The sequence below is a fragment of the Methylobacterium durans genome (assembly GCF_003173715.1).
Taxonomy (GTDB): Bacteria; Pseudomonadota; Alphaproteobacteria; order Rhizobiales; family Beijerinckiaceae; genus Methylobacterium; species Methylobacterium durans.
This window is the reverse complement of record NZ_CP029550.1, coordinates 5,175,260-5,231,335: the sequence shown is the minus strand read 5'-3', so window position 1 is coordinate 5,231,335 and position 56,076 is coordinate 5,175,260. Positions and strand designations below refer to the sequence as shown.

Below are 56,076 nucleotides of genomic sequence, written 5' to 3'. Positions count from 1 at the left end.
AATACACGAACCTCGCCCACATCATCGAGGACGGCTACGAGGACCCGGAGAGCCGTGACGGGCTGTTCTCGGGCTTCGATCCGGACACGGGCGCCTACAGCCAGGACACCTGGCAGTACAAGGGCAAGACGGTGCCCTCCGCCATCGCCGAGCACCGGGAGCAGACAAAGGAGCAGGACGGCGGCGATTACGAGAGCATGACGGAGAGCCCGCCCCAACAGGACCGCACGCTCCAGCACCCGAACTGCGTCTACCAGATCCTGCGCCGCCACTACGCGCGCTACACGCCCGAGATGGTCGAGCGGGTGACTGGCTGCCCGCGGGCGACCTTCCTCAAGGTGGTGGAGGCGCTGGCGAAGAATTCCGGCCGCGCGCGCACCGGCGCCTTCACCTACGCGGTCGGCTGGACGCACCACTCGACGGGCGTGCAGATCATCCGCGCCTGCACCATCGTCCAGGCGCTCCTCGGCAACGTGGGCCGCCCGGGCGGGGGCATCATGGCTTTGCGCGGCCATGTCAGCATCCAGGGCTCGACCGACATCCCGACGCTCTACAACATGCTGCCGACCTACCTGCCGCAGCCGAACGCCTTCCACGACCACGCGACGCTCGGCGCCTACCTAAAATCCGAGACGCCGACGACGGGCTGGTGGGCGAACATGCCGAAATACGTCGTGAGCCTGCTCAAGGCCTGGTACGGCGAGGCGGCGACGAAGGCGAACGATTGGGGCTACCCGTTCCTGCCGAAGCTCACCGGCGACTGCTCGCAGGAGCCGATGACGATGGCGATGGTCGACGGGGTGATGCGCGGCCAGTTCCTGCTCGGCCAGAACCCCCTCGTCGGCGCCGTCAATGCCGATTTCGTGGAGCGCGGCCTCGGCCGCCTCGAATGGCTCGTGGTGCGCGATTTCGCCATGACCGAGACGGCGAATTTCTGGAGCAAGGGCCGGCTCATCGAGCGCGGCGAGACGAGCCCCGAGGCCATCGAGACCGAGGTGTTCTTCCTGCCCGCCGCCATGCCGGGGGAGAAGGAGGGCACGGTCACCAACACGAGCCGCCTCGTCCAATGGCACGACAAGGTCTGCGAGGCGCCGGGCGACAGCCGCTCCGACCTCTGGTTCATCTACCATCTCGGGCGGCGCCTGAAGGAACTCTACGCCGACAGCCGGGAGCTGCGCGACGGTGCGATCCAGGCGCTGACCTGGGATTACCCGACGAAGGGCGCGCAGGCCGAGCCCGACGCCGAGGCGGTGCTCGCCGAGATCAACGGCTTCACCGTCTCCGACGGCGAGCCGGTCGCCACCTACAAGGACCTGAAGGACGACGGCTCCACCGCCTGCGGCGGCTGGATGTATTGCGGCATCATGCCGAAGAAGGGCCACAACGTCGCCCGCTCGCGAAAGCCCGACGGGCCGGACGGGCCGGGCTCGCATCTCGGCTGGGCCTTCTCCTGGCCCTCGAACCGGCGCACCCTCTACAACCGCGCCTCCGCCGATCCGGAGGGCAGGCCGTGGTCGGAGGCCAAGAAGCTCGTCTGGTGGGACGAGGCGAAGGAGACTTGGACCGGCCTCGACGTGCCGGATTTCGTGGAGACCAAGCGCCCCGATTACAGGCCGGACTGGTCGAAGCGCCCGCACGGCATGGATGCGCTCGGCGGCGATGCCCCGTTCATCATGGAGGCGGACGGCAAGAGCCAGATCTTCGTGCCCACGGGCCTGCGCGACGGGCCCCTGCCGACGCATTACGAGCCGATCGAGAGCCCGGTGCGGAACCCGCTCTACGGGCAGCAGATCAACCCGGCGGCGAAGCTCTGGAACCGACCGGGCAACGAGCTGCACGCGCCGGAGGACCCGCGCTTCCCCTTCGCCTTCACCACCTTCCGGCTCACCGAGATCCATTGCGGCGGCGTGCCGACCCGGGTGATGCCGCACACGGCCGAGCTTCAGCCGGAGGCGTTCGTGGAGATCTCGCCGGAGCTTGCCGGGGAGCTCGGCATCCGGCATCTCGACTGGACGGTGCTGTCCTCGTTGCGCGGAGAGATCGAGGTGCGCGCCATGGTGACGGAGCGGGTGCGGCCCTTCACGATCGACGGGCGCACCGTGCACCAGGTCGGCATGCCGTGGGTCTACGGGCGCGAGGGCTACGCGCGGGGCGCCATCGCCAACGTCCTGCTGGCGATCACCGGCGACGCCAACAGCAGCATCCACACGACGAAGGCGCTCACCGTGAATCTGCGGCCGGGACGGCTGACGCAACTCAAGCGGGAGGCGCGCCGTGGCCGGTGACGCGACGGCCGACCGCGCCGCCGAGGCGGGCCGCCCGGTCGACCGGCCCGGCCGCAAGGCGCTGGCCGCGCTCGACCGGGTCCTGGCGCATCGACCGAAGAAGGACGATCACGCCTTCAGCCAAGCCACGCACTGCCTCACGGCCTTCCGCGACGAACTGATCGAGGGGCATCGGCGGCAGGCCTGCACGCGCGAGCGCCTGACCCATCTCAACGGGGTGCTCAGCGTGGTCCTGGCCGGCCACTTCCCCCTCGGGGACGTGCCCTGGAGCGAACTCGACAAGGCGCGCGGCTGGCTCAGCGACCTCCTGGACGCGGTCGAGCCGGATTGATCCTCAGCGGATGCGGCCGGGGCGGGTCGGCTCGAAGACGATGCGGCGGTGGAATGCGCACCAGCTCTTGCCGTCGGCGACGGGCGCGCCGCAACAGATCGCGGCGTCGTTCGGCTCCCCGATGATGAACTTGCAGACGAACGCCCCCGACTTCGCGAAGGGCACCCGCAGCTCGGCGGAGGGCTCTGCGATCTGCTCGGCGTCGCCGATCTGGGACATGCGGACGAGTTGATTCATGAAACGGCGACTCGTGGAACGTGGCTGCGCGGGTTCGAAGCCCGGCGGATTGGTCTTGCGCGCGATGCACCCGGCAAACCGCCTTCCACCCGCACGCGACCCTGTGCCTGCCGAGGAATGCGACCCGCGCAGCCCCGTGAGGCGAGGCGCAACAACGTCATCGTCCTGTTGTAACTGGGGTTCTGGCCGCGAGAAACAAGTCCCGCATGCGCGCGGCGCAACCGCGCACAGACATTTCGCGGGGGCAAACCGGTGCCGAATCGAGCTTCGCCGCGACATTCCGAGTCGAGCGGCGGCCGCCGACAGACGATCCGACCGGCGGCGACAGTCGATATGCCTGCCGACATCCCCGAAAGGCAAGCGCGACGGTGCAGGGATCCGCGCCACGTCTCGCCCGTGCTGTCGTCCATCCGGGCATGGACGCGCCGCGCGAGGCGGGGCATGACGGTGCGGCGGCCCCGCGCCGCCCACGCCTCCCGGACGGGAGAGGGGCGCGTCGCGGGCCATCCTGATGTTGGGCGAGGGACGATGCGCGTTCTCGTGACCGGCTCGGCCGGGTTCATCGGCTTCCATCTCAGCCGCTCGCTCCTCGCGGAGGGCCACGCCGTCACCGGACTCGACGGCTTCTCCGACTATTACGACGTCGCCCTCAAGCGCGCCCGCCACGCGGAACTCGCCCGCCACGCCGCCTTCGCGCCGGTGGAGGGCCGGCTCGAGACGCCCGGCCTCCTGCGCGAGCTGATGGAGCGCGTCGCGCCCGACATCGTCGTTCATCTCGCCGCCCAGGCCGGCGTCCGCTACAGCCTGGAGAACCCGCGGGCCTACGCCGATGCCAACCTGATGGGCAGCTTCGAGCTGTTCGAGGCCGTGCGGGCGAACCCGGTGCGCCACCTGCTGCTCGCCTCGACGAGCTCTGCCTACGGCGGCAACACCGCGCTGCCCTTCCGCGAGGCCGACCGGGCGGTGAGCCCGCTCACCCTCTACGCGGCCTCGAAAATCGCCATGGAGGCGATGGCGCATTCCTACAGCCACCTCTTCGCGATCCCGACGACCGCCTTCCGCTTCTTCACCGTCTACGGGCCCTGGGGCCGGCCGGACATGGCGCTGTTCCTGTTCACGCGTAAGATCCTGGCCGGTGAGCCGATCGAGGTCTTCTCCGGCGGCTCGGCCGAGCGCGACTTCACCTACGTGAGCGACCTCGTCGACGCGATCCGCCGCCTTGCCGAGGTGCCGCCGCCGCTCCCCGGCACGGCCGCCCCGGTCGGGCCCTTCGACACGCTGAGCGCCAGCGCGCCCTACCGCCTCGTCAATATCGGCGGCGGCCGGCCCGTGCGGCTCGACGCGATGATCGACGCGCTGGAGGCCGCCCTCGGGCGGCGGGCCGAGCGGATCCCGAAGCCCCTGCCCCCCGGTGACGTCGCCCGGACCCATGCGAGCACCGAGCTCCTGCAGGCGCTGATCGGCCGCGTGCCCGAGACCCCGATCGAGACCGGCATCCCGGCTTTCGTCGCGTGGTACCGCGCCTATTACGGGGCGTGAGGAAGCGAAGGTGCAACCCCGCACCGGATGTGGTTGAGTGCGCGCCCGACGCCCGCAGGATATCGAGTACATGGCGACTACGTCCCTCGTCAGCCCGGAATGGCTCCATGAGCGCCTCGCCGCGCCGGACATCGTCGTCCTCGACGGCTCCTGGTACCTGCCGGCGGCGGGCCGCGACCCGGAGGCGGAGTTCCGCGCCGCCCACATCCCGGGCGCGATCCGCTTCGACATCGACGCGATGAGCGACGAGGGATCGGGCCTGCCGCACATGCTGCCGCGGCCCGAGGTCTTCGCCTCCCGGATGCGGGCGCTCGGCATCGGCGACGGCGCGCAGATCGTCGTCTACGACGGGATGGGCCTGTTCTCGGCCCCGCGGGTCTGGTGGATGCTGCGGACCTTCGGGGTGCGCGACGTCGCGGTGCTCGACGGCGGCCTCCCGGCCTGGGTCGCGGCCGGCTTCCCGACCGAGGAGGGCGAGGCGCGCCCGCGCGACCGGCGCCATTTCACGGCCCGCCTCGACAACGGCGCCGTGGCCGATGCGGGCGACATCGCCCGCGCCCTCGACACGGGCGGCGCTCAGGTGGTCGACGCCCGCTCCGGCACGCGCTTTCGCGGCGAGGAGGCCGAGCCCCGCCCCGGCGTCCGCCCCGGCCACATGCCGGGCGCGCTCAACGTCCATTACGCCGCGCTGCAGACGGACGGCCGCATGAAGGACCCGGACGCCCTGCGCGCGGTCTTCGCCGAGAACGGCGTCGATCCCGACCGCCCGGTCGTCACCACCTGCGGCTCGGGCGTGACGGCCGCGATCGTCTCCCTCGCCCTCGACACGATCGGTCGCCCGGCCCGCGCCCTCTACGACGGCTCCTGGTCCGAGTGGGGGGCGGATACGAGCCGCCCGGTCGAGACGGGGCCCGCGAAGGGACGATCCTGAGAGGGGCGTGAAAACACCCTCGTTCCCCCTTCATCCGACCCCCCTGTCATCTGCCCGTCATCGACGGCGGGCTGGCTCATTTTTGCAACGCGGCCCGTGCGGCGGCGGGGCGGCCGCTCCGCGCGATTGCCGGCCCGGCCGCTTTTGCTATGCGTCGGATCGGGGCGGAGGGGTTCGGATTGCTGCGGGACCGGGCGAGGACGGGTGATCGGCGGCGATGGCTCGCTCCGGCCGTCGCGGCCTGCTGCCTGCCGGGCATCGCCGCGGCGGCCGACTTGGCGACGCGGCCCGCGGCGCCCGCCTACATCGACTGGTCGGGTCCCTATCTCGGCCTCGAGGGCAGCGCCGGCGCCTCCTTCGGCGCGCTGAACTTCGACGCGACGACGGTCGGCGGACGGCCCATTCCGCCCTTCAAGTCGGGCGACGCCACCGGCGGCACCGATATCGGCCGCGACGCGACCACGGCGATCGGGGGCGCCTTCGCCGGCTACAACTGGCAATCCGGGCCCTGGCTCGCGGGACTCGAGGCCGACCTCGTGGGCGCGAACCTGAAGCGGCCCGTCGCCTCGACGGTGCCGGGCTTCGGCTACGAGGCGGTCGCCCCTGCCTTCGGCCTGATCCGCGGCAAGACCGACCTCTACGGAACGCTGCGCGCCCGCCTCGGCCTCAGCTTCGAGCGCGCCCTCGTCTACGCGACGTTCGGGCTCGCCGGCGCCGAGACGCGCATCCTCGCGGAGTACCCCGACCTCGCGGGCGGCGCCGGCGAGCGGGCCCGGCACGACCTGACGCGGCTCGGCTTCACCCTCGGCGCGGGCGTGCAGGTCGCCGTCACCGATCAGCTCGCCCTCGGGCTCGATTACCGCTACCTCGATCTCGGCCGCAGCGGCCGGTTCGATCTCGGCACGGTGCCGGGCCCGAACGGCGGACCGGTCTCGACGCGGGTCGCGGCGGTCTCGAACCAGATGCTGGCGCGCCTGTCCTGGCATCCGCAAGGGCTCGCCCTCCCCCCGGACGCCGACGAGGCCGGGCCCGACGCGGCGGCCCTCGCCGAACGGTTCTCGCTCCACGGCCAGACCACCTTCTTCAACCAGGCGGTGCCGGGCTTCCGCTCGCCCTATCGCGGCCCGAACAGCCTCGTGCCCCATCAGGCGCAGGCGACCACGACGGCGACCGCCTTCCTCGGCCTCAAGCTCTGGGAGGGGACCGAGCTCTACTACAACCCCGAATTCAGCCAGGGTTTCGGCCTCTCGCGCACGCTCGGGGTCGCCGGCTTCGTCAACGGCGAGGCCCAGAAGGCGGGCGCGCCCTTCCCGAAGCTGCGCTCAAACCGCTATTTCCTGCGCCAGACCTTCGGCCTCGGCGGCGAGACCGAGGACGTGCCGGACGGGCCGAACCAAGTCGCCACCCGCCGGGACGTCGAGCGCGTCACGGTGGTGGCCGGCAAGTTCGCGCTGGGCGACTTCTTCGACGGCAACGTCTACGCCCACGACCCGCGGGTCGACTTCATGAACTGGTCGCTCTGGGCCGCGACCGCCTGGGACTTTCCCGCCAACCTGCCCGGATTCACCCAAGGCTTGATGGTCGAGTACAACCGGAGGGAGTTTGCGATCCGGGCCGCCTACACGCAGGTGCCGAAGGAACCCTCCAGCGACGTGCTAGACCCCCGAATCCTCCGCCGCGGCGGCGCAACGATCGAGTTCGAGGAGCGCCACGTCCTGCCCGGCCTCGACCAGCCGGGCAAACTGCGGATCGGCCTGTTCTCGAATGTCGGCAATTCGGCGAATTACCGCGAGACCGTGGCCCTGACCCAGTCGGGCCTGTTCGCCGACGCCACCGAGGCCGCCGACGCCACGCGCCGTCCGCGCCGCAAGAGCGGGGTCTACCTCAACCTCGAACAGGCGGTGACCGCCGATCTCGGCGTGTTCGCCCGGGCGAGCGCCGCTGACGGGCGCAACGAGAACCTCTCATTCACGGATGTCGACCGCTCGCTCTCGGGGGGATCTCGCTGAAAGGCGCGGCCTGGGACCGGCCCGCCGACACGGTCGGGCTCGGCGCGACGGTGAACGGCCTCTCGCCCGCGCACCGGGCCTTCTTCGCCAATGGCGGCCTCGGCCTGCTGATCGGCGACGGGCGGCTCACTTACGGGCCCGAGCGCGCCTTCGAGGCGTTCTACGCCCTGAGCCTGACGAAGTCCGTGACGCTCACCTTCGACTACCAGTTCGTGATCAACCCCGCCTACAACCGGGATCGCGGCCCCGCGAACTTTTTCGGGACCCGCATCCACGCGGATTTCTGATCCGGCCTATCCGGCCTTCCGCTCGGCGGCGTGGAGCGCGTCGAGGTCCGGCAGCACCACCACGCTCTCCTGCTCGTTCGGGTCCGTTCGGGCGATCACCGCGATGCAGGCTTCCGTCGCGCTCAGGTTGTAGGGCTGGTGGGGCATGTTCGCCGGGATGTAGACGAAGTCGCCCGGGCCCGCGGCGAGATGGTGCTCCAGGTTCTCGCCGTACCACGTGCCGGAGCGCCCGCTCAGGACGTGGATCGCGGTCTCGTGGTTCTCGTGCTTGTGCGGCTTCGCCCAGGCGCCGGGCGGGATCGTGACGATCTGCATGTGGAGCCCGCGCGCGCCGACCGTCTCGGCCGAGATCGCGGGCGCGTAGGTGAGCCCCTGCTTGCCGGTGAAGGCGGCGCCGGCCTCGACGACGCGGCAGGTGGGCTCGGGGGTGGTGGTGGGCTTGGGATCGGTCGGCATGGCGTGGCCTCCGGCGCCGGCGGGACTTCGGGAGCCCCGGGCGTGAAGCCTCATCCTACGCCCGGGCCGTGCCGCGTCGAGGGCATCGCGCGTGCCGCATTCGGAGGCTCCGGCCGGCTCGCTCTCCCGTGTCGGGAGCGCAGGCCCGTACTCCTCGGGCCGACGTCCAGGCAGGCCCGAATCGGCCGACACGCAACCTCTCGGCGTCCCGCGAGTTCAAATCGGATCGCGGTCCGGCATTGCCGGATCGTCCCGGGCCGGACGGATCGTCCCGATCCGCCGCGGCGGCACCCGAACCCGAGATCCCGCGCGCTTTCGTCCGTGCAAGCCGACCTCGGGCAGGCTCATCCGGGCGGGCCGGAGGGAAGAGGCGATGACGCGGTCTCAGAAGATCCGATTGAAGCGCTGGATCATGCGTGAGATCGATCGCAGCCTGTCGCGAGGGCCACTCGACCGCGCGTGCGATCGAGGGATGCCGGAGACGGGCGATTCATGCGGGCACGGGCTCGCGCGATGATGCGCTCCCGCTCGCGGGCCGCGCCCTCGTCCCGGGCCAGCGGCACCCGCGCCGGCCGGCGCACCTCGAGGAGGATGTTGGCGCCCCCGACCACCGTGCCGTTCCGGTCCCGCAGGAGCGTCGGATAGGGCATGAAGGCGATTCGCGTCCCGTCCGGCCGCTCCAGGATGGCCTGCGCGCCGCGCACCTCCTGCCCCTCCTTCAGGGTGATCGCCATCGGGCAGCGCTCGTGCGGGAGCGGCGTCCCGTCGGTGTCGTAGATGCGCCAGGAGCCGCACCAGCGGTCGAGCCCGAGCACGGGCCGGCGGCCCCACAGGGCAACGGCGGCCTCGTTGTAATAGGTCAGGCGGCCGTCCAGATCCGTCGTGTAGACGGCGGCATCGACCTGCCGGAACAATTCGGCCCGCGAAGGCTCGTAGTTCCAGTCGGAATCCGGCGCGTCGAAATCGTATTCGAAACCGTCTGCGTACACGATGCTCTCCCACGACAGGCGGGCTTCGAAATGCCCGCTCTAGCATTCCGTCTGCCCCCATCTGTCGCGGGTCCCTGGGAGCCGCCCGAACCTGCCTCCGCAGGAAGAGCCGCCCTTCGGTGGACGCCGAACGGCGCCTCACTCCAGATCGTCCAGCGATACGAGATTGTGCCTCGAAGCTTCCGGGGGCGGTCGCTCACGAGACGCCATAACCGACTCACGCCGGTCTGGGCTCTCCCGTATTGCCATGTACGGACGGGTGATCAGTGTCACGGCAGGGCGCGTGATGCAAGTGCTTTATGACACAAAAGTCGCCACCGGCAGGTGCCGCGCGCAGTGCAACGTGCCTTGTGCGTTGCAATAGCCTAAGAGGAATTCAAAATACTAACATTTGACGGTCATAGTCGGCTTCCCTTCTGGCCTCTTTCTATTGTGCCAGGTGCAGGTATCCGGAATCGAATTCAGCGAAAGCCTGCAGGCGCGCGACGTCCGGGATGGTGAGCATGTGCTTGCCGGAGACGATGAGACCGCTGGCGCGCAGGGATTGCAGCACCCGGTTGACGTGGACGAACGAGATGCCGGCCGTGTCGGCGAGGTCGACCTGGGAGAGGCGCAGGTCGACGCTGCTGGCGCCGGCGAGGTCGACCGCCTGCAGGCGGACGAGAAGCTCGCAGAACAGGTGCGCGATGCGGCGGTCGGCCGGCCGGCTGTCGTTGGCGAGCCATTCCCGCGCGGCGCTGAGCTCGGTGAGCGTGATCCAGCGCAGGGCCCTGTCGATGCCTGGATGCGTCCGCGCGAGGTCCGCGAGGCGTTCCCGCGGGATGTCGGCGACCGAGCAGGGCGTCAGCGTGCCGACGCTCCAATCCGCCGCGCCCGAGGCACCCGCATGGACGTCGCAGAGGTCCCCGGGCAGCAGGTAGGAGACGATGCGCCGCGTCCCGTCGAGCAGGATCTTGTAGCGGCAGGCGATGCCGCTGAGGACGAGGTGGACGGTCTCCGTGGAGAGGGGTGCGGCGATGTCCCGCCGGGCCGCCACCGAGCGCGCGTTCAGCGTCAGCTCCCGCAAAGCCTCCTGCTCGGTCTCCGAGAGGTGCCCGGCGTGAGCGAGCCTTCGGGTCAGCGGATCAGGCACGTGCCCCCCGATGCGGCCCGCGGCAGCCCGTGCCGGCGAGCCCGCGCGATTCTCTGTCACACGGAATGCCGCCGCTCCATCGCTCGCCCGGTCGTCAGGGTCCGTAATGGTGCCCGGTCTCCGCGTAGACGTGGCGCTCGGCCTTGCCCACGATCGTCGCCGGGTCGTGACCGCGCAGGCGCGCGAGCAGCAGGAGGTCGGTGATGAGATCCACGATCTCGCATTCCGAGACGTCGTGCAGGCGCCGCGCCGTGCGCCAGCGAGGCTGGGTCACGATCTGTCGGGCGTAGGTGTCGAGGGCCTTCTGGGCGAGCTCGGCGCGTCGGTCTTCCGTCGGCATGAGCCATCTCCGCGATCGGCCGGCACCGTCCTCCGCACGGCGGGCTTCGCCACAGAGTACCAGCCTTCGGGCCGTCCGCGCGCTCGGTACGGTGGCGGACCGGGAGGCGGCCTCAGATCACCTCGTAGGCGAAGGCGATCGAGAGGGCGGAGAGGGCGATCAGGCCGAGCAGGAACAGCAGGTCCGCCGCCCGCTCCAGCCGCTGGCCCACGGGGCGCCGCAGCGGCATCCTCAAGGAGAGGTAGGAGGTGAGCGCGCTCACCAGGAACAGGAGCGCCGAGAGTCCCACGAACTCGTCGACCCGGGTCATGCCGACCTGACCCTCGGCGATCTTCACGAGCCCGATCAGGGTCGTGCAGATCCCGATCATCGTCGCCGCGCTCGGCAGGATGTGATGGGACAGGGCGCGGTCCGGCCCCTTCCGCGCGTCGGCCCGCTCGGGCTCGGATGGCGGCTCGCCCGACGACATGAATCCCTCCCGGCAATCGTTCCGGCCGGAATGGTAGCATCCGCGCGGGACCTCCCGAACCGGAGAGGCGCAGCGCGCCCGCTGCGCGGACGCGGGGAAACGGGCGCATCCCCCCGCCCGGTCGGGGCGGGGGGATGCGCGGCGCCTTCCGCACACCCTCGGGTCCTCGCGGAAGGCCTTCCGTCAGGTCAGGATGCGGCCCTCCTGGGCCCCGAACTGGAGGTAGTGCTCGAGCGGGTCGATATGGGCCTGCGCCACGTCCGGGTACTTCTCCAGATAGGCGTTGGTGTCGAACGCCGCGCTCGGGTTGCGGCCCTCGCGCCATCCGAACTCCTGGTAATGGAGCATCGGGTTGAGCCCCGAGGCCGCCACGTCCGGGTTCTGGGCGAGGTAGTAGGAGGTGTCGAAGTAGGGGTTCGGGTCGCGCCCCTCGCCGGCGCCGTGGTTCAGGTAGTGCTGCAGCGCCCAGCTGCTGGCGTCCCGGCCGGCGGGCGTCGCCGCGGCGACGTCCGGGTTCTGAGCGAGGTAGTAGCCGGCGTCGAAATCGCCGGTCACGGCCCGGCCCCCTCCCCGGCGAACACGCTGCGCCCCTCGTCCTGGCCGAAGGTGAGGTAGTGGGCGAGGGCGTTCACACCCGCCCTCTGCACGTCCGGGTTGATGAAGAAGTAGGATTCCGCGCTGAAATCCTCGCTCGGGCTGCGGCCCTCGCGCTCGCCGTAGCTGAGATAGTGCTGGAGCGGGTTGACGCCCGCCGACGCCACGTCGGGATTCTCGGCGAGGTACTCCGCGGTGTGGAAGTAGGCGTTCGGGTCGCGGCCCTCCTTCCATCCGAAGGTCGCGAAGTGGTCGTCCGCGTCCATTCCGGCCCGCCAGACGTCGAGGTACTTCGCGTAGTAGAAGATGTCGTCCACCGCGCGGTTGCCGTCGTTGTTCTGGATCGTGCCGTCCGTGAAGCGCAGCGTGTCGATGCCGCTGACATCGTGCACCACGCCGTCCGGCCCGACGAGGACGAGGCTCTCCCCGTCGAGGGCGACCTTCGCGGCCGTGAAGGCGAAGCCGAAGCTCTGCTCGGCCCTGGGCGCCTCCCCGACGACCCGGATCTCGAGCTGTGCCTCCGCGAACCCGCCGCGCCCGTCGCTCACCGTGTAGGTGAACTGCTCGATGGGGGAGGCGCCGACCGTGAGGTTGTTCGCGCCGATCGCTTGGTAGCTGTAGCTGCCATCCGCCGCGAGGGTGAGGGTGCCGTAGCTCCCCACCAGCTCGACGCTGCCGCCCGCCGCCACGGCCGCGGCGACGCCGCCCGAGAAATGCGCGGCGGTGACCCGCAGGCTGTCGCCCGCATCGGCGTCGCGGTCGTTGGCGAGCACGTTGCCGGTGATTGCCAGGGCGTGCGTCGCGGTCCGCGCGCTGTCGAGCACGGCGACCGGCGGCGTGTTGGCGGGGTCCGGCACCGCGTCGATCGTGAGCACGACCGGCGTCCCGCTGCCGCCGCGGTTGCCCGCGGCATCCGTGGCGTCGACCGTGAAGGTGTAGGTGCCGTCCGGCAGCGGCGGCACCTCGACGCTCCAGCGGCCGTCCGCGCCCGTCGTTCCCGTCACCGAGCCCGGACCCTGCGGCGTGTCGTAGCCGACCGTGACCGTGCTGCCTAGCTCGGCCGAGCCGGAGAGGACGGGCGAGGCGTCGGTCGTGGTCCCTCCGCCCGTGCCGTCCACCACGGGGGCGGCCGGCGCGACGCTGTCGATCAGGATCGACGGGCCGCCCGTATTCGCCGTGTTGCCGGCCGCGTCGGTCGAGACGAGGCTCGACGTGACGGTGCCGTTGAGGCCCGACAGGTCCGCATTGTAGCGGCCGTCGGCGCCCGCCTGCACGGTGACGCTGTTGGTGCCGTCCGTGAAGGTCACCGACGCGGTGGCATCGGGGTCGAGGCCGCTCACGGTGAAGGCGGTGTTGGCGGCCTCCGCGGCGCTCGCCGTGCCGCCCGGGGGCGGCTCGACCGAGAGGGCGACCGGCGCGCCGGCATCCGCCACGGTGTCCACCACGACCCGCAGGGGCTGCGAGGGCGCCGAGACGTTGCCCGAGGCGTCGCGGCCCGTGGCGACGACGTCGTAGCTGCCGTCGGCGAGCGTCGGCAGGTCGATGCGCCAGCTTCCGTCCGAGGCGACCGCGCCGGTCAGGTCGTGCGGGCCGGTGGCGTCCGTGTAGCGGATCACCACCGTGGTGCCCGGCGTGCCGAGACCGGTGACGCTCGGGCTCGCGTCGCTGGTGATGCCGTCACCCGGCGTGCCGGTATCGGCGTCGATGCCGCTGATCAGCGGGGTCACGAGGTCGGAGGGCTGCGCCCCGCCCTGATCGACGTCGACGGCGTTGCCGGTGCCGGTCGCCCGGTTGCCGGCCACGTCCGTGATGACGATCGAGGAGGTCACCGTGCCGCTGAAGCTCGACAGGTCCACGATGTAGGTGCCGTTGGCCTGCGCCGCGGCGTCGACGCTCCGGATGCCGTCCGTGAAGGTGACCGTCGCTGTCGAGCCCGCGTCGAGCCCGCTCACCGTGAAGGCGGTTGCGGCCGCCTCCGCCGGGGTGAGCACGCCGCTCTCCGGCTCGGCCACGACGAGGCCGACCGTCGGTGCGGCGTCGGCCGTGGTGTCGATGGTGAGGGCGAGCGGCGCCGAGGCGCGGCCCGCCTCCCCGTCGGGCCCCGTCGCGCTGGCGGTGAAGCTGTAGCTGCCGTCCGCGAGGCTCGGCAGGGCGAGGCTCCAGTTGCCCTGCGGGTCGATGGCCGCCGTCAGCGTGCGGGGGGTGCCGGCCTCGGTGAAGCTCACCGTGACGGTGCCGTCCGGGATGCCGGTGCCGGTGAGGATCGGGGTGGCGTCGTTCGTCACCCCATCGCCGATCAGGCCGGAATCCTGGCTGAAGCCGGTGATGACAGTCGCCGGCGGCGCGCCGGGCACCGGGATGTCGACGGCCCGCGAGGCCGGCGCGAGGCTCGCGAGGTTGCCCGCCGCATCCGCGACGTCGGAACCCGGCGCGAGGCCGAGGGTCAGCGTGCCGCTGCCCGTCACGTTCGAGACCGTGACGACGTAGCTTCCCCCCGATCCCGCCACGCCGCTGATCGTGCCCGCGGAATCGCCCGTGCCGGAGAGCACGAAATCCTCCGCGCCGAGGCCGGTGACCGATTCGGGGAACGTCACCGTGACGGTGAAGCTCGTGGCGGCCGGCCCGCCGGAGGCATCCGCGGCGGCGCTGCCGGCCGGCGCCAGGGTGTCGAGGGTCAGGGTGGGGCCGGCGATCGTGGCGCCGTTGCCGGCCGTGTCCGCGAGGACGAGGCTCGACGTGACGGTTCCGCCGAGGCCCGACAGGTCGGCGCTGAAGGTGCCGTCCCCGGCGACCGCGACGCTGACCGTGCGGGTGCCGTCCGTGAAGATCGCGGTGCCGCTCGTGCCCGCGTCGAGCCCGGTCACGGTGAAGCCGGTAGCCGCGGCCTCGGCGGCGTTCAGGATGCCGTCGGCGGTCGCGTCCACCGCGAGGGCGACGGGCGTCCCCGCGTCGACGGTGGTGTCGACGACGACGTTGAGCGGGCTCGAGGGTGCGCCGACATTGCCGGCGGCGTCGGTGAGCTGGACCGTCAGGGTATGCGCGCCCTCAGCCAGCGGATTGGTTGGGCTCACCGTGAAGGTGCCGCCCGGGCCGACCGTGCCGGTGCCGACGATGGTGGTGCCGTCGAACAGCGTCACGGTGGCGCCGGCCTCGCCGGTGCCGGTGACGGCGGGCGTGGTGTCCGCAATCGGTCCGCCGGGGCTCGTCAGCGTCGGCGCCAGGGGTGCCGCTGTGTCGATGACGAGGGTGACGGGCGCCGAGGGCGCGCCGGCATTACCGGCGGCGTCGGTGGCGGTGGCGGTGAGGTTGTAGCTGCCGTCCCCGAGGGCGGTCCCAGGCGTGAAGCTGAAGTTGCCGGCGCCGTCCGCATTCGCCGTCCCGATCACGACGTTGCCGTTGCTGATCGTGACGAGGGTGCCGGGCTCGGCGGTGCCGGTGATGGTGGGCGTGCTGTCGTTCGTCGGGCCGGTCGCCGCGAGGGTGGGCGTGCCCGGCGCGACGGTGTCGACCGTGAGGGTGACGGCAGCGGAGGCCGGCCCGCTGTTGCCGGCGGCGTCCGTGGCGGTCGCGGTGATCGCGGCCGGCCCGTCCGCGAGCGCGCTGCCGGGCGTGAAGGACCAGCGCCCCGACCCGTCGGTCATGGTGGTCCCGAGGATGGCGCCACCGTTCGAGACGGTGATCATGGAGCCGGGTTCGGCGGTGCCGGCGATGGTGGGCGTGCTGTCGCCGGTGGTGCCCGGCGCCGTGGTGATCACGGGTACGCCCGGCGCCAGCGTGTCGACGACGAGGCTGAGGGGGGCGGAGACCGCGCCGGCATTGCCGGCGGCGTCGGTGAGCTGGACCGTCAGGGTATGCGCGCCCTCAGCCAGCGGCGCGGCTGGGCTCACCGTGAAGGTGCCGCCCGGACCGACCGTGCCGGTGCCGACGATCGTGGTTCCGTCGAACAGCGTCACGGTGGCGCCGGCCTCGCCGGTGCCGGTGACGGCGGGCGTGGTGTCCGCAATCGGTCCGCCGGGGCTCGTCAGCGTCGGCGCCAGGGGTGCCGCTGTGTCGATGACGAGGGTGACGGGCGCGGAATCCGGGCTCGTCTGCCCCGCCGCGTCGGTGGCGGCGGCGGTGAGGCTGTAGCTGCCATCGCCGAGGGCGGTCCCGGGCGTGAAGCTGAAGTTGCCGCCCGCATCGGCGGTGGCGGTGCCGATCACGACGCCGCCGTTGCTGATCGTGACGAGGGTGCCGGGCTCGGCGGTGCCGGTGATGGTGGGCGTGCTGTCGCTCGTCGGGCCCGTCGCCGCGAGGCTCGGTGCGAGCGGAGCGCCGGTGTCGATCACCAGGGTGACGGCGGCGGAGGCCGGCCCGGTGTTGCCGACCGCGTCCCGTGCCGTGGCGGTGAAGCTGTAGCTGCCGTCCCCGAGTGCGGCGCCGGGGATGAAGCTGAAATTGCCCGTGCCGTCGGCGGTGGTGGTGCCCAGCACCGTGCCGTTGTTGCTGATCGTGACGAGGGCGCCGGCTTCCGCCGTGCCGCTGATGGTCGGCGTGCTGTCGGTCGTCGGACCGGCCGCCGTGGTGATGACGGGCGCTCCCGGCGCCGTCGTGTCGATGGAGAGGGTGACCGTGGCGGAGGGGAGCGAGACGTTGCCGGCCGCGTCCCAGGCCGTGGCGATGAGCTCGGCCGGCCCTTCCGGCAGCGGTTGCGTCGGCGTGAAGGTGAAGGTCCCGTCATTCGCGGCCGTGACGGTGCCGAGGACGGTGTCGCCGTCGCTGATGGTGACGATCGCGCCCGCCTCCGCCGTGCCGGTGATAGTCGGCGTGCTGTCCGCGACCGCGCCGGGCGCGGTGGTGATGATGGGACTCGTCGGCGCGACGGTGTCGACGGTGACCGTCACCGGCCCGGAGGCGAGCGAGACGTTGCCGGCCGCGTCCCGCGCGGTCGCGGTGATTGCGGTGTCGCCGTTCGGAAGCGGCGTGCTCGGCGTGACCGTGTAGGTGCCGTCCGCATTCGCCACCGCGGTCCCGAGCACGGTGGTGCCGGCCGAGACCGTGACGGTCGTGCCCGGATCCGCCGTGCCGCTGATGGTCGGCGTGGTGTCGTTCGTCGGCGCGAGCGGGGCGATCGACGGCGCGGCGGGCGCCAGGGTGTCGACCTCCACGGTGATCGCGTCCGAGACGAGGGAGACGTTGCCCGCGACGTCGCGGGCGGTCGCCGTCAGGCTGGTCGCCCCGTCGGGCAGGGGCGTGCCCGCCGTGAGGGTGAAGGTCCCGCTCGCGTCGGCGACGGCGGTGCCGAGGACGAGCGTCCCGGCGCTGACCGTGACCGTGGCGCCGGCCTCGGCCGTGCCGCGGATCACGGGCGTGGCGTCGTTCGTCGGTCCGGCGAAGGCGGCGAGATCCGGAGCGGCCGGGGGGTGAGGTCGACGAGCACGGCGAGCGTCGCCGCCGGCGAGGGCGTCCCGGTCGGGCTCGTCGCGACGATGCTGAGGGTGCGCGAACCCTCCGGGATCGGCGTCACCTCGATGGCGAAGGCGCCGCCCGCCCCGGCCACGGTGCGGCCGATCTCCACGCCGTCGAGGCTGATCACGACCGTGTCGCCCGCCGCGGCATTGCCGCTGATGATCGGCGTCGGGTCGTTCGTCGGCGGCAGGTAATTGACGGTCGGTGCACCAGGGACGCGGGTGTCGATGGCCACGCTGACGGGATCGGAGGCCGGCGAGAGGTTGCCGGCCGCGTCCCGCGCCGTCGCCACGAGGTTGGAAGTGCCGTTCGGCAGCGGCACGCTCGGCGTGAACGTGAAGGTGCCGGTGGCGTCGGCCGTGACGGTGCCGAGCACGAGGGCGCCGCTCGTCACGGTGACGGAGGCGCCGGCCTCCGCCGTGCCGGTGATGGTCGGCGTGGCGTCGTTGCCCGGGGGATCGCGGCGATGGTCGGCGCGGTCGGCGCGGTGGTGTCGATGGTCAGCGGCACCGGGGCGGAGGTCCCCGAGAGGTTGCCGGCGGCATCCCGCGCGGTCGCAGTGAGTTGGGTCGTCGCCTCCGGCAGCGGCACGCTCGGGGTGAACGTGAAGGTGCCGGTCCCGTCGGCGATGACGGTGCCGAGGATCGTGCCGTCGCTGCTGATCGTGATGGCGGCTCCGGCCTCGGCCGTGCCGGTGATGGTGGGCGTGGTGTCGTTCGTGGGTGCGAGCGGGACGATCACCGGCGCGTTGGGGGCGCCCGTATCGATCGTGAGCGTCACGGCCGGCGAGGTGGCCGAGAGATTCCCGGCCGCGTCCGTGGCGGTCGCGGTGAGGCTCGTCGTGCCGCTGGCGAGCGGCGTCGCCGGCGTGAAGGAGAAGGTGCCGTCCGGCGCGGCGGTCACGGTTCCGAGCACCGTCGTGCCGCTCAGGATGGCGATCGTGGCGCCGGCTTCCGCCGTTCCGGTGATGGTGGGCGTGGTGTCGTTCGTCGGCCCGAGCGCGTCGATCGCCGGCGCGGTCGGCGCGATCGTGTCGATCGTTACGCTCACCGCGGCGGAGGCCGGCGAGAGGTTGCCGGCGGGGTCGCGCGCCGTCGCCGTGAGGCTCGCCGTGCCGGCGGCGAGCGGCGTCGCCGGCGTGAAGGAGAAGGCTCCGGTGGCGTCCGCCACGGCGGTGCCGAGGACAGCGGTGCCGTTGAGGAGGGTCACCGTGGCGCCGGCCTCGGCCGTTCCGGTGATGGTGGGCGTCGTGTCGTTCGTCGGCCCGAGCGCGTCGATCACCGGCGCGGTCGGCGCGCCCGTGTCGACCGTGACGGTCGCGGCGATCGAGGCGCCCGAGAGGTTGCCGGCGGCATCCCGTGCGGTGGCGGTGAGGCTCGTCGTGCCGTCCGGCAGCGGCGTCGTCGGGGTGAAGGAGAAGGCGCCGGTGCCGTCCGCCACGGCGGTGCCGAGGACAAGGGTGCCGTTGAGAATGGTCACCGTCGCGCCGGGCTCGGCGGTTCCGGTCAGAGTCGGCGTGTTGTCGTTGGTGAGCGGGATCGAGGCGAGGGCCGGCGCGGCCGGCGCGGCGGTGTCGATCGTCAGCGTCACCGCCGGCGAGGTGCCCGAGAGGTTTCCGGCGGCATCCCGCGCCGTGGCGGTGAGGGGCCGGGCGCCGTCGGTGAGCGGCGTCGTCGGCGTGAACGAGAAGGTCCCGCCGGCATCGGCGGTCACGGTTCCGAGCACGGTCGTGCCGCTCAGGATGGTGACGGTGGCGTTGGCCTCGGCCGTGCCGGTGATGGTGGGTGTCGTGTCGTTCGTCGGCGCGATCGGATCGATCGCCGGCGTGGTCGGCGCGATCGTGTCGATCGTGACGCTCACCGCGGCGGAGGGGCCGGACAGGTTGCCGGCCGCGTCGCGCGCCGTCGCGGTGAGGCTCGCCGTGCCGTCCGGCAGCGCGGTGGCGGGCGTGAACGAGAAGGCGCCGTTCAGGCCGGCCGTCGTCGAGCCGAGGATCGTGCCGCCGCTCGAGATCGTGACCACGGCGCCGGCATCCGCCGTTCCGGTGATGGTGGGCGTGCTGTCGTTCGTCGGCGGCAGGGGCGTGATCACCGGCGCGCCGGGCGCCGTGAGGTCGAGCTGCAGGGGCAGCGGCGCCGAGGCCGGCGAGGCGTTGCCGAGGGCGTCGCGGGCCACCGCCGTGAGGCTGTAGGCGCCCTCGGGCAGGGGTGTTGCGGGGGTGAAGGTGAAGACGCCGTTCGTGCCGGCGACCGCGGTTCCGAGCACGGTGGCGCCCCTCAGGATGGTGACGGTGGCGCCGGCTTCCGCCGTGCCGGTCAGCGTCGGGGTCGAATCGTTGGTCAGGCCGCCGCCGGAGAGGAAGGCCGGCGCGCCGGGGGCGGTGGCGTCGATCTGCAGGGTGATTGCCGCGGAGGCCGGGCCGAGATTGCCGGCCGCATCCCGCGCTGTCGCCGTGAGGTCGTAGCTGCCATCCGCGAGCGGATTCGTCGGCGTGAACGAGAAGGCGCCGTTGGCGCCCGCGACCGCGGTGCCGAGCACCGCGCCGTTGCTGAGGATGGTGACGGTGGCGCCGGCCTCGGCGGTGCCGGTCAGCGTCGGGGTGTTGTCGGCGGTGGCGGCGGTGCCGGCGCTCAGCGTCGGGGCGGTGGGAGCCGTGAGGTCGACGGTCACGGTAGCCGCCGTCGAGCGGCCGCTCACGTTGCCCGCCGGGTCGGTCGCGGTCGCCGTCAGGCTGACGTTGCCGGCCGGCAACGCCGTCGTCGGCGTGATCGCGTAGGTGCCGTTCGCCCCCGCCACCCCGGAGCCGATCGCCGTGACGCCGTTGTAGAGGGTGACGGTGGCGCCGGCCTCGGCCGTGCCGGTCACGACCGGCGTCGCGCTGTTGGTCAGGGCCGGCGCGGTGACGGTCGGGGCGCCGGGGGCGGCCGTGTCGATGGTGATCGGCAGCGGGTTCGAGGCGGCGCTGGTGTTGCCGAGGCTGTCGCGGGCCGTCGCCCGGAGGCTGTAGCTCCCGTCGCCGAGGGTGCCGCTCGTCAGGCTCCAGATGCCCGAGGCGTTGGCGACGGTGGTGCCGACCACGGCGGTGCCGTTGAGTACGGTGACGGTGGCGCCGGCCTCGGCCGTGCCCGTGACGGTCGGCGTGTTGTCGTTCGTCAGCCCGCCGCCGGCGGTGAAGACGGGCGCCGCCGGTGCGGTCGCGTCGATCCGCAGGCTGATCGCGGCCGAGGCCGCGCTGGGATTGCCGCTCGCGTCCGTCGCCGTCGCGGTCAGGCTGTAGGTGCCGTCGGGCAGCGCGGTCGTGGGCGTGAAGGAGAAGGTGCCGTTCGCCCCCGCCGTCGCCGTGCCGAGCACGGTGGTGCCGCTGCGGATCGTCACCGTCGAGCCGATCTCGGCCGTTCCGGTCAGCGTCGGGGTGTTGTCGGCCGTCGCCGCGAGGCCCGCGCTCAGGGTCGGGGCCGCCGGCGGCGTCGTGTCCGTCGTCAACACGTCGTCGATCCCGAAGCCGACGCCGATGTTCACGTTGGCGAGGTTGCGGGAATACACGCGCACCTCGGTGACGTTGGCGAAGTCGGAACCGAGGATGATGCGCTGGTCGCCGATGCCGACGATGTTGATGAAGCTCGCCGAGGCGACCTCGACGCCGTTGCGGTAGCCCACGAACACGGTCGTGCCGAGGAGGGAGATGTCCCGGTCCAGCGTCAGGGCGTTCAGCGCGAAGGCTGTTCCGGAAGCCTGCGAGATCGAGAGGTAGCCGGTCGACTGGGTGGAGAGGTCCAGGATCGCGTCGCCGGCCTCGCTCTCGACCGCGAGCGTCCCCACGGTGGCGCCGCCATTCGTCCTCAGGGCGTAGATGTAGCCGCCGATCGTGACCGGGTTGCCCGTGGTGCCGACGAACCCGTCGAAGGTCTGATTGGTAGCCATGAGTGGACCGACGCTCCGTACCGACGCTGATGACTGAGGCGGGAGCTCGGGTGAACTCGCGCTGCGGGCGCATCTGCGGGCGGGCCGGCATCTCGGTGCGGCATCCATGTCAGGCAGAACAAGCCGCCCGCGTGCTGACCGAAATCTGGCTCACAATGAAATGATGGAAAGGAATGATTGCGAAAAGCAGTTTTCCACGACAGCAAAATTCCGATTTGACTCAGTCTTAGTATTTCGTATTTTCTTGATGATGCGGCAGACGGCCCTGGGTTGCGACAAATTGACTGTCCTGACACTCGTCTGTGCGGCGATTAATCCGGTTCAGCCCTGGAAAAATCTATCTGCGGCCCGTGCGCGTCCGACCGGCGCCGAGGGCTGCGGGCGCAGATGGGTGCCTGGGCGCGCCGGTTCGTCCCGGCCATGCCGCGAGACCACGACGAAGACTTGATCTCGTTGGACGTTCGACGAGGCGGGGGCGTTGCTTGCGGACCGAAGTCGCCGTCCGTCACGGACCCGGCGCCGGTGATTTCAGGAAAGTGTTTTTCCGAAAACTCGTCTGTCTCGCCTGTGTCCGCGGGTTATGTCCGAAAGGGCACGCAGTCACAGGGAGGTTGCTCATGTTCGCGATCATGATGGCAGCGCTCGTCGGCGGCCCCCTCACCACGGCCCTGCTCTGGGAGAACGGGGCGGTGGTCGCCCTCGCCGCCGCCCCCTTCGGCGGCAGCGTCTCCGGACTCCTGGCGGCCTGGCTGGTCGCCACGCTCCAGGCGCCGCCGAAGGCCGCCGGGCGCTGCGCCGAGCCGATGCCCGAGAGGCTTCGCAACAGCTGGTAGCGGTCGGAGCGCCCCGTCGCGGGACGTCGAAGCGGCGCGGTGGGCCGGCTTCCGGTGAGAGGGCGGCCCGCGCTCGCGCATCGGCGTAATGCCGTGGTCTACCAAGCTATAGAAATAGCATATCAAATTTTACGTAAAATCTAACGCAGATGATTTGATGGTCAGATTAAGGATATTCCCCTGAAAAACACCTTTCCACGGCGAGCTCTGTTGCAAAATATCTTGACCTGAACGGCAGGTCGTCTATCTAGGGTTGTGTCGATGGTGCGGTGTGAAACCTCACCACGGTATTCCCGGGGCGGAGGAGAGCCAGAGGACATGCCGCAGCCTCAAGTCCTGCGCGATATGGCCCTGTTCGTTGAGGTGGCGAAACGCAAGAGTTTCAGCCAGGCGGCGGCGGCGCTCGACATGCCGATCTCCTCGGTCTCGCGGCGCATCACCCAGTTCGAGACGGCCGTGGGCCTGCGCCTCCTCGACCGGACCACCCGCAAGCTCGCGCTCACGCCCTACGGCGAGGCGTATCTCGCCCAGGCCACGCGCATCGTCGAGGAGGCCCAGCGCACCTTCGACGACATGATCGCCCAGGCGAAGGGGCCGACCGGCTTCCTCAAGGTGGCCGCGCCGCCGGATTTCTGGGTCCTGCGGCACCTCTCGGACATCGTCTGCGCCTTCTCGGAGGACCACGAGCACATCCACGTCCATCTCGACCTGCGTTCCTCGCAGGTTGACCTCGTGCGCGAGGATTACGACCTCGCGATCGCGATGGAGGAACCCCGGCAGAGCTCGCTCATCGTGCGCCGGGTGGTGGAGGTCGAGAGCGCCCTGTTCGCCTCCCCCGCCTACCTGCGGGCGCGGGGCCGCCCGAAGCATCCACAGGATCTCGCCGAGCACGACGTGGTCCTGTCGGTGCCCGGCGCGAGCGACACCTGGCAATTCACCCGCGGCGACGAGATCGTCTCGGCGCCCGTCTCGGGCCGGATCTCCTGCAACAACCTCAGCCTCGCGCGGCGTCTCGCCGTGACGGGACGGGGCATCGCCGCCTCGAACCTCGTCAACGTGGCGCGCGACCTCGACAGCGGGCGCCTCGACCGGATCCTGCCGGACTGGCGCCTGCCGCCGACCTCGATCTACATCGTGACGACGTCCCGGCTCCTGCCGGCCAAGACGCGGCGCTTCATCGATTTCGTGTCGAAGCGCCTCGCCGGCGTGTTCTCGGGCGCCTCGCGGGGCGCCGAGCGGCTGCCCCTGCCGGAGCGCGGGGTGCCGCAGCCGGTCTGCCTCGTCCGGCCGTAGGACCGGACGATCCGGGAACGCCCGAGGCGAGATTTCCGGTGGAGTCCCGGGCGCCCCTGTCCGGTGACTACTGGCGCGCGACCGCGCGGCTCGCTGCCGCCTGCACGAAGGCGAGGCAGCGCGCGCGCTCGTCGGGATCGTCGATCGCCAGGAAGGCCTGGAGGAGGTTCGCGGCCTCGGAGAAGTTCGCGCCCTCCCCGTCCTCGAGGGGCCGCTCGCTCGCTTCCGGCAGGGTCAGGGCCGTCGCCACCCCGAGCGCGCCCGCGAGCTGGCGCAGCGACAGCTCGGCCTGGACCGGCAGGCGCAACTCGGACAGGTTCTGCTCCGCATGCTCCGCCATCATCGAGCCCGAAGGCTCGCCCGCCCGCAACCAGATCATCCTGCCGCCCCGCTGGGTTCCTGCCGCCGCCCCGCCGTGATCGATTTCAGCCACGGTCGTGCGCAACCCTGAGTCTGATCGTATGGATATTGCATACTTATAGGATATCCGTTGCGATCACGTATGGAAAATGCCGCCTCGTGCAGACCGTACGTTAACCGCGTCGATCCGGTTTCGCGGAAGACGCCCCGGGCGACGCGGGACGCGCATGCGCGCCCGCGGGCTGTGCGACGGGGGGCGGCGCCCTAGGCTTCCACCTGTCGGGCGGGGCCGGACCGGCCCGAGCGCCGATCCCCGGACGGGAGCGAGCCCCGTCTCGACGGGCCTGCGCGGGGCCGAGGGGCTTCGCGGCGATGCGGCAGCGCCGCGAGGAGGAAACTGCGTGACGGGCGACGAAACCCGGTACTGGCTCGTGACGGGCCTCGCCATCGCGGCCGCCCTGGCGGCCTGGTACCTCCTCCCGGTCGATGCCTGGCTCGCGGCCTTCAAGGACTGGGCGCGGGACCTCGGTCCCTACGGACCGATCGCCTTCGCCGGGCTCTTCGTCGTCGCCACGCTCCTCGTCATCCCCTGCACGCCGCTCACCATCGCGGCCGGCGTCGCCTTCGGCTGGTGGTCGCTGCCGATCGTGCTCGCCGCCGCGACGGTCGGCTCGGTGCTCGCCTTCGTGGCCGGCCGCACCCTCCTCCAGGACCGGGTCCGTGCCCTGATCGCGCGGCGGCCGGCCATGAAAGCCACCGTCGAGGCGGTCGGCGAGGGCGGCTGGCAATTGCTCACGCTGATGCGGCTCAGCCCCTTCGTGCCCTTCAATGCCCAGAACTACGTTCTCGGCATCACCGACGTGCGCGCGGGCGCCTTCCTCGTCTCGACCCTTCTCGGCATGCTGCCCGGCACGGTCGTGTGCGTCTATCTCGGTGTGATCGGCCGCGCCGCGGGCGGGGATGCGCCGGAGCATTGGATCTCTCTCGGCCTCGGCCTCGTTGCGACCTTCGCGGCCGTCGGCCTGACCCGGCGGCGCGTGCGAGCCAAACTGAGGATGCGGAGAGCCGGCGCGGGCGCATGAGAGATCTGTCGAGCCATGACCCGGCGGACGCGGCTTGGCTGCGTCCCGGGCAGACCTGCTGGCGCCGGGAGCCGGCCTCCCGCATTGCCCTCCTTCACGACGGCGCGGCCTATTTCGCCGCGGCCCGCCGCGCGCTGCTGCAGGCGCGCCGCTCGATCCTCCTGATCGGCTGGAGCTTCGATCCGCGCGTGCGCCTCGATCCCGTCGGCGAGGCCGAGCGGGAGAGCATGGCCGACCTCCTGCGCCGCCTGAAGGCGCAGCGGCCGGACCTCGCGATCCGCCTGCTGATCTGGGACATGCCCTGGCCGATCTCGGCGGGCAACGACCACACGCCGGATTCCGTGCGGGCGGCGCTCGGCCCGCGGATCGACTTCCGGATCGATGGCACCCTCCCCTACGGCGCCTGCCAGCACCAAAAGATCCTGGTGGTGGACGACCGGGTCGCCTTCTGCGGCGGCGGTGATTTCGAGGTGAACCGCTGGGACACGCAGGCCCACCGCGACCGCGACCCGCGCCGCCGCCTGCCCTCCGGCGACACCTACCCGCCGCGCCACGACGTGATGATGGCGGTGGACGGAGCCGCGGCGTCCGCCCTCGGCGACCTCGCCCGCCGCCGCTGGCTCGACGCGACCGGCGAGCGGCTCGCGCCCCCCGAGGCCGGGCCCGAGGGCTTCGCGGATCCGTGGCCCGACACCGTGACGCCGCTCCTGCGCGACGTCGAGGTCGGCATCGCCCGCACCGAGCCGGCGCGGGCCGGCCGGGCCGCCATCCGCGAGAACGAGGCGCTGTATCTCGCGGGCATCCGGTCCGCGCGCCGCATCATCTACCTGGAGAACCAGTATTTCACCGCGCCCGTGATCGCGGAGGCGCTCGCCCGCCGCCTCGCGGAGCCGGAGGGTCCCGAGATCGTCGTGGTGCTGACCGAGCGGAGCCCGAACGGGTTCGACCGGCTCACCATGGACGGCGCCCGCCGCGGCCTGATCGCGCGGCTGCGCGGGGCCGATCCGCACCGGCGGCTCCGGGTGCTCGCCCCGCGCACGCCCGCGGGCGGGCCGATCCTCGTCCATTCCAAGGTCGCGGTCTTCGACGACCGGCTGCTGCGGGTCGGCTCGACCAACCTCAACAACCGCTCGCTCGGGCTCGACACGGAGTGCGACCTCGCCGTCGAGGCGCTGCCCGGCGCGCCCCACGACCTCCGGCGGGCGGCGATCGCGCGCGTGCGCGACGGCCTCATCGCCCACCATGCCGGCTGCGAGCGGGGCGTGTTCGAGGCGGCGCTGCGGCAGCGCGGCTCGGTGCGGGCCGTCCTCGACGATGCCGCCCTGGTCTCGCGCGCGCGCCTCTGCGCGGTCGTCGCCTCGCGGCGCGGCCCGCTCGCCCGGCTCGTGGAGGCGTGGCACCTCGGCGATCCCGCCGGGACGGACGACCTCTGGCGCCCCTGGCGGCGCCGGCGCGCGCTGAGCCTCGCCGCGCCCGTTCGGGAAAGGTCGAGCCCGCCGCGGGCGGGCCGGGTGAGGGATCCGGTCCTTTCGGAGACGTCGCACCCCTCACCCCGACCCTCTCCCGCACGGGAGAGGGAGCCCGTCGCGCCCTCCGGCCGGAACGGCTAGACCATCGCCGCCCGCGCGCCGATCTCGGCCGGCGCGGGCGCCGGCGCGAGGCTGAGTTCGGCGAGCAGCGGCAGGTGGTCCGAGGCGAGGCGGGGCAGCGCGCCCCGCACCACGCCGACGCGCTCGGCCGTGACGCCGGCGCTGACGAAGACGTGGTCGAGGCGCAGCAGCGGGCAGCGGCTCGGGAAGGTCGCGCCGCGCGCGCGGCGCCCCGCGAGACGGCGCGCGTCGGTGAGCCGGGCGGCGAGCCGCCGGTAGGCCCGCGACAGGGGCGTGGCGTTGAGGTCGCCCACCAGCACGAAGGGCGCGCGCGCGAGACGCCCGCCGAGCCAGTCGGGTCCGAGCAGCGCCTCGACCTGGGCCACCCGCTCGCGCCCGGACAGGCCGAGATGCGTGTTGAGGATCTGCAGACGCCCGCCCCCCACTGCGACCTCGACCCACAGGGCCCCCGCGGCTCCAGGCCCGGCCGCCGGGCGAGGCCGGGCAGCGCGCCCGCCTTGACGAGGCTCGCCGGCCGCGTCGTCAGGATGGCGTCGCCGTAGCGCTCCTCCAGGACCTGCAGGGCGGGGTGGAAATGATGGCGCATGTCGAGAAGCCGGGCGATCTCCTCGGCCTGGTCGAGCCCGCCGGTGCGGCGGCGGCCGACATCGACCTCCTGGAGCGCGACGACGTCCGGCTCGCAGGCCGCGATCACCTCCGCGATGCGGGCGGGCGAGACCGCGCCGTCGAGCCCCCGGCAATGCCGGATGTTGTAGCTCATCAGGCGCAGCCGCGGCGGCGGGGGAGGCGTGGTATCCATGCGCAGGGCGGGCTGGAGCGGTCGCCGGACCGCGGGCCACCGCATCTAGGGCGGACGCCACGGCGTGGCAGCCCCGATCCCGGGCCGCCGGGCGCGGATCGTCCCTCACCCGGTCGGCTGGCACCGACTCAAGGATTCCGGGATGGGAGAGGCGGGGGCCGGCGCGGTGCGCCTCACACCGACAGCCACTTCCTCACGTCCGCCTCGACCATGGTGGCGCGGGGTCCGGCCTCCACCACTTGGCCCCGGTCCATCACCGCGTAGGTGTCGCAGAGGTCGCGGGCCCACTCGAAATACTGCTCGACCAGGATGATCGCGATCTCGCTTTTGGAGCGCAGAAACGTGATCGCTCGGCCGATATCCTTGATGATCGAGGGCTGGATGCCCTCGGTCGGCTCGTCGAGGACGAGGAGGCGCGGGCGGGTCACCAGGGCGCGTCCGATGGCGAGCTGCTGCTGCTGCCCGCCCGAGAGGTCGCCGCCGCGCCGGTGCAGCATGTCCTTCAGCACCGGGAACAGGTCGTAGATCTCCCCCGGCACGTAGCGGTCCGCCCGGCGGCAGGGGGCGAAGCCAGTCTCGAGGTTCTCCTTCACGGTCAGGAGCGGGAAGATCTCCCGGCCCTGCGGCACGAAGGCGACGCCCGCCCGCGCCCGGTCGTAGGGGGCGAGCCCCGAGATGTCCCTCTCGCCGAGCCGGATCCGCCCCTTCGAGATCGGCTGCTGGCCGACGATGGCGCGCATCAGCGAGGTCTTGCCGACGCCGTTGCGGCCGAGCACGCAGGTCACCTGCCCGACCTCCGCTTTGAGGGAGACGCCGCGCAGCGCCTTCGCCGCGCCGTAATGGAGATCGACGTCCTCGACGGCCAGCATGCTCAGCGTCCCAGGTAGACTTCGACGACGCGGGGGTCTGCCGAGACCGCGTCGATCGAGCCCTCGGCCAAGACCGCGCCCTCGTGCAGGCAGGTGACGCGGCAGGCGAGGGCCCGCACGAAGTGCATGTCGTGCTCGACCACCATCACGGCGTGGTCCCGCGCGATTGCCCGCAACAGCGTCGCGGTGGCCTCGGTCTCGGCATCCGTCATGCCGGCGACCGGCTCGTCGACGAGGAGGAGCTTCGGGTCCTGGGCGAGCAGCATGCCGATCTCCAGCCACTGCTTCTGCCCGTGCGAGAGGTCGGCCGCCGGGCGCCCGCGATGGGCGATCAGGCCGACGGTGACGAGGATCTCCTCGACCCGCGCCGCCTCCACGCGGTTCCGCCAGCCGAACAGCGAGGCCAGCGCGCTGCGCGGACCTTTGAGCGCCAGCACGATGTTATCGGAGACCGTGTGGCTCTCGAACACGGTCGGCTTCTGGAACTTGCGGCCGATGCCGAGATCGGCGATCGCCGGCTCGTCGAGGCGGGTGAGGTCGTGCACGCCGTCGAAGACGGCGGCGCCGGTGTCGGGCCGCGTCTTGCCCGTGATCACGTCCATCATCGTGGTCTTGCCGGCCCCGTTCGGGCCGATGATCGCCCGCATCTCGCCCCGCTCCAGCGTCAGCGAGAGGCCGCGCAGCGCTCGGTAGCCGTCGAAGGTGACGCGCACGTCGTCGAGATAGAGGAGCGCCTGGGTCAGGCGGCGCTCGGTCGCCGGGCCGCCGCCCGCGACGGCGGCTTCCGGGATCAGGAGATCGGCCTCGCTCATCAGCCACGGCCCTCCTCGGCGAGCTTGCCGGGCATCTCGGGCTCGGGCGGGAGCTTGGCCGCCGCGCGCCGGCTGCCGAACCGATCGATCGCGGTGCCGACGATCCCCTTCGGCAGGAAGAGCGTCACGAGGACGAAGAGGGCGCCGAGCGCGAACAGCCACGCATCCGGCAGGGCGCCGGTGAGCAGCGTCTTGGCGTAGTTGACGAGCACCGCCCCGAGGGCGGCCCCGACGAGGGTGCCGCGCCCGCCGACCGCGACCCAGATCACCGCCTCGATCGAGTTCGTCGGCGCGAATTCGGAGGGGTTGATGATGCCGACCTGCGGCACGTAGAGGGCGCCCGCCACCCCCGCCATCATGGCCGAGACCACGAAGGCCAGCGTCTTATAGGCTTCCGGCCGATACCCGAGGAAGCGGGTGCGGGCTTCCGCGTCCCGCACCGCGATCAGCACCTTGCCGTAGGCCGAGACCGTCATGAACCGGGCGATCAGGTAGCCGATGGCCAGCGCCGCCGCGGTGGCGAGGAAGAGCGCGACCCGCACGCCCTGCGCCTGGACGGGGAAGCCGAGGATGTCCTTGAAGTCGGTGAGCCCGTTGTTGCCCCCGAGGCCCATGTCGTTGCGGAAGAAGGCGAGCATCAGCGCGAAGGTCATCGCCTGCGTGATGATCGAGAGGTAGACGCCCGTCACCCGCGAGCGGAAGGCGAGCCAGCCGAACACGAAGGCGAGGAGGCCCGGCACTGCGAGCACCATCAATGCCGCGAAGGGGAAATGATCGAAGCCGAGCCAGTACCAGGGCAGCTCGGTGTAATTCAGGAACACCATGAAGTCGGGCAGGACCGGGTTCCCGTAGACGCCGCGCGGCCCGATCTGACGCATCAGGTACATGCCCATCGCGTAGCCGCCGAGCCCGAAGAAGGCGCCGTGGCCGAGCGAGAGGATGCCGCAATAGCCCCAGACGAGGTCGAGGGAGAGCGCCAGCAGCGCGAAGGCGAGGTACTTGCCGAACAGCGAGACGAGGTAGGTCGGCAGGTGCAGGCCCGAGCCCTCCGGCACCGCGAGGTTGAGGAGCGGGACGAGAAGGCAGATCGCGGCGAGCACGCCGAGGAAGATCCGGCCCTTGAGGTCGACGAGGGCCGGCCTCGGGATGGCGGCGGCCATGCTCACGACTCCACCGCCCGGCCCTTGAGCGCGAACAGGCCGCGCGGGCGTTTCTGGATGAACAGGATGATGAAGACGAGGAGCGCGATCTTCGCGAGCACCGCGCCGAGATACGGCTCGAACAGCTTGTTGGCGACGCCGAGGGTCAGCGCCGCCACCAGCGTGCCCCAGAGGTTCCCGACGCCGCCGAACACCACGACGAGGAACGAGTCGATGATGTAGCCCTGGCCGAGATTGGGCGAGACGTTGTCGATCTGAGAGAGCGCCACGCCCGCGATGCCGGCGATGCCGGAGCCGAGGCCGAAGGTCAGGGCGTCGACGAGGGGCGTGCGGATGCCCATCGCTGCGGCCATGCGCCGGTTCTGGGTCACGGCCCGGGTCTTGAGGCCGAAGGCGGTCCTGCGCAGCACGAAGAGCAGGCCGAGGAAGACGCCGAACGAGAACACCACGATCCAGAGCCGGCCCCAGGTGATCGAGAGGCCGTAGAGGTCGAAGGCGCCGGTCATGAAGGCCGGCGCGCTCACCTCGCGGTTCGTCGGGCCGAAGAGCGAGCGCACACCCTGCTGCAGGACGAGGCTGATGCCGAAGGTGGCGAGCAGCGTCTCCAGCGGCCGCCCGTACAGGTAGCGGATGACGCCGCGCTCGATGACGACGCCGACGGCGCCCGCCACCAGGAAGGCCGCCGGGATGCTGACGGCGAGCGACCAATCCGACAGGGCGGGCGCATGCTCGCGGATCGCGCCCTGCACGAGGAAGGTGGTGTAGGCGCCGAGCATCACCATCTCGCCGTGCGCCATGTTGATGATGCCCATCACGCCGAAGGTGATGGCGAGGCCGATCGCGGCCAGCAGCAGCACGGAGCCGAGGGAGATCCCGTACCAGACGTTCTGCGCCGCTCCGATCAGGGCGAGCCGGGTCTCGACCGTCCCGACGCCGCGGGCTGCCGCCGCCCGCACGGCTTCGCTCGGATCGGCGGAGAGGCCGCGCAGGATCCCCAGGGCATCGCCGTCGCCGCGGCCTGCGATCGTCTGGATCGCCCCGAGGCGCTCAGGCTCCGCGGCTCCGGGCCGGGCCAGGATCACGGCGGCGCGGGCCTCCGCCAGCGCCCGCCGCACGCCCGCATCCGCCTCCTTCGCCAGCGCGACGTCGAGGGCGGGAAGCGCTCCCGCGTCGCGGGCCTTGAACACGGCGTCCGCCGCCTCGCGGCGCCTGCCCGGATCCGGGCTCGTCAGGTTGAGGCTGCCCATCGCTGCCTCGACGGCGCGCCGGACCTTGTTGTTGGCCCGCACCGGCTTCAGGCCGTCGGCGCTTGCCGGGGCGCCGGTGCGGGCCTCGACCACGCCGGACCCGTCGCGGATGAACAGGGTCCTATCGGCAGGCCGGAAGAGGAGGCGCCCGTCGGCCAGCGCGCCGATCACGGCTCCGGCACGCGGATCGCCGCTCGGCCCGAGCGCCGCGACACCGGCCTCGATCTCCGCGTAGCTGTCGCTCGCCAGCCGCGCGTAGGCCGCGTCGGCCGGCGCCTCCGCGCGGGCCGGCCCGGCGAGAAGGCAGAGGAGGAGGGCGAGGAGGCCGATCATCGTGGATCCCCCGCAGACTGCCGCGCGCCGCCCATCCCCGCGAGGGAGGGGGATGGGAGCGTCACGCCCCGCCGCATTTCTTGGTCTTGGTGTTGTAGTTGCCGCAATTGAGCGTCACCCAGTCGGCCTCGAGGTCCTTCGAGCCGTCGAGTTGCTTCGACCACGCCTCGCCGGGGATGAGGCCGTCCGTCTTCCAGACGACATCGAATTGTCCGTCATCCTTGATCTCGCCGATGAAGACCGGCTTCGTGACGTGGTGGTTCGGCAGCATCTTCGCGGTGCCGCCCGTGAGGTTCTTCTGCTCGATGCCGGGGAGCGCAGCGATCACCTTGTCGGGCTCGGTGGTGCCCGCCTTCTCCACCGCCTTCACCCACATGTTGAAGCCGATGTAATGGGCCTCCATCGGGTCGTTGGTGACGCGCTTGGCGTTCTTCGTGAAGGTGCGCCATTGCTCGATGAACGCCGTGTTCTCCGGCGTGTCGATCGATTGGAAGTAGTTCCAGGCGGCGAGGTGGCCGAGGAGCGGCTTGGTGTCGATGCCGGCCAACTCCTCCTCGCCCACCGAGAAGGCCACGACCGGGATGTCGGTGGCCTTCACGCCCTGGTTGGCGAGTTCCTTGTAGAAGGGCACGTTCGCGTCGCCATTGATGGTCGAGACCACGGCCGTCTTCCGGCCGGCCGAGCCGAACGCCTTGATGGCGGCCACTCGCGTCTGCCAGTCCGACTGGCCGAACGGCGTGTAGTTGATCGAGATGTCCTCAGGCTTCACGCCCTTCGCCTTCAGGTAGGCTTCGAGGATCTTGTTGGTGGTGCGCGGGTAGACGTAGTCCGTCCCTTCCAGGACCCAGCGCTCGACCTTCTCCTCGCTCATCAGGTAGTCGACGGCGGGGATCGCCTGCTGGTTCGGGGCGGCGCCCGTGTAGAACACGTTCCGCTCGCTCTCCTCGCCCTCGTACTGGACGGGATAGAACAGGATCGAGTCGAGTTCCCGGAAGACTGGCAGCACGGACTTGCGCGACACGCTCGTCCAGCAGCCAAACACCGCCGAGACCTTGTCCTTGGCGATGAGCTCGCGGGCCTTCTCGGCGAACAGCGGCCAGTTCGAGGCCGGATCGACCACCACCGGCTCCAGCTTCTTGCCGAGCACGCCGCCCTTGCGGTTCTGCTCCGCGATGAGCATCAGCATCGCGTCCTTGAGGGTCGTCTCCGAGATCGCCATCGTGCCGGACAGCGAGTGCAGGATGCCGACCTTGATCGTCTCCTGCGCGCGGGCCGCGGACGCGATGCCGAGACCGAGGGCGAGGCCGCCCGCCAGCGCGGCGGCGCAGGTCCAGCGCCTGAGGGACGAAGGACGGTTCGATCCGGCCGAAAAGGCTCTGCTCATCATCGACGCCTGCCATTCCACTGCCCGTTCGCTGGGCGCGAAGGTCTGGCAAGCGATGTGCCAAGCGCCACCGTGACCGGAGCGCCGAGCATGTTCGCGCGATGCACACCCACATTGCACATTCGCGAGGCACACGGCCCGGCGTGCATCCGGCATCGGCCCTGCATGGGCGGTCGGGGCGGAGCGGGCGTCTTCAGCGCGTCGCCAGGACGGGCTAGAACGCGACCGGTCCTCGCACCATCGGCTGGGAGCGGCGCATGAGCGGGCGGCAGGCGGGGGCGACCCGCATCGAGATCATCGGCGCACCGATCGAGGTGGGCACGAGCGAGCCTGGCGCCCTGATGGGCCCCGCGGCGCTCCGCACGGCGGGACTCGTGCGGACGCTGGCCGATCTCGGCCACGCCGTCGCGGATCTCGGCGACGTGGCGCCCGGATGTCCCGCGGAGGCCCGCGGCCTGCCGGCCGTCGCGGCCTGGACGCAAGTGATCTCGGGGCGCGTCGCGGCGAGCCTCGCGGGCGACGCGCTGCCGGTCGTGATCGGGGGCGATCACAGCCTCTCCCTCGGCTCGGTCGACGGGGCGCTGCGCCACTGCGAGGGGGCCGGCCGGCCGCTCTTCGTGCTCTGGCTCGACGCGCACGCGGATTTCAACACGCTTGAGACCTCGCCGTCGGGCAACATCCACGGCATGCCGCTCGCCGCGCTCTGCGGCGAGCCCGGCTTCGACGGATTGTTCGCGGCAGGGGCCCGCCCGCTCCTCGACCCGGGACGCATCCACCTGTTCGGCCTGCGCTCGATCGATGCGGGCGAGCGCGCCCTCGTGACGACGCGGCGCGTCGGCGTCACCGACATGCGCGCCATCGACGAGTTCGGGGTGGTGGCCCCCTTGCGCCGGGCGCTGGAACAGGTCGCGGCGGCCGGGGGCCACCTGCATGTCAGCCTCGACATCGACTTCCTCGATCCCGGCATTGCGCCGGGCGTCGGCACCACGGTGCCGGGCGGCGCGACCTTCCGCGAGGCGCACCTGATCATGGAGATGCTCCACGATTCCGGCCTCGTCGGCTCCCTCGACGTGGTCGAATTGAACCCCTTCCTCGACGAGCGCGGGCGCAGCGCGCGGGTGCTGGTGGAGCTGGTCGCGAGCCTGTTCGGCCGCCGCATCCTCGACCGGCCGACCCCGGTGATCGAGGCGGTGCCGCGGGATCTCGCCACGTGAGGGAGCGGGCGGGGGGCGCCCACCTCTCCCGTCCGGGAGAGGTCGAGTCGGCGTCAGCCGACCGGGCGAGGGGGGCGACCTTTCCGGAAAGACCTGCACCCCTCACCCTGTCCCTCCCGGCACGAGAGAGGACCCGCGGCGGGTCCGGCCGCCCATGAGGCCCCTCCCCCCTCCCGAGGCGGTAACCGCCCCCGCCCCGCTTCGCCAGCGCTCGCACGGGCGCATCCAACTCCGGATGGCGCGGGCCGGCGCCGCGACGATCGTCATGGACCTTGCCGAATCCGGCCCCTCGCGCCTGCGCTTTCCCAGAACCCACGGGCCGATGCCGGAGGCGGTCCTCGTCAACACTGCGGGCGGCATCGCCTGCGGCGACCGGTTCGAGGTCGGCCTCGATCTCCATGCGGGCTCGGACCTCGTCCTCACCACCAATGCGGCGGAGAAGATCTACCGCTCGGACGGTCCGGCGAGCGCGATCCTGAACCGGGTCGCCCTCGGCGCGGGTGCCCGCCTCGCCTGGCTGCCGCAGGAGACGATCCTCTACGACCGGGCCAGTCTGGAGCGCCGCTTCGAGGCGGACCTCGCCGAGGGCGCGGGCCTCCTTGCCTGCGAGATCGTGATGCTGGGGCGCGCCGCAAGCGGCGAGGTCTTTTCCACGGGGGGCTGCAGGACCACTGGCGCGTGCGACGGGCGGAGCGCCTCGTCTACGCGGATTCGCTCGCCCTCGCCGGTCCGGTCGCGGAACTCCTCGCCCGTCCCGCCATCGGCGGCGGTGCCCGGGCCTTCGGCACAATCCTCGATCTCGCGCCCGGCGCCGAAGGCCGGATCGAGGAGGCGCGCGCCCTCCTCGACGGACCCGGCGCTGGCGTCGAGGCCGGCGCCAGCGCCTGGAACGGGCATCTCGTCGTGCGCCTCCTCGGCCGCGACCCGGACGCGCTCCGGCGGTGCGCGGCCCGCTTCCTGGCGGCCTACCGTCGCGAGCCCCTGCCCCGGGTCTGGCAGGGCTGACCCCGAGCGCTGCCCGGCGCAATCGCGATTTGCGGGCAACTAATTGCTGTCCGCTCCTGCCCGCCTCGGCTCCAATGGCACCTGTTGAACGAGGAGCGGTGCATGACGAGCGGCGCGATGAGGCTTCCCGCCTCGCCCCCCTTCGATCCCGATGCGATCCCGGACGAGGTGGTCCTGGCCCGCGGCGGCACGAGCCTGCGGCTCGCCTGGCGCGATGGCACGCGGGGGGAGCTTCCCGCCGAGACCCTGCGCCTGCGCTGCCGCTGCGCCTGGTGCACGCGGGAGCGGATCGAGGCGCGCTTCCCCGCCTCCTTCCCCCGCGCCTCGGTGATCCGCATCGAGCCGATGGGCGGCTACGCGGTCCACCTCGCCTTCGGGGACGGCCACGCCCGCGGGATCTTCCCCTGGACCTACCTGCGCGATCTGGCGCGCGAGGCCGTGCCCGTGGCCGCCGCTGCGGCCTGATCTGACCGCGCTACCCCCGTCACCCGCGAGGCCGAAACGGCCCGCCCGGATGCGAGACACCCCATGAGCTTCCACCCGACCGCGACGACCGAGATCATCGAGACCGACCTCCTCGTGATCGGCGGCGGCACCGGCGGCCCGATGGCCGCGATCAAGGCGAAGGAGGCCGACCCGAAGCTTCGGGTCGTCCTCATGGAGAAGGCGAACGTGAAGCGCTCCGGCGCGATCAGCATGGGCATGGACGGGCTGAACAACGCCGTCGTGCCGGGCTACGCCACCCCGGAGCAGTACGTGAAGGAGATCACTGTCGCCAACGACGGCGTCGTCAACCAGAAGGCGGTGATGGCCTACGCGCAGGGCTCCTTCCCGATGATCCAGTACCTCGACAAGCTCGGGGTCAAGTTCGAGAAGGACGGCTCCGGCGAGTACAACATGCGCAAGGTCCACCACATGGGGACCTACGTGCTGCCGATGCCCGAGGGGCACAACGTCAAGAAGGTGCTCTACCGGCAGCTCCGCCGCCTGCAGGTCGGCGTCACGAACCGCTACATGGCGACCCGGCTGCTGAAAGGTCCGGACGGGCGCATCGCGGGCGCGGTCGGCGTCAACACCCGCACCTCCGAATTTCTCGTCGTGAAGGCCAAGGCCGTGGTGCTCGCCTGCGGCGCCGCCGGGCGCCTCGGCCTGCCGGCCTCCGGCTACCTGTTCGGCACCTACGAGAATGCGGCCAATTGCGGCGACGGCTACGCGATGGCCTACCACGCGGGGGCGCAACTCGCGAACCTCGAGTGCTACCAGATCAACCCCCTGATCAAGGACTACAACGGCCCCTCCTGCGCCTACGTAACCGGGCCGTTCGGCGGGTTCACGGCCAACAATCGCGGCGAGCGCTTCATCGAGTGCGATTACTGGTCGGGCCAGATGATGCTGGAATTCTGGCGGGAACTGCAGAGCGGCAACGGCCCGGTCTTCCTCAAGATGGACCATCTTCGCGAGGAGACGATCTCCGAGATCGAGACCATCCTGCACACCAACGAGCGGCCCTCGCGCGGGCGCTTCCACGAGCGGCGTGGCAACAATTACCGCCAGCGCCCGGTCGAGATGCACATCTCGGAGATCGGCTTCTGCTCGGGCCACTCGGCGTCCGGCGTCTGGGTCGACGAGAACGCCCGCACCACGGTGCCCGGCCTCTATGCGGTCGGCGACATGGCGAGCGTGCCGCACAATTACATGCTCGGCGCCTTCGTCAACGGCGGCATCGCCGGCGCGGACGCCGCCGCCTACTGCGCGGGTCACGATCTCGCGTCGTACGACGAGGGCGACCTCCTCGCCGAGCAGGAGCGGGTGCTCGCGCCGACCCGGCGCGAGGACGGGCTCACGCCCCACGAGATGGAGTTCAAGACCCGCCGCCTCGTCAACGACTACCTGGAGCCGCCGAAGGTCACGGCCAAGATGGAACTCGGCCAGCGCCGCTTCGCCGAGATCCGCGAGGATCTCGACCTCCTCGTCGCCCGCGATCCGCACGAGTTGCACCGGGCGCTCGAGATGCAGTCGATCCTCGACTGCGCCGACATGGCGGCGGCGGCCTCGCTCTACCGCACCGAGAGCCGCTGGGGCTTCTATCATCTGCGCGTCGATCACCCCGAGACCAACGACGCCGAGTGGGCCTGCCACACCGTGCTCTTCAAGGACGAGGCCGGCCGCATGGCCCACGCCAAGCGGGAGGTCGATCCCTTCATCGTGCCCGTCGCGGCCGAGGAGATGAGCGCCTACCACCAGCTCCGCATCAAGACACCGGCCGCCGCCGAGTGAACCGCACCCGTATTCCGGAGACTTGAATCCATGCCGATCATCACCCAGGCCAAGAGCGCCGCGGTCGTCATCGATGACGAGAAGTGCATCGCCGAGAAGGGCTGCCGGGTCTGCGTCGACGTCTGCCCACTCGATATTCTCGCGATCGATGAGACGCGGCAGAAAGCCTACATGAAGTACGACGAATGCTGGTACTGCATGCCCTGCGAGGTCGATTGCCCGACGAACGCGGTCAAGGTCAACATCCCCTACCTGCTGCGCTGAGGATCGCGATGGCACCCGTGTTCGATACTTTCGACGACGACCTTGAGGATCTGGCCGAGCGCTGCGCGGATCCCGATCCCGGCATCCGCCGCGTCGCCATGATGGAGCTCGCCGAGGCCGTCGGCCCCGAGGCGACGATCCTGCTCCTGAAGGGGCTCGCGGATTCCGACGCCGCGGTGCGCGCGGCCGCCGCCCGCGCCCTCGACGAGCACGACGGGCCGGACGTGGTCGAGGGCCTCGTCCGCTCGCTGGAGGATGCCGACGAGGCGGTCCGCCAGACCGCGGCCGAGACGCTCGCCGAGAAGAAGGAGCCCGCCTGCGGTCCGCTCCTGATCGAGCGCGCCGAGCACGCGGATCCGTTCGTCCAGGCCGCGGCGCTCCGCGCCCTGCGCGAGCTGGTTCTGCCGGATGCGCTCGCGGCGGCGCTGCGCGCGCTGCGCAGCCCCGCGCCGGAGGTGCGCCGCGAGGGCCTCGGCGTGATCGGCTATCTCAAGGCCGAGGAGGCGCTGCCCGCCCTCATCGCCACCGCCGGCGACGCGGATGCGAGCGTGCGGCGCGCCACCATGGCCGCCCTCGTCTTCCTGCGCCCCGGCGGTCCCGGCATCTCCACCCTGCTCGCCGGCCTCTCGGACCAGAACTGGCAGGTCCGCGAGGAGGCCGCCGTCTCGGCCGCCAAGATCCGCCTGCCGGAGGCGATCGAACCGCTGATCGCGGCCATGGACGATCCCGTCTGGCAGGTGCGCACCAAGGCGGCGAACGCCCTCGGCCGCATCAAGGCAAAGGCGGCGGTCGACGTGCTCGGGCAGGCGCTCGCCTCCGACGTGAGCAACCTGCGCAAGGAGGCTGCGGCCGCTCTCGGCGAGATCGCCGACCCGCGCGGCCTCGCCGCCCTGGAGGCTGGCGCCGAGGATCCCGATCCCGATGTGCGCAAGCTGATCCGCTGGGCGATCGGCCGCTGCCGGGGCGAGACCTAGCATTACAGTTGCAGGGTGAGGCTCCTATCTGAGTGGTTTCGGATGGGAGAGCGCGATGTCCTCAACCTCGCTCGAATCGACGCTGGAGCTCTGGTCGACGACACTGCGGCAGGCCAAGCAGCGCATCCGCCCGCTGTTTGCCGCCCCGAGCGTCGCCGCCTCCGCCAACGCCTTCCTGGAGGGCTTGCTTGGGGGTGAGCGGCGCAAGACCGGCTGGATGCGGGCTGAAGCTGCTGGTGATCCAGGCCCCTGGCGCCAGCAGGCTGTCCTCGGTCGCACGCACTGGGACGCGGAGGCGCTGCGGGACGTGGTGCGTGACTACGTCCTCGAGACGCTCGGCTCACCTGACGCGGTGGTGGTGATCGACGAGACCGGCTTCTTGAAGCAGGGCAGAGCCTCGTGCGGTGTGGGCCGGCAGTACACAGGCTCAGCTGGCAAGATCACCAACTGCCAGATCGGGGTGTTTGCCGCCTACGTCTCGGATCAGGGCCACGCCTTCATCGATCGTCAGCTGTACCTGCCCAAAGCCTGGGCCGGAGACCCGGCTCGAAGGCGGACGGCGCATGTGCCGGAGGCCATCACCTTTGCCACCAAGCCGCAGCTGGCGCTGGCCATGATCGAGCGGGCGATAAAGGCAGAGGTGCCGTTTGCGTGGGTTGCGGCTGACAGCATCTACGGGGTTGGCGAGATCGAGCTGGCGCTGCGCCGTGCGTACAAGGGCTACGTGCTCGGTGTCACGGGTCAGCATCGGTTCTGGTCCTGGGACCAAAACCTCGACGTCGCGGGCACCGCCGAGGAGATCGCCAAGGATCTCTCCAAGACAGACTGGATCCGGCTCTCGGCCGGATCTGGCACGAAGGGACCGCGCCTGTTCGACTGGGCCTACCTGCCGCTGGCCACGCTGCCGGCGGATGCGCTCGACGCCGCTCTTGATCAGAGCGTGTGGACGCGCGGCCTGCTCGTGCGGCGCAGCCTGTCGGACGGGAGCTTCTCCTACTTCACCACTTGGTGCCCGGTCGGCACGCCGGTGCAGACGCTGGTGGCCGTGGAGGGGCGACGCTGGGCCATCGAGGACGCGTTCGAGACCGCCAAGACGGAGCTCGGGCTGGCCCACAACGAGAGCCGTTCGTGGCACGGCTGGCACCGGCACGTCAGCTTGGTGATGCTGGCTTTTGCGATGTTGGCGCGGGTGCGCCGGTTGGCCAACGGAACGCCCCCAAAAACGCCGCTCATCGCCAAGCTCGCCGGTGCCGTGGTCCATTCAGGAGATCCGGCGCGTGGCGATGCGGCTGGCGCAGCGGCGCATTGAGCCCGCGCTCGTGCTCGCTTGGTCAGCCTGGCGGCGCGCCCACCAAGCTGCCGCCCGACAGGCGCACCTCAGAACGAAACTGCAACTGTAATGCTAGGCCGTTCCGGGCGCGGCGCGATCCCGGCCGCGTAACCCCTCCCGGCGGGCTCGGGCCCGTCCGGAAGGGGGGCTCGGTCGCGCGCGTCAGACCGTTTCCGGCGCGCGCTGATCGGTGAGCCATGCCCGCGCGAGGGCGAGATCCGCCTGACCGAGCCCGTGGCCCGTGGGCAGCGTCCGGTGCTCGATCCGGGCGCCCGCCCGCTCCAGCGTCGCCGCGAGCGCCCGCGCATTCTCGGCCGGCACGATCGGGTCGAAGGCGCCCGACAGGATCAGCACCGGCTTGGCCCCGAGATCGGTCTCGGGGGGCTCACTCAGCGGCACCATCGGCCGGATCAGGACGGCGCCCGCGAGCGCCTCCGGATGCAGCAGCAGCGTCGCGGCGGCGATGTTCGCCCCGTTCGAGAAGCCGAGCGCGACCGGGGCGGGCAGGCCGTAGGTCCGGCGCGCCTCGGCGACGAAGCCCGCGAGTTCCCCCGACCGGCGGATCACGTCGGCCTCGTCGAAAACGCCCTCGGCGAGGCGGCGGAAGAAGCGCGGGCTCCCGTTCTCCAGGACCCGCCCGCGCGGGGACAGGAGCGCCGCCCCCGGCGCCAGCGCCCGGCCGAGGGGGAGGAGGTCGGCCTCGTCGCCGCCGGTGCCGTGCAGGAGCAGGAGCGGCGGCCGGGCGGGATCGCTGCCCGGCTCGAAGCGGTGGACGAAGCCGGCGATGTCGGTGGTGGTCGTCATGGCACCCTCCTTCGATATCCCTGTCGTGGTTCAGGCGACCTCGGGCAGCACGCCCTCGATCTCGGCCCTGTGCGGCTCCAGGAAGCCCGGGAGCTTCAGCGCCTGTCCCAGCGCCTCGAGCGGCTCGTCGACGGAGAAGCCCGGTGCGTCGGTGGCGATCTCGAACAGGACGCCGCCGGGTTCCCGGAAGTAGACCGAGCGGAAGTAGCTGCGGTCGCGCTGCTCGGTGGCGCTGAGGCCGTGGCGGTCGCGCAAGGCCGCCACCATCGCCGCCTGGGCCGCATCGTCCTCTGCCCGGAAGGCGATGTGATGAACGCTGCCCGCCCCCGGGCGGCCCGGCAGGAAGCCGCCGACCGCCCGCAGGGTGACGAACCCGCCCATGCCCGCGCTGCCGGCGAACCGCGTCGCCGAGCCCTCGCGGCCGGTCTCGGCGAAGCCGAGCACGTCCGTGAGGATCGCCGCGGTCGGGCCGGCCTCGGCCAGCAGCAGCGTCACGCCGTGGAAGCCGCGGAGCGCGTGCTCGGCCGGCACGTCGCCGCCGCTCCAGGCGGGCGCCGCACCCGCCTCCTCGACCCCGACGAGAGCGAGCATCATCCCGTCCGGATCGCGGAAGCGAAGGGTGGGCTCGCCGAAGAGCTGAACCAGGGCCTCGTGGCGCACGCCGTGGGCGACGAGGCGGTGGGTCCACCACCCGATCGAGGCGCGCGGCACCCGGAAGGCGGTCTCCTGCGTCTCCCCGATCCCGGCCCGGCCCGGCGCGGCGAGCGCGATGGGGAAGAAGGTGAGGATCGTGCCGGGCCGGCCGGTCTCGTCTCCGTAATAGAGGTGATAGGTGCCCGGATCGTCGAAGTTGACGGTCTTCTTGACGAGCCGCAGCCCGAGCACCCGGGTGTAGAAGTCGAGGTTGCGGGCGGCGGGGCCGGAGAAGGCGGTAACGTGGTGGAGGCCGGTCTCGGACATGGCGTCTCTCCTGTTCGGATCTGGCCGGATGGCCCGGCCGGTCTGTCGATGGAGCGAATGTGACCCTTGCCGACCCTCGCGAAAACGGAAAGAAAAGAAAGCCATCGTTTCTGGATTGACGGATGAAGCTACCCGATTTCGAGGCTTGGGCCGTGTTCGCGAGAGTTGCGGAGACGGGCTCCTTCGGGCGCGCCGCGGAGGAGCTCGGCGTCTCGGCCGGCACGGTCTCGAAGGCCGTGGCGCGGCTCGAGGCGCGGATCGGGGCGCGCCTGTTTCATCGGACCTCCCGCCGCCTCAGTCTGACCGAGGCGGGCCGCGCGGCGCGCGACGGCGCCGCACGCATCCTCGCCGAGGGAGAGGCTGCAGAGGCCGAGGCGCGCGAGGCGGCGGCCGAGCCTCAGGGGCTGGTGCGGCTCGCTGCGCCGATGTCCTTCGGCGTCGCGCACGTGGCGCCGATCCTGCCGGACTTCCTGTCGGCTCACCCGCGGATCGCGGTCGACCTGCACCTGAGCGACGCGCTCGTCGACCTCGTCGGCGGCGGCTTCGACCTCGGTCTTCGGATCGCCGCACTCGCCGATTCCTCGCTGCGGGCCCGGCGCCTGTGCGGGATCCGGCGCTCCCTCGTCGCCGCGCCGGCCTATCTCGACCGGCACGGCCGCCCCGCCCATCCGGACGACCTCGCGACCCACGCCTGCCTCGGCTACGCCTACCTGCCCACGCCGGACCGCTGGCACTTCGCGGGGCCGGACGGCGCGGAGGCGACGATCGTCCCGGCTGGGCCGCTGCGGGCGAACAACGCCGACGCCCTCGGGCCCGCACTCCGGGCCGGACTCGGCCTCGCCGTGCAGCCGGACTTCATGGTCTGGGAGGATCTGCGCGCCGGCCGCCTGGAGCGCGTGCTGCCCGGGTGGTCGGCGCCGCCGATCGCGCTGCACCTCGTGGCGCCGCCCGGCGACCCGCGTCCCGCCCGCGTCACGGCGTTGATCGCCTACCTCGCGCAGGCGCTGGCCTCAGCACCCTGGGCCGAGGGCCCGCGCTGACGGCGCGGTCGGATGACCCCGCTCGGGGGGCGGCGTCGCGGATTCCTGTGCCGGACCTATCCATGACGCCGATTCTCCCGTCTGGCGTCGGGCTTGCAGCGTGTGCCAGGATCCCGATGATCGACGCCCCGCACTCCCGGAGTGAACGCGACCCGATGCGACCGAAGCGCCTTCTCGCCCTCCCCTTCCTCGGCTTCGCCCTGTCCGCCGCCGCCGCGCAGGCGCACGACCTCTGGCTGACCCCGATGCCCGGCGGGATCGCGGTGCAATTCGGCCACGTGCACGAACCCACGCTTCCGAACGCCGACAAGCTCGTCCGCCTCTCCGCCCTGACCGCGAGCGGCGAGGCCCCCTTGAGCGCCTGGCCGGAGGGCATGGTCCTGGCGGCGCTGCTGCCGGCCGGCTCCGGCGACGTCCTCGTCTCCGCCGCCTACGACAACGGTTTCTGGGTGCGCCTGCGCGACGGCGGGGAGCGCAACGCGGACAGGCGCGCCGTGCCGGACGCGCAGCGCAGCCAGTGGTCGATGAAGTTCGCGAAGGCCGTGACCGGCCCCGGAGCGCCCTGGGAGCGCGTGCTCGGCCAGACCCTCGAGATCGTGCCGCTGGAGGCGCCGGGGGCGGAACCGGGCGCGATCCGCGTCCGCGTTCTGTTCGAGGGGCGTCCGGTGGCGGGTGCCGAGATCGCGGCCGCGAGCGGCGAGGCGGCAGAGATCCGCGTGACGACGGATGCTGAGGGCGCCGCGCGCGTGCCCCTGGCGCAGGGCGGCCGGCAGGTGCTCGCCGTTTCCCACCGGGTGAAGCCCTCGCGCACGCCGGCGCTCGCGGACGCCGACGCCTTCAGCGCGACACTCGCCTTCGCGACCGCCGAGCCGCGCACGAACTGACCCTCCTGCCCGGCGCCAAGTCGCCGGCCGCTCAGCCGAGCCCGCCCGCCTCCTCCACGAAGCGGGCGACCGCGTCGGCCCCATGTCCCTCCCGCAGGGACGCGAACACGTAGGGACGCGCCCCGCGCATCCGGCGCGTGTCCGCCTCCATCACGGAGAGATCGGCGCCGACGAGGGGCGCGAGATCCGTCTTGTTGACGATGAGGAGGTCGGAGCGGGTGATGCCCGGGCCGCCCTTGCGGGGGATCTTCTCGCCGCCCGCCACGTCGATCACGTAGAGCGTGAGGTCGGCGAGTTCCGGCGAGAATGTCGCGGCGAGGTTGTCGCCGCCGGACTCGATCAGCACGAGATCCAGCGTCGGGAACCGGCGCCGCATCTCGGCCACCGCCGCGAGGTTGATCGAGGCGTCCTCGCGAATGGCCGTGTGCGGGCAGCCGCCGGTCTCGACACCCAGGATGCGCTCCTCCGGCAGGGCGCCGGCCACCGTGAGGATGCGGGCGTCCTCCTTGGTGTAGATGTCGTTCGTGATCGCGCAGATCTCGTAGCGGTCGCGGAAGCGCTTGCAGAGCTGCTCCATCAGGGCGGTCTTGCCGGAGCCGACGGGGCCGCCGATGCCGACGCGCAGGGGGCCGTTCGGAGAGGTCATCGCGGGTCTCAGCTCCGGAAGAGGCGGGAATATTGGGTCTCGTGCCGGAACGAGCCGAGATCGACCCGCAGCGTCGCCGTGCCGAGATCGTCGAGGCCCGCCTCCCGCACGGATTCGGCCAGCACCGCGACGCGGGGGCTCAGGGCGGCGACGATCCGCGTCCCGGCGCTCTGACCGATCGGTGCGACGCGCAGCGCCGCCGAGACGAGGTTCTGGACGAAGGCGAGGCCGTAGGAAGCGACCGTGACGTCGCGGTCGAGCCCGTGGGCGCCCGCGGTCGCGCCCACGGCGACGGGATAGGCGACGAGGCCCGGCAGCGCGGCGCAGACGGCCTGAAGCGCCGGATGCGGCCAAGCCGCCGCCGTCGCGTCCAGGAAGCTGCGGCCCTGCTGGCTCGTCTCCAGGTGCAGCTCGCGGGAGGGTGCGAGCGCCAGGGCGAGGTCGTTCGCCGCGGCGAGCGCGTCGCCGTCGCCGGCCGCAGCGGCCCGGTGGGCGATTCCCGCCAGGATCATGTCGTTGCGGCCGGCGCCGCGTTCCAGCGCGTCCGCGAGCCACGCCTCCAGGCTCGCGGCGTCGGAGACGTCGCCCGCCTCCACCGCCCATTCGAGCCCGTGCGAGTAGGCGTAGGCCCCCACCGGAAAGGCCGGCGAGAGCCAGGCGAGCAGCCGCAGGGTGTCAGTCGTGGGCATGGTGGGCGTGGCTACCGTGGTGATGCCCATGTCCGTGCTCGTGGCCGCCTGCATAGGCGCCGCCTTCGGGGCGGAAGGGGCGCTCCACCGGCTCGGCGGTGCCGCCGAGACCCCGCACCATCTCGGCCAGCACGTGGTCCTCGGCGATGAAGACCGCGTCCTCGGCGATCTCGGCCGGGATGTGGCGGTTGCCGATGTGCCAGATCAGCCGCTTGAGGGCGAGCGGGTCCGGCGCCCTGATCTCGAGGAGGCGCTCGGGCGCGGCCTCGACCCAGACGAGGCGTCCATCCTCCAGGACGAGCGCGTCGCCATCCTCCAGCACAGCCGGCTCGATGAGGTCGAGCAGGAAGGGCAAGCCCCCGACGCCCCGCATCGCCACGCGGCGGCGGTGCCGGTCGCCGTGATCGAGGACGATGCGGTCGACGATCTCGCCCCAGCCGATGGCGTGGGCGCGCAGGATTCGGGTGGCGCGGATCATGGCTCAGAACAGGAAGTAGCGCTGCGTCATCGGCAGGCTGTCGGCCGGCTCGCAGACGAGGAGTTCCCCGTCGGCCCGCACGTCGTAGGTCTCGGGATCGACCTCGATGACGGGAGTCGCGTCGTTCAGGATCATGCTCGCCTTCGAGATGCCGCCGCGCACGTTCTCGACCGCGACGAGCTCCTTGCCGACCCCGAGCCGCGCGGCCAAGCCATCCTCCACGGCCGCCCTCGAGACGAAGGTGAGTGCGGTGGCGTGAGGCACGCGGCCGTACGCGCCGAACATCGGGCGGTAATGGACGGGCTGGGGCGTCGGGATCGAGGCGTTCGGGTCGCCCATCGGCGCGGCGGCGATCATGCCGCCCTTGAGCACGAGGTCGGGCTTCACCCCGAAGAAGGCCGGCGACCAGAGCACGAGGTCGGCGAGCTTGCCCGGCTCCACCGAGCCGATGTGGCGCGAGACGCCGTGCGCGATCGCCGGGTTGATCGTGTATTTCGCGATGTAGCGGCGGGCGCGCAGGTTGTCGTTGCCCGAGCTGTCGCCGGGCAGCGCGCCCCTCTGGCGCTTCATCTTGCAGGCGGTCTGCCAGGTGCGGATCGCGACCTCGCCGACGCGGCCCATCGCCTGGCTGTCCGAGGACATCATCGAGAGCGCGCCGATGTCGTGCAGGATGTCCTCGGCCGCGATCGTCTCCCGGCGGATCCGGCTCTCGGCGAAGGCGAGATCCTCCGGGATCGCCGGGTCGAGGTGGTGGCAGACCATGAGCATGTCGAGATGCTCGTCGATGGTGTTCTTCGTGTAGGGCCGGGTCGGGTTCGTGGACGAGGGCAGGACGTTGGGCAGCCCCGCCACCTTGATGATGTCGGGGGCGTGCCCACCCCCGGCCCCCTCCGTGTGGAAGGCGTGGATGGTGCGGCCCTTGAAGGCCGCGATCGTATCCTCGACGAAGCCCGACTCGTTCAGGGTGTCGGTGTGGATCATGACCTGAACGTCGTGCGCGTCGGCGACCGAGAGGCAGGTGTCGATGGCGGCGGGCGTCGTGCCCCAATCCTCGTGGAGCTTGAGGGCGCAGGCGCCCGCCCGCACCATCTCCTCCAGGGCCTCGGGGCGCGAGGCATTGCCCTTGCCGGCGAAGGCGAGGTTCATGGGGAAGGCGTCCGCCGCCTCGATCATCCGGGCGATGTGCCAGGGGCCGGGGGTGCAGGTGGTGGCGAAGGTGCCGTGCGCCGGCCCGGTACCGCCCCCAGCATCGTGGTGAAGCCGGCGCAGAGCGCCTCCTCGATCTGCTGCGGGCAGATGAAGTGGATGTGGCTGTCGAAGCCGCCGGCGGTGAGGATCTTGCCCTCCCCGGCGATGATCTCGGTCCCCGGCCCGATCACGATGTCGACGCCCGGCTGGATGTCCGGGTTGCCGGCCTTGCCGAGCCGGGCGATGCGGCCGCGCACGAGGCCGACGTCGCATTTCACCACGCCCCAATGGTCGAGGACGACGGCGTTGGTGATGACGGTGTCGACGGCGCCCGCCGCGTTCGTCGCCTGCGACTGGCCCATCCCGTCGCGGATCACCTTGCCGCCGCCGAACTTCACCTCCTCGCCGTAGGTGGTCAGATCGCGCTCGACCGCGATCCAGAGGCCGGTGTCGGCGAGACGGATCCGGTCGCCCTCGGTGGGGCCGAACATGTCGGCGTAGGCGGCGCGGGACAGGGTGGCGGGGCGCGGATCGTCCGTCATGGAATCAGAGCGTCCCCATCACCGCGCCGCGGAAGCCGTAGACGGTGCGGGCGCCCGCGAGCGGCACCAGGGTCACCTCCCGGGTGGCGCCGGGCTCGAAGCGGATCGCGGTGCCGGGCGCGATGTCGAGGCGCCGGCCCCGCGCCTTCTCCCGGTCGAAGCGCAGCCCCGGGTTGACCTCGTAGAAGTGATAATGCGAGCCGACCTGGATCGGACGATCGCCCGCATTGGCCACGGCGATCACGATTCGCGACGCGCCCGCGTTGATCGCGATCATGCCCGGACGGGTCTCGATCCGGCCCGGCACGTCCTCGGAGGGCGCCCCGCGGATCGGGTGGTGGACGGTGACGAGCTTGGTCCCGTCCGGGAAGGTCGCCTCGACCTGGATGTCGTGGATCATCTCGGCGATGCCCGGCATCACCTCGTCGACGGTGAGCACCTGTGCGCCCGCCCGCATCAGGTCGGCGACGCTGCGCCCGTCGCGGGCGCCCTCGACGACGTAGTCCGTGATCAGCGCCACCGCCTCCGGATGGTTGAGCCGCACGCCCCGCGCCAGCCGGTTCCGCGCGACCTGCGCGGCCATGGCGATGAGAAGCTTGTCCTTCTCCCGGGGGGTCAGGAGCATGGGCTTTTCTCCCTCTGGAGCGGGCCGGAGCGGGCGGTCCCAGAGGGAGCAAGGATCATGCGAGGGCAAAGATCAAGGACGCCCGCCGGTCGCGCGGACGCCGCCGGGCCCTGCCCCGGGCGGCCGGGCGCAGGGCCCGCGCCGCGCCGGCTGCGTAAAGGCCAAGCTTTCGCCTGATTGAGTGAAGCAATTTTTCCTGAGCAAGCTTAGATTGATAAATGTCAGTGCGAAACAAACATAGAAACAAGTCAGATTGACAGATCTATTGCCTCAAGAGCAGCTTCGTTCACTGAGTTGTCCTTCCCAAGCACGGCCTGAGTGCAGTGCGGCCGCTCGTCTCGTGATGCGTCCCGCGGCGGGTTCCGGCATCTCGCTCGAACGAAACCTCCGTTCGCCGAAAGATCTCTTCAAAAAAATCAGGAGAACGAAGCCATGGCTCGATTCATCGACAAGGCACCGGCGTCTCTCGATGCATTCACGCAAGCTCTGACCGTCATCGCGACGGGAGACATCGTCAAGGATTCGGATGAAATCTTCCGCGTCCGTACGGATGATCTGATCGTGACCCTGCGCGGCAGCGATTTCACCTACGGACCCGACGGCCGCCTCGCCGGCGGCACGCTCGACTCCTACAAGGTCTCGGACGGCGACCACATCCTCTACACCGCCCGCGGGCTCGAAGCCTCGGTCGCCGACATCGCGGAGCTCCCGACGCCGCTCGCGGTGCTGCGCTTCCTGTCGAGCGGGGACGACCGGATCATCGCGAACCAGCACCGGCCCAACGACGACGATCTCCGGGGCTTTGCCGGCGACGACGTCATCTATGCCGGGCCCGGCGACGACACAGTGCGCGGCGGGCGCGGGGACGACAAGCTCTACCTGCAGAAGGGCGACGATGTCGGCCGCGGCGGCCGCGGCGACGATCTCCTCGACGGCGGCAAGGGCGACGACACCCTCACGGGCGGGCGCGGCGACGACATCTTCGTGTTCAAGAAGGGCTACGGCACCGACACGATCACCGATTTCCACACCGGGACGCCCGTCGTGGTGGCGGCGGCCGGCGACGAGGCCGCGAGCGCGCAGGACGGGCAGGACGATCTGGACGGCGACGAGTCCGGGGCCGACGCGGCCGACGGCGCGGCGGATTCGGGCAGCGGCAGCGCGAGCCCCGTCGAGCGCGACGTCATCCGCCTGTCCGACCGCGATTTCGAGGATTTCAACGACGTGCTCGCGGCGGCGCGTCAGGTGGGCGAGGACGTCGTCATCAAGATCCCCCATCACCGGAAAGGCGACGACGGCCATCACGGCTGGCAGCGCGGCGAGCGCGGCGGGGACGACGGCCGCGGGGGAGACGACGGCCGTGGCGGAGACGACGACCGCGGCGGACACGGGTCCTGGCACGACCATCACGGCAGCCCCGACCTGCTCATCCTGAAGGACGTGGTCCTGGCCAACCTCACGGCGGAGAATTTCGCCTTCGTCTGAGGCGCGAAGGGGGGCCGGCTGATCCCGGCCCCCGCCCCGGAGCGCGGCATATTCGCCCCCGGGTTGCAGGCGAATCGCGCATCCGGTAAAAGAACAAATCAGGAACACACAGGGCGCGGCCGGCGTCAACGAGACGGATGCGGGAGCGCTCACAAGGCTGTGGAGAGATGTGGATGACCGCTCGGGTCTACCGCTTTCACTGCACGGACGGGCATGTCGCGATCATCGACACGCTCGGCGTGCGCGTGCCGTCCGAAACGCAGCTCTGGGCGTTTGCCGAGCAGGCCGCGCGGCTCGCCATGGAGCGGGTCGGCCGCGGCCTCGACTGGTCGGACTGGATCGTGGACGTGCACGATCCGCGCGGGCGGCGCGCCCTTACCCTCGCCTTCAAGGACGTGCGGGCCGTCGTGCCCGCCCCCCTGGCAGCCTGACGCGAGACCCGAGAGAGAGCGATGAGACGCAGAGCCTCCTACGCCATCGAGCCCCTGGGCCAGGGCGCGACGCATCTGGTGCGGCACGGCGGGACCAAGGCCGCGATCCTGTTCGCGCCGATGGGACCGGGCGAGCCCTACCAGCTCTATCCGCACCCCGACACGTATCGCAGCCTCACCTTCGAGGGGCTGCCGGCGCCCTTGCGGCCGGAATTCATGGCCTTCCCGACGCTCGAGGCGGTGCGCGCCTTCCTGGGGCTCGCGGTCTCTGAGCCGGACCACGCCGAGATGGCTCTCGCCGCCTGAGGATAGCGCGCGTCGATCCCGTATTCGGTCGGTCCGCTCGAAGAGATCAGCCGACGAGGCTCAGGATCTCCCAGGCGGACCAAGCGGTCACACCCAGCGACGTCTTGAGAAGCGCGATCAACATGATCCACGGGGCTTTCTCGCGCATCGCTGGAGAACTCCGATGAGAGCCGGTCGGCGTGCCGACGACTGGAGGGATCGTTGTCGATATCTTGAGGGGCTGGGTACTTTGTACGCAGCCTGACGGCGCTTGAATATAACCCGTTCGGATGGTCGCCGAGCGAATTGGAGCTACGGTCAAGCTGCGGCCGGCCGTTCGGAACCCGGCCATTTCGGGCGGCGTTCCCCGGGTTCAGCGGAGCACGCGAACCGGAGGGATCCATGGCTTTCGACGATGTCGGCCTCGACGCACGCAGCGATGCGGTGCAGGCCGCCAACCTGATCGCGAGCGACCGAGTCGAGGGAACGGATGTCCGCCGGAGCGACGGCAGCCATGTCGGGACCATCGCCCGGCTGATGATCGACAAGCCCTCCGGCCAAGTCGTCTACGCGATCCTGAACCTCGCCGCTGCCCCGGACCGTGCCGAGCAGGGATACGCCCTGCCCTGGCGCCTCCTGCGCTACAGCACGGCGCTCTCGGCCTACGAGCTCGACATCACCGACGCGCAGCTCCACGCCGCCCCCCGCAACGAGGCCGGCCGGGACGAGGGGCCCTTCGACCGCGCCTGGGAGGAGCACGTCCACAGCTACTTCAACACCGAGCCCTACTGGGAATCCGAAACCGGCCGCGCGACCGACGTGCCCTTCGGCAAGGACCGGCCGTAACGGCGGCCCACCTCTCCCGTTCGGGAGAGGTCGAGACGGCGAAGCCGACCGGAAAAGGGGTGGAGGTCTATCCGGAGAGGTCGCACCCCTCACCCTGTCCCTCTCAGAACGAGAGGGGACCCGCGCTCGACGGGTCGAGCGGGCAGGCGGACGGCGCTCTCAGTTCTGAACCGAGGTCGGCGGACTCGCGCAGATGCCGCGGGCCTTGATCGTGATCAGGCGCACGAGCTTCTCGTCCGCCCCCTCGGCGCGCCAGCCGGTGATCGCGGCCTCCAAGTAGGCCGCGAAATCCTCCCGCCGCATCGCTCCCTGTTTCTCCAGGAAGGCGATCAGCGCGTTCAGGATCGCCATCGTGGCGTTGTCCGCCGCGGCGACCGCCTCGGCCTGCTCCGGCGTCATCTCGCACTCCGCATGAATCCGATCGATCTCCCGAGCCTACAGCGGGTGCCGGGCCGCGCAACCGCCTGGACGAGACGCGAGACGGCCCCGCGTGCGGCAAGGCGCGCGGGGCCGTCGGTCAGGTCCGCGGATCGTGCCGGTTACGGGCAGGGATGGCGGCGGCCGTCATTGCCCAGATAGGTGCCGGTGCGGACGTCGTAGGACCGGAAGCGCTGGCGGCAATAGGCGACCTGGTCGGCTCCCGCCTCGGCGGCCTGCGCGACCGGCGCCTCCTCGTAGGCGTAGCCCGCCGGCGCGTAGCCGCCGTCGTAGCCGCCGTAATAGTAGGGGTCGTAGGCGTAGCCGCCGTAGCCGCCGTAGCCGTAGCCCGCAGCGAGGCCGAGCCCGAGACCGAGGCCCAGGCCGCCAACTCCGTAGCCGTAGCCCCGGCGATAGCCGTAGCGGTTGCCGTTCCAGCCCTGGCGGTAGCCGTAGCCGCCGCGCGGGCCCGCGAATCCGCCGCCAGCCACCCGGCCCGCCCCGACCCCGACGTCGCCGATCCGCCGCGAATCCCCGAGTCCGGCGCTCGCCGCGATGGTGTTGCGCGGATAGCCGGCCGCGCCGAGGCCCGCCCCGCCGCCGCGGAACCCGCCCGCGCCGAGGCCGGCCGTGTTGCCGCGGAAGCCGCCGCCGCCGATCCCGGCTCCGCCCCCACGGAAGCCGCCGCCGCCGATGCCGGCCCCGCCTCCGCGGAAGCCGCCGCCGCCGATCCCGGCTCCGCCGCCCCGGAAGCCGCCGCCGCCGAGGCCTGCGCCGCCGGCCATCGGTGCCCGGGCGGTGCTGAAGCCGCCGACCTGCTGCGCCTGGGCGCCGGCCGGCACGAGGGAGAGCGTGCCGACGAGAACAGTCGAGGCGACAAGCAATCGATGGGCGAAGAAGCGCTTCATGAGAATCTCCCTGGTTGTCCGCACAATTCGTCAGCGGGGTAACGCGTCGATCCGGACCGGGTTCTTGCTACCTTCCGTCCCAGCGGAAGGCCGCTCCGGAAGACCGCACCCGTGCCGTCTCGGCGGCGGTTCGGCCCCGTCCGATGAAATAAAGACGTCCGCCGCGCGCGCATCCGGCGCATCCCGCCCTGCAATCGTACGCTATCGCACGTCTCCGGACAGGCCGGAACCTGACGAGGCGGCGCTCGAATCGGGGGATTTCCGTATCGCGAAGTCGAGAGGTCGCACCCCCCGCGATACCGGTCGGATCCTCAAATGTTAGGTGCGCCGACGCGCGTGCTGCAACCTTCCCGCAACATCAACGATGAAGAATTCCCGTTCGCCACACGTTCCCGTTGTGGAAAACTCACGAAGCAGACAGTGTGCCTCTAGGGTTAAGGGGCACATCATGCACTTGCGAGCCGGGAATCGGCTGCGCCTCACGCTGTGGGGTGCGGGGGGTCGCGCTATGGTCAGTCTCAACACCTACGCGGTGACGCAGCCGGCGCTCGAAGGGTTGGATCCGTCGCTCGACGGCTTCACCTACGACGTGACGCCGTGGCTGCACGAGGGCCAGAACACCCTGACGGTGGTCCTGATCGGCCCGCCGACGGGCGGCCCGTTCCGCATGAGCGTCTGCGCCGAGGGCGAGCCTACCTGGACGCTCGACGAGGCCGAGTTCCTGCCGCTCGCCGCCCCCTGGCGGCTGTGGACGGTGGCGATCGAGCGGGAGGCGGGGCGGGAGCGCCCGGGCACCGGGACCGGCCGGACGCCGCCGCTCCGGATCGGCAATTAAGGGGCAGCCCCACCGCCAAAGGGAGAGGCCGTGCCTCGGAACGCGGTGTGCGGCCGCGGACGGTCAGGATTGCGTGCCACAGTAAACACCGATTAGATGAGCGCACGACATAACAGTATGTCAGTGCGTCGATGAATGTTCTTGCGCAGAGCCATGATGATCGGCCGGTAGCGTACGGTTTGAGACAATCGAACGCTTGGGCGAGATCGAGGACAGTCCGCTCAGCCGCGGCGCTGCTGCTGTCGCTTGCTCTCGCCGCTCCGGTGACGACCGGCTCGCCCGCCGCCGCGCAATCCCTCCTCGACACGCCCGCCCGGACCGTCCAGCCGGCCGCGACCCGGCCGCCGGTCGCCCGCGCCAAATCCGCGCGGTCGAGGCCAGCCCCGGTGCCGTCCGTGCGGACCGTCACCCTGGTCTCGGGCGAGCCTGGCAGCACGGCCCTCGATACCGCCTACGACCTGACGACCGGGCTCGGCGGGGAGGGCCCGCGGCTCCAGGCGGTGGTCGGCGCGGGCGGCGAGCGGGCGATCACCGACGTGCTGCGCACCCGCGGCGTCGACATGGGCATCCTCACCACCGCCGACCTCAAGCAGGCCGAGACCGAGGATGTGGGCCGGCAGGTGGTCTACATCGCCAAGCTCCACAATGTGGAGCTGCACGCGCTGGCGCGGGCCGACATCGCGCACCTGACCGACCTCGACGGCAAGGTGGTCAATCTCGGCGAGGCCGGCAGCTCGACCCAGCAGGTCGCCCGCCGGGTGCTCCAGCATCTCGGCATCCGCTTCACCGAGGCGAATTTCGGCCCGGCCGAGGCCACGGCCCGGATGCGGGGCGCGGAGGCCGAGGGCATCGCCGCGAGCTTCTTCCTCACCGGCAAGCCCGGCGCGCTCTACGCGGGACTCGCGGAGGCGGACGGCCTCCACTTCCTGCCCGTGCCCTACGAGCCCGGCCTCGGCGACATCTTCTACCCGGCAAGCCTCGGGCACGCCGAGTATCCCGCCCTGATCAAGGGGGAGGAGAGCGTCGACACGGTCGCGGTCGCCGCCGTGCTCGTCGCCTTCGACTGGGCCGAGCGGACGGACCGCTATCGCCAGCTCGCGGCCTTCACGGCCGCCCTGTTCGCGGGCTTCGACCGGCTGCGGGCGCCCGGCCGCCACCCGAAATGGCGGGAGGTCAACCTCGCCGCGGCGCTGCCGGAATGGCGCCGCTTCAAGCCCGCGCAGCAGGCCCTCGACGAGCGCGTGCGCCAGGCCGCGGGCGGCACGGGAACCGGCACGGCGATGGCGGGCGGCGGGGCGCGCTAAGGACACGGGCGAGAGGAGAGCCGGCGACAAGCCGGCCAGAGAGGCGGGGGATCGAACGGGACGCAGCGTGCGTCAGGGAGGAGTTTGCGGATGTCTGCGTCGTACAAGAAGCCGCTGCCCGAGCCGAAGGGCGAGGTCCACACCCTGTTCCCGGAGCAGGCGGTGGGGCCCTTCCAGGGCTCCGGCACCGAGGAGACCGACATCGATTTCCTGCGCCGGTTCGGGCCGAAGGACCAGCCGGTCGACATGCGCGGCTACGCCACTGAGCCCCCGGAGGCCGCGCGCTCCGCCCTCTCGGCGCCGGACAATTTCATCGCGGACGGGGCCACCCGACGCGCGATCCGCCACACCTTCGGCCGGCGCCGCTGGCCCGTCGCGGTGATCGCCCTCGGCCTCGCCGGCCTCGCGGGCCTCGCCGGATTCCAGATGCTCGGCCGGAGCGGATCCTCGCGGCCGGCCGCAACCGGGGAGCGGGCGCGCCCCTCCGCGCCCGCCGGCGAGGCTCTGACGACCGCGACCCTCACGCCCGCCGCCGAGGCGCCTCCGGCCAAGGCCGACCGGGCCGCGCCCGTCCAGCCGGCGCAGCCCGTCCAGCCGGCGCAGCCCGTCCAAGCGGCGCAGCCCGTCCAAGCGGCGCAGCCCGCGCAGGCGGCGGCGCCCGTCGACGAGGCCCCCGCGGACACCGCCGCCCTCCGGCAGCGCCTCGCGGCGAGCGGCAAGACCTCGGGCGACGGCGAGGAGGGCGGCCCCGCCCGGGTCACGGCCTTCCCGCCGCTGGCGAGCCCGCAGGCGGCCGAGCCCGAGCCCGCGCCGGCCCCTCCCCCCGCCGCGCGGGAGCCCAACCCGAAGCTTGACGCCCTCGTGGCGCGGGGCGAGCAGCTCCTGACGGCGGGCGAGGTCGCGGCGGCGCGCCTGTTCTTCCAGCGGGTCGCCTCGGAGGGCGACGCGCGCGGCGCCCGGGGCATGGCCCGCAGCTACGATCAGGGCGTGCTGCGCACCCTCCCGATCGTCGGGCTGGAGGGCAGCCGGTCGGAGGCCGAGCGCTGGTACCTGAAGGCCGCCGAGCTCGAGGCGCGGCGGCGCTGAGGCGCCGTCAGCGCGGGCTCGCCTCCCCCTCGCGGGGATGGCGCCGGATCGGCCCGCCCTGCACCGTCTTCGGGATGGTGGTGACGTTCGCGGAGGTCGCCGGGGGCGCGCCGCGGTCCGGGGACGGGCCGGCGGCGTAGCGGTAGCCCGCGAGGCCGGCGGCGATGGCCAGGAGGCCGAGGAGCAGGGCGCGGCCACGGCGGCGCCTGCGGCTCGGATTCGCGACCGCGCAATGCGGGCAGCAGCGGGCATCGGTGAGGATCGGCTGGCGGCAGCGCCGGCAGCGCGTGAGCGTCATCGGGACGCTCGGCCGGCCGCGCCGGGCCCCTCCTCCGCGGTGCGCCCCTCGGCCTCCTCCGATGCAGCGCTCGCGAAGCAACGGCGCACGGCCTCCTCGAAGGCGGTCCGATCGTCCGGACTCAGGCGCCGCAACCGCTCCTCCAGAAGCGCCTGCCCCGCGATCGCGTCGGGATGGCGGGCGGCCTCGGCCTCGCTCGGCTGCTCTTTCCTCCGGTGCGGCACCACGTTCGCGGCCTCCCCTCGCTCAGTCTCGGGTCCCCCGCGCGTTCCGGGTCCGTCAGCATCCTGCAATCCGTGCGGGAAGGCCAGAGCGCGGCACGATCCGCGGTTCGTGGCGGACAGGGCGGCAGGCCGAGTGGACGGAGATTTGCTACGCTCGCTCCATGGATCTCGACACGATCGCAAGCGTCGTGGTGCCGCCGAGCGCGGACGCGCTGCCGCCCTGGCAGGCGGGCGACGCCTTCCTGGCGGGCGGGACCTGGCTGTTCTCCGAGCCGCAGCCGGACACG

49 protein-coding genes and 5 pseudogenes (2 of these 54 only partly in view) are annotated in these 56,076 nt (G+C 71.7%); 26 read left to right on the top strand and 28 right to left on the bottom strand.

The features are described from left to right. Both fdh and DK389_RS24110 read left to right on the top strand, forming a co-directional pair. Positions 1-2,285, top strand: a pseudogene (gene fdh / locus DK389_RS24115) (formate dehydrogenase) (it extends 960 nt beyond the left edge of the window). Beyond that, complete coding sequence (locus DK389_RS24110) at positions 2,275-2,616, top strand: hypothetical protein (RefSeq protein ID WP_236960321.1); 342 nt, start codon at positions 2,275-2,277, stop codon at positions 2,614-2,616. Before fdh ends, DK389_RS24110 begins: the two are co-directional and overlap by 11 nt. Positions 2,617-2,619: 3 nt before the next feature. On the opposite strand, the gene DK389_RS24105 is transcribed toward DK389_RS24110, so the two are convergent. Continuing rightward, entirely contained in the window at positions 2,620-2,853 is a 234-nt protein-coding gene (locus DK389_RS24105) for a hypothetical protein (protein WP_109893400.1), read from the bottom strand. 528 nt (positions 2,854-3,381) lie between these two features. Here DK389_RS24105 and DK389_RS24100 point away from each other — a divergent pair. The 3 genes and pseudogenes from DK389_RS24100 to DK389_RS24090 all read left to right on the top strand — a co-directional run bounded on the left by DK389_RS24100 (position 3,382) and on the right by DK389_RS24090 (position 7,619). After that, complete coding sequence (locus DK389_RS24100; protein ID WP_109893398.1) at positions 3,382-4,392, top strand: NAD-dependent epimerase/dehydratase family protein; 1,011 nt, start codon at positions 3,382-3,384, stop codon at positions 4,390-4,392. Positions 4,393-4,462: 70 nt separating this feature from the next. Then, entirely contained in the window at positions 4,463-5,323 is an 861-nt protein-coding gene (gene sseA / locus DK389_RS24095; RefSeq protein WP_109893396.1) for a 3-mercaptopyruvate sulfurtransferase, read from the top strand. A 248-nt stretch (positions 5,324-5,571) separates the two neighbouring features. Next, positions 5,572-7,619: pseudogene (locus DK389_RS24090) on the top strand (carbohydrate porin). Positions 7,620-7,625: 6 nt separating this feature from the next. On the opposite strand, the gene DK389_RS24085 reads toward DK389_RS24090, so the two are convergent. From DK389_RS24085 to DK389_RS24040, 9 genes are all read right to left on the bottom strand, one after another. Beyond that, positions 7,626-8,075, bottom strand: a complete 450-nt coding sequence (locus DK389_RS24085; protein WP_109893394.1) for a cupin domain-containing protein — start codon at positions 8,073-8,075, stop codon at positions 7,626-7,628. Positions 8,076-8,485: 410 nt separating this feature from the next. After that, a complete protein-coding gene (locus DK389_RS24080) occupies positions 8,486-9,064 on the bottom strand; it encodes a hypothetical protein (protein ID WP_236960320.1) in 579 nt (192 codons plus the stop codon). 427 nt (positions 9,065-9,491) lie between these two features. Then, positions 9,492-10,256, bottom strand: a complete 765-nt coding sequence (locus DK389_RS24075) for a Crp/Fnr family transcriptional regulator (protein ID WP_236960319.1) — start codon at positions 10,254-10,256, stop codon at positions 9,492-9,494. Between the two features lie 34 nt (positions 10,257-10,290). Next, on the bottom strand, positions 10,291-10,536 hold the full coding sequence (locus DK389_RS24070) for a hypothetical protein (RefSeq protein WP_109893392.1): 246 nt from the start codon (positions 10,534-10,536) through the stop codon (positions 10,291-10,293). Positions 10,537-10,648: 112 nt separating this feature from the next. Next, positions 10,649-11,005, bottom strand: coding sequence for a hypothetical protein (locus DK389_RS24065; protein ID WP_109893390.1), 357 nt, complete (start codon positions 11,003-11,005; stop codon positions 10,649-10,651). A 183-nt stretch (positions 11,006-11,188) separates the two neighbouring features. Next, positions 11,189-11,560 (bottom strand): hypothetical protein, encoded by a 372-nt coding sequence (locus DK389_RS24060; RefSeq protein WP_109893388.1) that lies wholly within the window; start codon positions 11,558-11,560, stop codon positions 11,189-11,191. Beyond that, positions 11,557-16,944 (bottom strand): Ig-like domain-containing protein, encoded by a 5,388-nt coding sequence (locus DK389_RS24055; RefSeq protein WP_109893386.1) that lies wholly within the window; start codon positions 16,942-16,944, stop codon positions 11,557-11,559. The genes DK389_RS24060 and DK389_RS24055 overlap by 4 nt, the downstream gene beginning before the upstream one ends. Then, positions 16,941-17,477: an Ig-like domain-containing protein gene (locus DK389_RS34530; RefSeq protein ID WP_236961037.1), complete on the bottom strand. Its 537-nt coding sequence runs from the start codon at positions 17,475-17,477 to the stop codon at positions 16,941-16,943. Before DK389_RS34530 ends, DK389_RS24055 begins: the two co-directional genes overlap by 4 nt. Further along, positions 17,438-20,968 (bottom strand): Ig-like domain-containing protein, encoded by a 3,531-nt coding sequence (locus DK389_RS24040; RefSeq protein WP_162560815.1) that lies wholly within the window; start codon positions 20,966-20,968, stop codon positions 17,438-17,440. Before DK389_RS24040 ends, DK389_RS34530 begins: the two co-directional genes overlap by 40 nt. A gap of 617 nt (positions 20,969-21,585) precedes the next feature. Between DK389_RS24040 and DK389_RS24035 the strand changes: the two genes are divergently transcribed. Continuing rightward, entirely contained in the window at positions 21,586-21,801 is a 216-nt protein-coding gene (locus DK389_RS24035) for a hypothetical protein (protein ID WP_109893380.1), read from the top strand. Positions 21,802-22,119: 318 nt separating this feature from the next. Next, positions 22,120-23,094, top strand: coding sequence for a LysR family transcriptional regulator (locus DK389_RS24030; RefSeq protein ID WP_109893378.1), 975 nt, complete (start codon positions 22,120-22,122; stop codon positions 23,092-23,094). A gap of 67 nt (positions 23,095-23,161) precedes the next feature. Here DK389_RS24030 and DK389_RS24025 read toward each other — a convergent pair whose 3' ends face one another. Next, positions 23,162-23,473, bottom strand: a complete 312-nt coding sequence (locus DK389_RS24025) for a hypothetical protein (RefSeq protein WP_109893376.1) — start codon at positions 23,471-23,473, stop codon at positions 23,162-23,164. 382 nt (positions 23,474-23,855) lie between these two features. On the opposite strand from DK389_RS24025, the gene DK389_RS24020 reads away from it, so the two are divergent. Together DK389_RS24020 and DK389_RS24015 are read left to right on the top strand one after the other, a co-directional pair. Further along, positions 23,856-24,536, top strand: a complete 681-nt coding sequence (locus DK389_RS24020) for a TVP38/TMEM64 family protein (protein ID WP_236960318.1) — start codon at positions 23,856-23,858, stop codon at positions 24,534-24,536. Further along, positions 24,533-26,146, top strand: coding sequence for a phospholipase D-like domain-containing protein (locus DK389_RS24015; protein ID WP_109893372.1), 1,614 nt, complete (start codon positions 24,533-24,535; stop codon positions 26,144-26,146). Before DK389_RS24020 ends, DK389_RS24015 begins: the two co-directional genes overlap by 4 nt. Here DK389_RS24015 and DK389_RS24010 read toward each other — a convergent pair. The 6 genes and pseudogenes from DK389_RS24010 to urtA form a co-directional block, all read right to left on the bottom strand. Continuing rightward, positions 26,143-26,906: pseudogene (locus tag DK389_RS24010) on the bottom strand (endonuclease/exonuclease/phosphatase family protein). The gene DK389_RS24015 and the pseudogene DK389_RS24010 overlap by 4 nt on opposite strands. Positions 26,907-27,118: 212 nt before the next feature. Then, on the bottom strand, positions 27,119-27,814 hold the full coding sequence (gene urtE / locus DK389_RS24005) for an urea ABC transporter ATP-binding subunit UrtE (RefSeq protein WP_109893369.1): 696 nt from the start codon (positions 27,812-27,814) through the stop codon (positions 27,119-27,121). A 2-nt stretch (positions 27,815-27,816) separates the two neighbouring features. Next, entirely contained in the window at positions 27,817-28,626 is an 810-nt protein-coding gene (gene urtD / locus DK389_RS24000) for an urea ABC transporter ATP-binding protein UrtD (RefSeq protein WP_109893367.1), read from the bottom strand. Continuing rightward, entirely contained in the window at positions 28,626-29,786 is a 1,161-nt protein-coding gene (gene urtC, locus DK389_RS23995) for an urea ABC transporter permease subunit UrtC (RefSeq protein ID WP_109893365.1), read from the bottom strand. Before urtC ends, urtD begins: the two co-directional genes overlap by 1 nt. Before the next feature lie 2 nt (positions 29,787-29,788). After that, complete coding sequence (gene urtB, locus DK389_RS23990; protein ID WP_109893363.1) at positions 29,789-31,366, bottom strand: urea ABC transporter permease subunit UrtB; 1,578 nt, start codon at positions 31,364-31,366, stop codon at positions 29,789-29,791. A gap of 61 nt (positions 31,367-31,427) precedes the next feature. After that, entirely contained in the window at positions 31,428-32,750 is a 1,323-nt protein-coding gene (gene urtA / locus DK389_RS23985; RefSeq protein WP_109896798.1) for an urea ABC transporter substrate-binding protein, read from the bottom strand. A gap of 257 nt (positions 32,751-33,007) precedes the next feature. On the opposite strand from urtA, the gene rocF reads away from it, so the two are divergent. The 7 genes and pseudogenes from rocF to DK389_RS23950 all read left to right on the top strand — a co-directional run bounded on the left by rocF (position 33,008) and on the right by DK389_RS23950 (position 39,793). Continuing rightward, positions 33,008-33,964 (top strand): arginase, encoded by a 957-nt coding sequence (rocF, locus tag DK389_RS23980; RefSeq protein ID WP_109893361.1) that lies wholly within the window; start codon positions 33,008-33,010, stop codon positions 33,962-33,964. A 154-nt stretch (positions 33,965-34,118) separates the two neighbouring features. Continuing rightward, positions 34,119-34,969 (top strand): annotated as a pseudogene (locus tag DK389_RS23975) (urease accessory protein UreD). Positions 34,970-35,071: 102 nt separating this feature from the next. Continuing rightward, entirely contained in the window at positions 35,072-35,434 is a 363-nt protein-coding gene (locus tag DK389_RS23970) for a gamma-butyrobetaine hydroxylase-like domain-containing protein (RefSeq protein WP_236960317.1), read from the top strand. Positions 35,435-35,497: 63 nt separating this feature from the next. Next, a complete protein-coding gene (locus DK389_RS23965) occupies positions 35,498-37,246 on the top strand; it encodes a fumarate reductase/succinate dehydrogenase flavoprotein subunit (RefSeq protein WP_109893359.1) in 1,749 nt (582 codons plus the stop codon). Between the two features lie 30 nt (positions 37,247-37,276). Continuing rightward, complete coding sequence (locus tag DK389_RS23960) at positions 37,277-37,510, top strand: 4Fe-4S dicluster domain-containing protein (RefSeq protein WP_017486815.1); 234 nt, start codon at positions 37,277-37,279, stop codon at positions 37,508-37,510. A gap of 8 nt (positions 37,511-37,518) precedes the next feature. Then, positions 37,519-38,484, top strand: a complete 966-nt coding sequence (locus tag DK389_RS23955) for a HEAT repeat domain-containing protein (RefSeq protein ID WP_109893357.1) — start codon at positions 37,519-37,521, stop codon at positions 38,482-38,484. Positions 38,485-38,539: 55 nt separating this feature from the next. Beyond that, entirely contained in the window at positions 38,540-39,793 is a 1,254-nt protein-coding gene (locus DK389_RS23950; RefSeq protein WP_109889102.1) for an IS701 family transposase, read from the top strand. Between the two features lie 183 nt (positions 39,794-39,976). On the opposite strand, the gene DK389_RS23945 is transcribed toward DK389_RS23950, so the two are convergent. Together DK389_RS23945 and DK389_RS23940 are read right to left on the bottom strand one after the other, a co-directional pair. Beyond that, complete coding sequence (locus tag DK389_RS23945) at positions 39,977-40,618, bottom strand: alpha/beta hydrolase (protein ID WP_109893355.1); 642 nt, start codon at positions 40,616-40,618, stop codon at positions 39,977-39,979. A gap of 30 nt (positions 40,619-40,648) precedes the next feature. After that, on the bottom strand, positions 40,649-41,578 hold the full coding sequence (locus DK389_RS23940; RefSeq protein WP_109893353.1) for a ring-cleaving dioxygenase: 930 nt from the start codon (positions 41,576-41,578) through the stop codon (positions 40,649-40,651). 122 nt (positions 41,579-41,700) lie between these two features. Between DK389_RS23940 and DK389_RS23935 the strand changes: the two genes are divergently transcribed. Further along, the gene (locus tag DK389_RS23935; RefSeq protein ID WP_109893351.1) at positions 41,701-42,618 is read left to right on the top strand and encodes a LysR family transcriptional regulator; all 918 of its coding nucleotides are present in this window, start codon (positions 41,701-41,703) and stop codon (positions 42,616-42,618) included. 155 nt (positions 42,619-42,773) lie between these two features. Next, positions 42,774-43,502: a DUF4198 domain-containing protein gene (locus tag DK389_RS23930; protein ID WP_109896794.1), complete on the top strand. Its 729-nt coding sequence runs from the start codon at positions 42,774-42,776 to the stop codon at positions 43,500-43,502. A 31-nt stretch (positions 43,503-43,533) separates the two neighbouring features. Here the strand turns inward: DK389_RS23930 and ureG are convergent, their stop codons facing one another. The 5 genes and pseudogenes from ureG to DK389_RS23905 all read right to left on the bottom strand — a co-directional run bounded on the left by ureG (position 43,534) and on the right by DK389_RS23905 (position 47,670). Next, positions 43,534-44,148: an urease accessory protein UreG gene (gene ureG, locus DK389_RS23925; protein WP_109893349.1), complete on the bottom strand. Its 615-nt coding sequence runs from the start codon at positions 44,146-44,148 to the stop codon at positions 43,534-43,536. Positions 44,149-44,156: 8 nt separating this feature from the next. Next, entirely contained in the window at positions 44,157-44,867 is a 711-nt protein-coding gene (locus DK389_RS23920) for an urease accessory protein UreF (RefSeq protein ID WP_109896792.1), read from the bottom strand. Beyond that, a complete protein-coding gene (locus DK389_RS23915; protein WP_109896790.1) occupies positions 44,824-45,315 on the bottom strand; it encodes an urease accessory protein UreE in 492 nt (163 codons plus the stop codon). The genes DK389_RS23920 and DK389_RS23915 overlap by 44 nt, the downstream gene beginning before the upstream one ends. Positions 45,316-45,318: 3 nt before the next feature. Further along, a pseudogene (gene ureC / locus DK389_RS23910) lies at positions 45,319-47,045 on the bottom strand (urease subunit alpha). A gap of 4 nt (positions 47,046-47,049) precedes the next feature. Continuing rightward, positions 47,050-47,670, bottom strand: a complete 621-nt coding sequence (locus DK389_RS23905; protein WP_109893347.1) for an urease subunit gamma — start codon at positions 47,668-47,670, stop codon at positions 47,050-47,052. A 432-nt stretch (positions 47,671-48,102) separates the two neighbouring features. Here DK389_RS23905 and DK389_RS32805 point away from each other — a divergent pair, with 432 nt between their 5' ends. From DK389_RS32805 to DK389_RS23885, 4 genes are all read left to right on the top strand, one after another. Then, entirely contained in the window at positions 48,103-49,155 is a 1,053-nt protein-coding gene (locus tag DK389_RS32805; protein WP_162560814.1) for a calcium-binding protein, read from the top strand. Between the two features lie 173 nt (positions 49,156-49,328). Then, positions 49,329-49,586, top strand: coding sequence for a DUF6894 family protein (locus DK389_RS23895; protein WP_109896788.1), 258 nt, complete (start codon positions 49,329-49,331; stop codon positions 49,584-49,586). Between the two features lie 21 nt (positions 49,587-49,607). Next, positions 49,608-49,892 (top strand): hypothetical protein, encoded by a 285-nt coding sequence (locus DK389_RS23890; protein WP_109893345.1) that lies wholly within the window; start codon positions 49,608-49,610, stop codon positions 49,890-49,892. Between the two features lie 381 nt (positions 49,893-50,273). Further along, entirely contained in the window at positions 50,274-50,717 is a 444-nt protein-coding gene (locus DK389_RS23885) for a PRC-barrel domain-containing protein (RefSeq protein WP_109893343.1), read from the top strand. A gap of 159 nt (positions 50,718-50,876) precedes the next feature. Here the strand turns inward: DK389_RS23885 and DK389_RS23880 are convergent, their stop codons facing one another. Together DK389_RS23880 and DK389_RS23875 are read right to left on the bottom strand one after the other, a co-directional pair. Next, positions 50,877-51,116: a hypothetical protein gene (locus DK389_RS23880; RefSeq protein WP_109893341.1), complete on the bottom strand. Its 240-nt coding sequence runs from the start codon at positions 51,114-51,116 to the stop codon at positions 50,877-50,879. Between the two features lie 140 nt (positions 51,117-51,256). Next, a complete protein-coding gene (locus tag DK389_RS23875) occupies positions 51,257-52,042 on the bottom strand; it encodes a BA14K family protein (protein ID WP_109893339.1) in 786 nt (261 codons plus the stop codon). Positions 52,043-52,550: 508 nt separating this feature from the next. Between DK389_RS23875 and DK389_RS23870 the strand changes: the two genes are divergently transcribed. The 3 genes from DK389_RS23870 (at position 52,551) to DK389_RS23860 (ending at position 55,267) form a co-directional block, all read left to right on the top strand. Then, a complete protein-coding gene (locus DK389_RS23870) occupies positions 52,551-52,877 on the top strand; it encodes a hypothetical protein (protein WP_109893337.1) in 327 nt (108 codons plus the stop codon). A 263-nt stretch (positions 52,878-53,140) separates the two neighbouring features. Beyond that, on the top strand, positions 53,141-54,181 hold the full coding sequence (locus DK389_RS23865; protein ID WP_162560813.1) for a TAXI family TRAP transporter solute-binding subunit: 1,041 nt from the start codon (positions 53,141-53,143) through the stop codon (positions 54,179-54,181). A gap of 90 nt (positions 54,182-54,271) precedes the next feature. After that, positions 54,272-55,267 (top strand): hypothetical protein, encoded by a 996-nt coding sequence (locus DK389_RS23860; RefSeq protein WP_109893333.1) that lies wholly within the window; start codon positions 54,272-54,274, stop codon positions 55,265-55,267. A 7-nt stretch (positions 55,268-55,274) separates the two neighbouring features. Here DK389_RS23860 and DK389_RS23855 read toward each other — a convergent pair whose 3' ends face one another. Continuing rightward, on the bottom strand, positions 55,275-55,565 hold the full coding sequence (locus DK389_RS23855) for a hypothetical protein (RefSeq protein ID WP_109893331.1): 291 nt from the start codon (positions 55,563-55,565) through the stop codon (positions 55,275-55,277). Then, complete coding sequence (locus DK389_RS23850; RefSeq protein ID WP_109893329.1) at positions 55,562-55,792, bottom strand: hypothetical protein; 231 nt, start codon at positions 55,790-55,792, stop codon at positions 55,562-55,564. The genes DK389_RS23855 and DK389_RS23850 overlap by 4 nt, the downstream gene beginning before the upstream one ends. Positions 55,793-55,950: 158 nt before the next feature. Here DK389_RS23850 and DK389_RS23845 point away from each other — a divergent pair, with 158 nt between their 5' ends. After that, positions 55,951-56,076 carry the 5' end (the start) of an FAD binding domain-containing protein gene (locus DK389_RS23845; protein WP_109893327.1) on the top strand. Its footprint extends 690 nt past the window's final position, so only the first 126 of its 816 coding nucleotides appear in the window; it begins with the start codon at positions 55,951-55,953; its stop codon lies off the right edge, out of view.

What these genes read in the sequence shown, in the direction of transcription:
- DK389_RS23945 (WP_109893355.1), bottom strand. Translation starts at nt 40,618, where the DNA reads ATGACGACCACCACCGACATCGCCGGCTTCGTCCACCGCTTCGAGCCG.
- DK389_RS23970 (WP_236960317.1), top strand. Translation starts at nt 35,072, where the DNA reads ATGACGAGCGGCGCGATGAGGCTTCCCGCCTCGCCCCCCTTCGATCCC.
- DK389_RS24035 (WP_109893380.1), top strand. Translation starts at nt 21,586, where the DNA reads ATGTTCGCGATCATGATGGCAGCGCTCGTCGGCGGCCCCCTCACCACG.
- DK389_RS24015 (WP_109893372.1), top strand. Translation starts at nt 24,533, where the DNA reads ATGAGAGATCTGTCGAGCCATGACCCGGCGGACGCGGCTTGGCTGCGT.
- DK389_RS24025 (WP_109893376.1), bottom strand. Translation starts at nt 23,473, where the DNA reads ATGATCTGGTTGCGGGCGGGCGAGCCTTCGGGCTCGATGATGGCGGAG.
- DK389_RS24105 (WP_109893400.1), bottom strand. Translation starts at nt 2,853, where the DNA reads ATGAATCAACTCGTCCGCATGTCCCAGATCGGCGACGCCGAGCAGATC.
- DK389_RS23905 (WP_109893347.1), bottom strand. Translation starts at nt 47,670, where the DNA reads ATGCTCCTGACCCCCCGGGAGAAGGACAAGCTTCTCATCGCCATGGCC.
- DK389_RS23880 (WP_109893341.1), bottom strand. Translation starts at nt 51,116, where the DNA reads ATGACGCCGGAGCAGGCCGAGGCGGTCGCCGCGGCGGACAACGCCACG.
- DK389_RS24070 (WP_109893392.1), bottom strand. Translation starts at nt 10,536, where the DNA reads ATGCCGACGGAAGACCGACGCGCCGAGCTCGCCCAGAAGGCCCTCGAC.
- DK389_RS23915 (WP_109896790.1), bottom strand. Translation starts at nt 45,315, where the DNA reads ATGATCCGCGCCACCCGAATCCTGCGCGCCCACGCCATCGGCTGGGGC.
- DK389_RS24085 (WP_109893394.1), bottom strand. Translation starts at nt 8,075, where the DNA reads ATGCCGACCGATCCCAAGCCCACCACCACCCCCGAGCCCACCTGCCGC.
- DK389_RS23895 (WP_109896788.1), top strand. Translation starts at nt 49,329, where the DNA reads ATGACCGCTCGGGTCTACCGCTTTCACTGCACGGACGGGCATGTCGCG.
- DK389_RS23960 (WP_017486815.1), top strand. Translation starts at nt 37,277, where the DNA reads ATGCCGATCATCACCCAGGCCAAGAGCGCCGCGGTCGTCATCGATGAC.
- urtA (WP_109896798.1), bottom strand. Translation starts at nt 32,750, where the DNA reads ATGAGCAGAGCCTTTTCGGCCGGATCGAACCGTCCTTCGTCCCTCAGG.
- urtB (WP_109893363.1), bottom strand. Translation starts at nt 31,366, where the DNA reads ATGATCGGCCTCCTCGCCCTCCTCCTCTGCCTTCTCGCCGGGCCGGCC.
- DK389_RS23965 (WP_109893359.1), top strand. Translation starts at nt 35,498, where the DNA reads ATGAGCTTCCACCCGACCGCGACGACCGAGATCATCGAGACCGACCTC.
- DK389_RS23930 (WP_109896794.1), top strand. Translation starts at nt 42,774, where the DNA reads ATGCGACCGAAGCGCCTTCTCGCCCTCCCCTTCCTCGGCTTCGCCCTG.
- DK389_RS24040 (WP_162560815.1), bottom strand. Translation starts at nt 20,968, where the DNA reads ATGGCTACCAATCAGACCTTCGACGGGTTCGTCGGCACCACGGGCAAC.
- DK389_RS24030 (WP_109893378.1), top strand. Translation starts at nt 22,120, where the DNA reads ATGCCGCAGCCTCAAGTCCTGCGCGATATGGCCCTGTTCGTTGAGGTG.
- urtC (WP_109893365.1), bottom strand. Translation starts at nt 29,786, where the DNA reads ATGGCCGCCGCCATCCCGAGGCCGGCCCTCGTCGACCTCAAGGGCCGG.
- rocF (WP_109893361.1), top strand. Translation starts at nt 33,008, where the DNA reads ATGAGCGGGCGGCAGGCGGGGGCGACCCGCATCGAGATCATCGGCGCA.
- DK389_RS32805 (WP_162560814.1), top strand. Translation starts at nt 48,103, where the DNA reads ATGGCTCGATTCATCGACAAGGCACCGGCGTCTCTCGATGCATTCACG.
- DK389_RS23950 (WP_109889102.1), top strand. Translation starts at nt 38,540, where the DNA reads ATGTCCTCAACCTCGCTCGAATCGACGCTGGAGCTCTGGTCGACGACA.
- sseA (WP_109893396.1), top strand. Translation starts at nt 4,463, where the DNA reads ATGGCGACTACGTCCCTCGTCAGCCCGGAATGGCTCCATGAGCGCCTC.
- DK389_RS23940 (WP_109893353.1), bottom strand. Translation starts at nt 41,578, where the DNA reads ATGTCCGAGACCGGCCTCCACCACGTTACCGCCTTCTCCGGCCCCGCC.
- ureG (WP_109893349.1), bottom strand. Translation starts at nt 44,148, where the DNA reads ATGACCTCTCCGAACGGCCCCCTGCGCGTCGGCATCGGCGGCCCCGTC.
- urtD (WP_109893367.1), bottom strand. Translation starts at nt 28,626, where the DNA reads ATGAGCGAGGCCGATCTCCTGATCCCGGAAGCCGCCGTCGCGGGCGGC.
- DK389_RS23935 (WP_109893351.1), top strand. Translation starts at nt 41,701, where the DNA reads ATGAAGCTACCCGATTTCGAGGCTTGGGCCGTGTTCGCGAGAGTTGCG.
- DK389_RS23855 (WP_109893331.1), bottom strand. Translation starts at nt 55,565, where the DNA reads ATGACGCTCACGCGCTGCCGGCGCTGCCGCCAGCCGATCCTCACCGAT.
- DK389_RS24100 (WP_109893398.1), top strand. Translation starts at nt 3,382, where the DNA reads ATGCGCGTTCTCGTGACCGGCTCGGCCGGGTTCATCGGCTTCCATCTC.
- DK389_RS24065 (WP_109893390.1), bottom strand. Translation starts at nt 11,005, where the DNA reads ATGTCGTCGGGCGAGCCGCCATCCGAGCCCGAGCGGGCCGACGCGCGG.
- DK389_RS23870 (WP_109893337.1), top strand. Translation starts at nt 52,551, where the DNA reads ATGGTCAGTCTCAACACCTACGCGGTGACGCAGCCGGCGCTCGAAGGG.
- DK389_RS23885 (WP_109893343.1), top strand. Translation starts at nt 50,274, where the DNA reads ATGGCTTTCGACGATGTCGGCCTCGACGCACGCAGCGATGCGGTGCAG.
- DK389_RS23920 (WP_109896792.1), bottom strand. Translation starts at nt 44,867, where the DNA reads ATGGGCATCACCACGGTAGCCACGCCCACCATGCCCACGACTGACACC.
- DK389_RS23890 (WP_109893345.1), top strand. Translation starts at nt 49,608, where the DNA reads ATGAGACGCAGAGCCTCCTACGCCATCGAGCCCCTGGGCCAGGGCGCG.
- DK389_RS23875 (WP_109893339.1), bottom strand. Translation starts at nt 52,042, where the DNA reads ATGAAGCGCTTCTTCGCCCATCGATTGCTTGTCGCCTCGACTGTTCTC.
- DK389_RS23955 (WP_109893357.1), top strand. Translation starts at nt 37,519, where the DNA reads ATGGCACCCGTGTTCGATACTTTCGACGACGACCTTGAGGATCTGGCC.
- DK389_RS23860 (WP_109893333.1), top strand. Translation starts at nt 54,272, where the DNA reads ATGTCTGCGTCGTACAAGAAGCCGCTGCCCGAGCCGAAGGGCGAGGTC.
- urtE (WP_109893369.1), bottom strand. Translation starts at nt 27,814, where the DNA reads ATGCTGGCCGTCGAGGACGTCGATCTCCATTACGGCGCGGCGAAGGCG.